This is a genomic window from Polynucleobacter hirudinilacicola (assembly GCF_002192535.1).
GTDB lineage: Bacteria > Pseudomonadota > Gammaproteobacteria > Burkholderiales > Burkholderiaceae > Polynucleobacter > Polynucleobacter hirudinilacicola.
The window spans coordinates 1-43041 of record NZ_NAIA01000004.1 but is presented as its reverse complement, the minus strand read 5'-3'; the positions used below and the strand labels follow the sequence as shown (position 1 = coordinate 43041).

Below are 43041 nucleotides of genomic sequence, written 5' to 3'. Positions count from 1 at the left end.
GTTTTAAATAAGCCACCTTCTGCGTGCACTATGCATTTGGCATTGGTGCTGACAGGGTTGTCTTCTTTACCAATGTGTAGCCATTTGAAATGAGTGCTCTTGTCTTGAATGCTTCTTAAAGTTTGGCGCAGTGTCATGTGAATATCGCGATAGCGAATGATGTGGCCTAAAGCTTCTTGATTGAGTTCTTCGCGTGTCATCAGGGCACGACCAAATCGACCCGCCTGTGAAACGTGCACGCGATGAATATCAGCGCATTCAGTGGGCCAGGCATGAATCGTGTCGAGTAGAAGCTTGCTGCCATGAGACAGGGCAATACCCCGGCTATCAGCTGAAGCTAGATCGGCATCCTCTTTCGGATTTCGGTCTATCAGTGTGAGTTTTGCATCTGGAAACTTTTGTAGAGTCCAGGCTGCGCAAGCAAGGCCAACAGGCCCGCCTCCATGAATCAAGATGTCGCAACTAGATGTACTCATAGCTGATGCTTAAGCATGCTTCATGATGGCTTCAATTTCATCTGCCTTCACTGGAACCCCGCGGGAGATTAATTCACAGCCAGAACTATTAATAACTGCATCATCTTCAATGCGAATGCCAATATTCCAGAAGGCTTCATCGATATCATCCGCAGGTCTTATGTATAAGCCTGGTTCAATCGTAATTACCATACCGCTTTTGAGAATGCGCCAAGGCTTATCTTCTTTAGAGGAGCCTTCAGTTGGTTCACGATACGAGCCAACATCATGAACATCCATACCTAGCCAGTGTGAAGTACGGTGCATATAAAACCGTCGATATGCACCAGTCTCGATTGCATTCTCCAATGAACCTAACTCGGATAGTTTGAGAAGTTTTTCATCCAGCAAGCCTTGGGTCAGTATTTTGAGAGCAGCTTCGTGGGGTTGCATAAAAGTATTGCCTGGCTTAGCTACGGCAATTGCTGCTTCTTGTGCGGCGAGTGTGATGTCATAAAGCGCGCGCTGAGGACCAGAAAATTTTCCATTGACTGGAAAGGTGCGGGTGATGTCAGAAGCGTACCCATCAAGCTCACACCCTGCATCAATTAAGCAGAGGTCGCCGCTGCGTAATTCGGTTGATCCAGCGCGATAGTGCAGGATGCATGAGTTTGCGCCTCCAGCAACGATGCTGTTGTAGGCAACGCTCTGAGCACCACTATTGCGGAATTCATGGAGCAATTCGGCTTCAAGCTGATACTCTCGTATTCCGGGTTTGCACACTTGCATCGCTCGAATATGAGCGCGGGCAGAGATGGCAGCAGCACGGCGCATCGTATCAATCTCTTGTGAGTCTTTAAATAAGCGCATCTCATGAATGAATGCTTCTACATCATGAAATTCAGAAGGTGGGTTAATACCAGAGCGCGCCTGTCCACGGACTTGCTTCATCCAATGACGTAAGCGACGATCCGCTTCCGCGCTTTCTGCCAAGCGGATATAAACCGCATCTTGATCAGCCAATAATTCACCAAGTTTACGATCAAGCTCTTGATTACTGTGCGCGTATTCAACACCAAGTACTGTTGGTGCGGCTTCAGGACCGAGGCGGATCCCGTCCCAAATTTCTCGCTCGGGATCTTTCGGCCTGCAAAATAAATGGGATTGCACTTCATAGTCTTTACCACTAGCTTTTACTGCCATCACTAAAGTTGCGCCTGGCTCTTCAAAGCCAGTTAAGTAAAAAAAATCGCTGTCATGACGATAGGGAAATTCGCTATCACGATTACGGGCGACTTCAGGCGCAGTCGAAATGACTGCAACACCGCTACCAGTCTTAGCGTGAATTTGTTTTGCTAGCGCATTTCTGCGTTCTTGATAAATTTTGTTATTCATAAGCTGCATTGAGCTCTTGTAAACGTTGTGGAGTCCCTACATCGTGCCATGGACCGGCATATTTTTCACCAGACACTTTATTTTGCTCCATTGCTTCCCTCAGTAGTGGCGCTAGCTTTGCCGGAACTCCGATTTCTAATGCTTTGAAGAGGTCCTGATGGTAGATTCCAATCCCTGAAAAAGTGAGCTTCTCTGCGCCTTCAGAGGCGTGATCGCTCACTAACCCATCTTTCAGATAAAAGTCCCCATTGGGGTGCTGAGCCGGATTTGGAACCATGAGCAGGTGTGCCAATAATTGATTGGGCTGGCTGCGCAGGCTTGAGACTGCCTCTAAAAGTGACGGGACAGGTAGATTAGGGCTAAAGACATCACCGTTGATCACCAAAAAATAATCCTCCGGCAAAAGTAAGGGAAGTGCCTTGCGAATGCCCCCTGCAGTTTCTAGGGCGCTACCTTCAGGTGAGTATTGAATATTGAGCCCAAACTGTCGACCATCTTTTAGACTCTCTTCGATTTTTTCACCAAGCCACGCATGATTGATGACAACATTTTCAATGCCTGACTTAGCAAGAGCTTCAAGATGCCAAGCTAGTAATGATTTATTTTGAATCGTCAGCAAAGGCTTTGGCAGACTATCAGTCAGGGGTCGCATCCGCTCGCCCCTTCCAGCGGCAAGAAGAAAACAAGGAAGAGAGCGGTTCTTGTTCATTCGTATTTGCTAATTATTCTTTATTTTGGCGGGTGGACTCCAAAATACGCGCTAATGGTTTTAGTTCGATATAGCGATTAGCAGTAGCGATTGCATATTCCAGTACTAGAGGGATATCTTTCAGGTATCCATCCTTGCCATCACGATGAAAGAGTCTTGCAAAAATACCCAGAACTTTTAGGTGACGTTGCAAACCCATCCACTCAAAATCACGATAGAACTGACCAAAATCATCCGGCATTGGAAGTTTAGCTTTACGACCCGCCTCCCAAAATTTTATAACCCAGTCAATCACACGCTCTTCCGGCCATGCTATGTAAGCATCTCGCCATAAAGAGGCAGCATCGTAAGTAATCGGTCCATAAACAGCATCTTGAAAATCGATCACGCCTGGATTGTTTATTGCAGTCACCATTAAATTGCGAGAGTGGTAATCGCGATGGACATAGACTTTTGCTTGCGCTAGATTATTTTCGATAATGAAGTCAAAAGACTGCTTGAGTTGAGCTTGTTGCAGATCGTTTAATTGAATCTTGAGATGTTTCTTCAAATACCAGTCAGGAAATAAATCTAATTCTCTTTGCAAGAGGACTTGATCATAATTCGGCAGTACATCTGGTTTGCTAGCTAATTGCATTTGCACTAAAGCATGAGTTGCATCTGCATAAAGGTGATCTGCAGTTTCGCTATTAAGCTCTGCAAGAAAAGTTTTAGTGCCCAAATCATTTAATAAAAGAAAGCCTTCTACAGTATTTTGTTCAAGTATTTTTGGGACATTTAACCCGGCATTAGAGAGCAATAAATCCACTCGAATAAATGCGTCTAAAGGTTCATGCTCTGGAGGCGCATCCATCACGATTAAGGTCTCGAAATTGGGCTTTTGAGACTCAATGCGGAAATAGCGTCTAAAGCTAGCATCTGCCGAGGCTGGGGCCAAAGTGGCGAGATCTAATTGCCAGCTAGGCTGCAGGGCTTTTAGCCAGTTGCGGAGGGTGTTTAAGCGAGAGTCAGTCATGGTCGATTCGTATAATAAGGCTGGTCTGGATCCATGAGTCATTATCGCCGTCGCGCCGGCCTTTGCGCCCCTCTTTTTTTAGCTATGACCCCGCGCGTAATCATGGGGGTGATATTGCTTCAATTCGCGTTGCCGATTCGGGCGCAGGCTCCTGCGCCATTACCCCCGACCTCACAAACTTCTACAAACACAGTACTTTTGCCCGATCGTGGCAATGTGACCGTATTAAAGTTGGATGATCAGTTGCGCGTAAGCCGGCCAATTGAAGATGGTAAAGCTCTGACATTCACTTCTAGCGATGTAATTGATGGTGTAGTCGATCGCGATATGCATTTAAAGGGCCGTGCGCAAATTCGTCGCAATGGTGCAGTTCTGAAGGCCGATGAAATTACTTATGACCCCGATACCGATATCGCTGATTTAATTGGTAACGCTGAACTTTCCAAAGGGAATGTTGTTTTTAAGGGTCCCCAAGGACAATTTAAAGTTGATGCACGTGAAGGTGCGATGCAGACTCCTAGCTATGAGCTGCGCGATAACCGGGGAAGTGGAAAGGCAAAAAAATTAACGATTGCAGGCCCTGATATTTTTGTTTTCGATAAAGCAACCTACACCACTTGTACTCCAGAAAATATGGATTGGTATTTCACAGTCGGTAGTTTAGAAATCGATAACGAGCAAAAAGAAATGGTTGGCACACATGGAGTGATGCGATTCTTTGATGTACCGATTGCCTATATTCCTTACTTCACGGCTCCGACAGGCGGTCAGCGTCGTTCAGGACTGCTTGCTCCAGTTGCTGGCTATAACTCGAATAATGGTTTAGATATTACCCAGCCTTATTACGTCAATATTGCACCAAACCGTGATTTACTTTTATTGCCTCGTTATATGAATCAACGGGGAGTGATGTTGGGTGCGCAATACCGTTTCTTAGATACAAAATATACCGGCACCCTTGGTGGCGAGTTCTTGCCATACGACAAACAGACTGGCACTGATCGATGGAAATATGACTGGCAGCAACGACAAGCATTTACCGGAGGAGTTGGGCCGGGTGGTGTGCCCATGCCTGGTTCGTGGACAGGCTATGCGAATATGGCTAGAGTTTCGGATAATTTATACCCCACGCAATTTTCACAAAGTCTAGCAGGGGTAGTCACCAATCAATTTCGCCAAGAGGTTGGAACGACAAAAGGCCTTACAGGTAGTTTAAGCAATTGGAATGTATCCGCTAGAGCATTGACATTTCAAACCCTTCAGCCTGATCCTGCTGTCACTGTTCAATCGCCTTATAACGTCTTGCCAAATGTTACTGCTACTTATAACAATCGCTTAACTCCGACAGCTTCAGACGTAAGCGGTAAGTATGTAACCTTACCTACTGGCCCTGCAACTTCATTTTCTACAGACTTCACTCGCTTTGCGTACAACATTCAGGGACACCTAGCTGCTACTGCACCAGGTGTTTATAGCCAGGCCGATAGAACAGTAGTAAAAGGTGCAATGGCTTTACCTCAAGTGACGCCAGGTTATTACCTGACGCCTAAGGTGAGCTTTCAATCAAATAGCTATAACGCAACTCCATTCAATACCGTTGGAGTGGCTCCAGTTCAAGGTTTCACTATCCCTACATTTAGCCTGGACTCTGGAATGGCATTTGAGAGAGATGCAGCCGAGCTGAAAGGTTTTTTTGGGCGCGATATGTTGCTGACAATGGAGCCAAGGGCTTTTTATGTTTACACGCCATATCAAAGTCAAGCGCAAACACCAATTTTTGATACCGCCGATGCTGGCTTTGGCGTATCTCAAATTTTTGCTGAAAATACTTTCATTGGTAACGATCGCATTGCTGATAGAAATGCGGCAACCCTAGGTATGACTAGTAGAATGATTGAAGCTAATACGGGCGCTGAGCGAGCCAGCGTAACTCTGGCACAACAACAACAATTTACTGGCCAGAAAGTAGGCTTAAACGGCAACATTGTGAATCCCTCAACCTATTCCGATACTTTGGGTTCTGGCTCAGTGCGATTGCTTGGAAATTTCAGTGCTGATATGTTTGGTCAGTACAACACCCAGCTTAATCGCTTTGTGCAAACTACAGTGGGCGGAAGTTGGAGGCCTACTCCTGGCAGAAGTCTGAATTTTGGCTATCGTAATGTGTGGTCTCCACCAGTCCAAGCATCGGTGCAAAATAATCAATCCTTTACCCCATCCGCAACCACCACTGATCAGTACAACATCTCAGGACAATGGCCACTCTCACGCGAAGTCTCTGTATTGGGTCGATGGGGTTATGATGCCTTAACCACGAAAACATTGAATACCTTGTTGGGTCTTGAGTGGACAAGAGATTGCTGGACATTCCGTAGTGTCTACTCACAAATACTCAATACCTCTCAAATAACTACTACTCAAATACTCTTCCAAATAGAATTTAGGGGCTTTGCTAGCGCAGGCAGCAGTCCAGTTGATATCATGAAGCTAAATGTACCTGGATATATGCCTACTTCAAAACCAATTCCACCCTCCATATATGAGAACTATCAATAATGCTCAGTAGGAACCTTTTGAAACAGATTTTGTCCTTCATTTTGGTATTAGGTGCCACTTCTTTTGCGGGCGTCGTCTACTCTCAAGACTCTTCGAAGACTGGCAATACAACTGATAGCAAAATTCGCAATATCGATGGTGTTGCTGCTGTGGTGAATACAGGTTATGTAACCCGTAAAGAAATCGATGATCGCATCATAGCCCTTCAGAAGCAGGGAGTGAAGTTGCCTGATGCTGATAATTTAAGAAAGTTGGTACTAGAGCGCCTGATTATCGAAAAAATTCAACTGCAGAATGCCGAGCAAGAAGGCATTGTGGTTACCAACAAAGAGCTAGAGAAAATTATTGGCGATATCGCTGCTAAAAATAAACTGAGTTATGCCGAGTTCAAGGCCAGAATTATAGCTACAGGTATGACATTTGAGCGCTATAAACAGACCTTACGTGAAGATATTATTTTGAGTCGTTATCGCGAGCGAGCGGTAGAGGCCAAGATTAAGATTTCAGATGCGGAAGTAGATAATTTCATTTCAGAGCGTATGCGTGCAATGGTTGGTGGTGGCGAGCAACGTTCTGCATCACCTGCAAAAGGTGGGTCCGAAGAAATTGATGTTGCACAGATTTTTATTCCAGTAGATACAGGAGCGGGTGCGAGCATTCAAGCTGAAGCAAAGAAGCAGGCTGAGGCCTTACTACGCGATGCAAAAGGCGATGTAGATTTTTTACAACTTGGTGCTGCAGCTGCAAAAGCAAATCCTAAAATCAAATTTCAAGATTTAGGTTATCGCAGCCCCGATCGTTTGCCGCAACTTTTTTACGAGGCTATTCGAAATACTGGTGGCGGACAGGTTGCTAATGCGGTAGTGAAGAGTCCAGCGGGATATCACGTCCTCAAGGTTTTAGATCGTCGTGTAATAAGCGCAGCCCCCGCTCAGCAAGCCGGGTCGCAAGAGTCTATTCCGACAACACCCCAAAATATTCCGATTACCCAAACGATGTCACGTCACATTCTGTTGAAGAATAGAGCGGGATTAACAGATCAAGACGCTGAGAGGCGCTTGCAAGGCTATCGTGATCAAGTACGCGCCAAAACTGCTGATTTTGCTGAGCTTGCTAAAAAATACTCCGAGGATGGCTCGGCCCCAAATGGTGGTAATTTGGGTTGGATGGGTCCCGGAGATTTGGTTCCTGAATTTGAGCAGGCAATGAATCGACTGCAAATTGGTGAGGTAAGCAATCCAGTGAAGTCTGAGTTTGGCTGGCACTTGATTCAGGTATTAGAGCGTCGCGAAGCACAGTTAACAGTAGAAAAGCAGCGAGAATTTGCGCGTGCCGCTATCCGTGAAAGAAAATTCGAACAAGCTTATCAGGATTGGATTCGTGAATTGCGCGACACAGCAACTGTCAAAATCTTGAACGCAGAAGATGCAGCCAACGCCGCACTTCGTTAAATTAGTAATCACTACTGGTGATCCTGCTGGTATCGGACCAGAAGTTTCGCTGGCTGCAGCAAAAGAATTTTTGACTGAACAGCCTAATGTCCAGATTACTTTATTGGGCGATGCAAGTTTATTTCGAAATTCTTCTGGCGAAAACCTGAGTACCCTTGAGCATTTGAAGATTGAGTCAATTTCACTCGGTGCACCTAGTATCCCAGGTCTATTAAATCCTGCCAATGCACAGTATGTCCTCAATCTTCTGGATCATGCTAGCGACGCTTGTCTACATGGGGATTTTGATGCGATGGTTACCGCCCCAGTCCAAAAGAGCTTAATTAATAATGCCGGTATTCCTTTCACTGGACATACCGAATATTTGGCGCAGCGCTGCAACACACAGCATGTTGTCATGATGTTATGTGCTCCATTACCTGCTGGTTTCTTGGGAATTAAATCGCATAGAGATTTACGAGTTGCTTTGGCAAGTACTCACCTTCCTCTGAGGGACGTCTCAGCCTCTTTAAGTTATGAGCTCTTGTTTGAAACGATTCAAATAGTAAACCAGGATCTACATGAAAAATTTGGCAGCGCCAAGCCGGTGATTCGGGTTGCTGGCTTAAATCCGCATGCTGGTGAGTCTGGTTATTTGGGTCGTGAAGAAATTGAGATGATTGCACCAGCAATTGAATCTGCTAAGCAGCAAGGTATTGATGTTTCTGGACCATATCCTGGGGATACTATGTTTGACGCTTCCGCGCTCGAGCATGTTGATGCGTTTATAGCGATGTATCACGATCAAGGACTAGCCCCGTTTAAGTTCGTCACTTTTGGTGGTGGGGTGAATGTGACCCTGGGTTTGCCGATTATCCGAACATCAGTAGATCATGGAACTGCTTTGGATATTGCTGGAAAAGGAATTGCTGATTCTGGCAGCATGTTAGAGGCTCTTCGTTTGGCTTATGAGCTCGCCCTGAACCAAAGAAAGCTAAGCTAGGGAATGCATCGCGCACGTAAACGTTTTGGTCAGAATTTTTTGCAAGATGATGGGATTATTTATTCCATCGTTGCTTTAATTAATCCTGGCCCAGATATGCATGTGATTGAGATTGGTCCTGGGCTTGGCGCCTTGACAATTCCCTTGCTGAGAAATCTTGACGAGCTTGATCTCCTAGAAATTGACCGTGACTTAGTCGCCTACTGGAATCAAAAAAATCTCAATGGTTTAACAGTCATTGAAGGTGATGCTCTCAAGTTTGATTTTCTGGATTGGGCAAAGAGTCGTTCTGAGAAAAATGGGTTTTGTAAGGTAGTTGGTAATTTGCCTTACAACATCTCTTCACCATTATTATTTCATCTTGTTTCTGCTGCCTCTGAAATTGATGAACAAGTATTTATGTTGCAAGCTGAGGTTGTTGAAAGAATGGTGGCAAAGGCTGGTAGTTCTGATTTCAGTAGATTGTCTGTCATGCTCCAAGCTCGCTATGATATGGAGTTGGTCTTGGAGGTTCCCCCCGAAGCTTTTGATCCTCAACCAAAAGTAAACTCTGCGGTAGTACGCATGATTCCGCGCCAAGACTTTGATTTGAGCAATACTCAATGGAGCGCTTTAGAGCAGGTAGTTGCTTCAGCCTTTTCTCAAAGAAGAAAAATGTTACGTACCAACCTACAGGCTTTTGCAGAGAGATTAAGTTTGACCGAGCTTGAGTTAAAAGCGAGAGCTCAGGATATTGCTGTCGAGCGCTATATTGAGTGGGCTAAAGTTTTAGCCGCTTGATGTTCTATTGATAAGCGCTGGGGTCAATGACCCGCATTTCGGATTCGATCCAACCCTCAACCTCTTGTTGTAACTCTTCTCCTGACTTGCCTTCGGAAAGAATGGCGGGCCCAATCGAAAAGATCACAGTGCCGGGCTGCTTTAAAAAGCTGTTCTTAGGCCAAAAATTACCTGCGTTATGTGCAATCGGAATAACCAATGCGCCCGTAGCGCTCGCCAGTCGAGCACCACCCTTACGATAGGGCTTAGTTGATCCTCGAGGTGTTCTGGTGCCCTCCGGAAATAACATGATCCATTTACCTTCGCTCAGACGTTTACGACCTTGGCTAGCAACTGAGAGGGCTGCTGTTTGTTTGTTTGCGCGATTAATGTGAATCATTTTGAGCAAAGCTAAAGCCCAGCCAAAAAAGGGAATCCAAAGTAATTCTCGTTTGAAGACAAAACAAAGTTGCTTTGGAAGGAGTGCAATATAGGCAATCGTTTCATAAGCAGACTGATGTTTGCTCAGAATAACAACAGGTTTATCAAGCACTGCACGCATGTGTTGCATGCCACGAATTTCATAGCGGATGCCACAAAGATGCCACAAGAGCCAGATTACGACTTTGTTCCAAATACCAATGAATTTATAGCGATTTTCTGGGCTCAGAAAAGGAAATACCAGCATGCATAGCACTGACCAAATTGGGGTGAAGATCAGTAGAAATAAAGCAAAGAGAGTAGAGTGTAAATAGACCATGTTTTCTTTACACAGTACTTTCGAGCAGCGCGTTTGTGAATGCCATGAGATCAGCATGAATTTGCGTACCCTCTGGTAAGTTACCCTTTTCCAATGTTTTTTGACCTTTACCAGTCAATACTAGATGAGGCGAGGCTCCCAGCGCGATGCCAGCTTGCAGATCTCGTAATGAGTCACCAACAATGGGTACACCTAACAGCGGTTGAGTACTTTCTGATTTTTTATAACGCAAGGCAATCTCTTTGATAAGGCCAGGGGCGGGCTTTCGACAATCGCAGCCATGTGAATCTACATGAGGGCAAAAAAAGATGCTGTCTATATGACCACCTAATGGTTGAAGGAGCTTATCCATTTTGCTGTGCATTGCATGTAAATCATTGATCGTGAAATAACCTCTCGATAAGCCAGACTGATTGGTTGCGATTGCTACTTGATAGCCCGCTTGATTCAGTAATGCGATAGCTTCTAGGCTTCTAGGTAGCGGGATCCATTCATCAACAGATTTAACATAATCATCACGATCTTCATTGATCACGCCATCGCGATCAAGGATAATGAGTTTAGAGGAGCTGATGCTCATGCTAATTTGCCGAGATCGGCAACGAGATTCATTTTCTGGTGGAGTTGTTGCAGGAGAGCTAGGCGGTTATCACGCAACTCAGGATTAGGGTCCATCACCATCACATCGGCAAAAAATTGATCAATAGGCGCACTTAAAGCAACAAGCGCTCTTAATAATTCAACAAATTGACGTTTCTCATAAGCGGTGCTGAGGGCAGGAGTAATGCTTTCCAAGGCTTGATATAGCTTGGTTTCTGCGGGAATTTGCAATAACTTAGTAGAGCATGCCGTAGGAATGGCGGTAGTTGTTTTCTTCAGAATATTGCTAATCCGTTTATTTGCAGCAGCAAGTTGAGCGGCTTCCGTGAGAGCATTAAATTCACGTAAGGCAGTTAAACGTTGAATCAAGTCATTAATTTGCTTTGGCTCTTGGCTCAGAACAGCATCGATTTCAGCACTGGTAAATGGTTTACCAGCAATCGATTGATCACGCAGGTAAGCACGCAGACGATCGATGATGAATGCATAAATGTCAGCAGCATTTGCCTTTTCTTGAACATCTTTTTGTGAAAACTGCGCACGGGCTAATTCAATTAGCGCTGGCAGACTCAGAGACAGATTCTTTTCTAAAAGCAAGCGGCAAATACCTAAAGCATGACGACGCAATGCATATGGGTCTTTATCACCCGTTGGTGCAAGTCCAACACCCCAAATGCCCACTAAGGTTTCAAGCTTATCGGCAATGGCTAGGATGGTTCCAGTTACCGTCTGTGGCAGAGAATCGCCTGCAAAGCGCGGCATATAGTGCTCGCTACATGCGGCGGCAACTTCCGGATTTTCGCCATCATGCACTGCATAGTAGCGACCCATGATGCCTTGAAGTTCTGGAAATTCACCGACCATATCGGTTAGCAAGTCAGTCTTTGCAATCTCTGCAGCACGACTTGCGAGCTTTTCATCGGCATTGAGTTCTTTTGCAATACCCGTAGCAAGGGCCTGAACACGTCGGGCGCGCTCAAGTTGACTGCCCAATTGATTGTGATAGACCACCTTGCCAAGATCAGCAACACGAGTAGCTAAGGCGCGCTTTTGATCTTGCTGGAAGAAGAAGCGTGCATCTGCAAGGCGCGGACGCACAACGCGCTCGTTACCAGAGATGATGGCTTGTGGCTTAGTAGTTTCAATATTGGAAACAATTAAGAAGCGATTGCGCAACTTACCTTGTTTGTCAGTCAATGCAAAATACTTTTGATTGGTTTGCATTGTCAAAATTAAGCATTCTTGGGGCACTTCCAAAAATTCTTGATCGAAGTGGCACTCATAAATAGCGGGCCACTCAACTAGAGAGGTCACCTCATCCAATAAGCTGTCAGGCATTAATACTAAGTCATCACCAGCCGCCTTTAAGAGGGCCGCCTCGATTTGAGCTCTGCGCTGATTAAAACTTGGGATTACCTTAGCCTTAGCTTGCAACTCATTTTCATATTGGTCAGCAGAGGTGATAGTGACATTACCCGGCGCTAGGAAGCGATGCCCTTCAGTATGGTTGCTAGCAGCGATTCCTAGGCTGCTGATCTTGAGGATCTGATCGCCGTGTAAAGCAATGATGCTGTGGGCTGGACGAGCAAATTGTACGTCTGCTAATTGACCATTTTTCTGGAGCACTTGATAGTGCATCATTTTGGCAATCGGCAATTTACTCAGTGTTTGTTCAAGGGCAATTTGCGCAGTGTGCTCTAGTGCCGCACCTTTAGCTATCACATTTAGATACAGAGCTTCATTTTTACCTTCACCAGCCTTTTCAAGAGTGGCGATATCGATATCACCATAACCGAGCACACCTAATTTTTTTAATAATGGTGGAGTCGCTTTTCCTTGAGCATCAAAGGCAATACTGGTCGGCAATAGTTTTTCACGTACGGGGTAGTCGGGCGCTTGATCAAGCACATTGCTGATTTGAACTGCCAGGCGACGTGGTGTAGCAAAGCTAATGACTTTTGAGGCTTCATTAGCTAGACCTGCACCCTTTAAGACTGTAAAGATTCCCTCACTAAATGCATCACCTAAGCGACGCAAGGATTTGGGGGGTAATTCTTCAGTAAATACTTCAATTAATAAAGTAGCGGACAGTGTAGGTGAATTGCTTGTGCTCATAAGTGGATTAATTCAATCTTGAGGCCTAAACCTTGGCCTGGCGTTGACACATTGGGAAGCCGAGCTTTTCACGAGATTCAAAATAAGCTTGAGCGACTGAGCGAGAAAGATTGCGGATACGACCAATATAGGCCGCCCGTTCGGTTACTGAAATAGCGCCACGTGCGTCAAGCAGGTTAAAGGTGTGCGCTGCTTTGAGAACCATTTCATAGGCGGGGAGAGCAAGCGGCACTTCCATGAGGCGTTTTGCTTCGCTTTCGTAATTTGTAAAGTTTGCAAAAAGCAAATCAGTATTGGAGTGTTCAAAGTTGTAGCAAGATTGCTCCACTTCGTTTTGGTGATATACGTCACCATAGGAAATACCATCTGCCCAAACGAGGTCATAAACGTTTGAGCAATTTTGAATGTACATCGCTAGGCGTTCGATACCGTAAGTAATTTCGCCCAGAACTGGTTTGCAATCTAAGCCACCTACCTGTTGGAAATAGGTGAACTGAGTTACTTCCATGCCGTTTAACCAAACTTCCCAACCCAGACCCCAGGCTCCCAGCGTAGGATTTTCCCAATCATCTTCAACAAAACGGACATCATTTTCTTTGAGATCAAGCCCTAATGCTGCGAGGGATCCCAGATAGAGCTCAAGAATATTTTCAGGGGCTGGCTTTAGAACAACTTGATATTGATAGTAGTGTTGTAAGCGATTTGGATTCTCGCCATAGCGACCATCCTTGGGTCGCCGGGACGGCTGAACATAAGCTGCTTTCCAAGGCTCTGGACCAATAGCGCGCAGGAAGGTTGCGGTGTGGGATGTGCCCGCACCAACTTCGAGATCGATAGGCTGCAACAGGGCGCAACCTTGTTGGTCCCAATAATCTTGAAGTTTGAGAATGATTTGCTGAAAAGTAAGCATGATTAACCTGGCTAAGCCGTTGATTTTACATGGCTAGCAGGGGATGCAGTCAAAAATGACTAAAAACGTCGATGACGAATCAGGCCCCAGATCAGTAAGAGGCAAGAAAAGCTCAAAATTGGGAAATTACCCCAAAAGACATAAGGCGTTTTACCCTCATAGGCCTGAACTTCCGTACTTAAGCTTGCTTGGGTAAATTCAGGGAGAGCTGCAAGTACTTTGCCATCAGGGCCCAATACAGCAGTGATGCCAGTATTGGTAGCCCGAAGGGCCGGTAGGCCAGTTTCGAGTGAGCGTAATTGAGAGAGTCGTAATTGCTGGGTAGGCGCTTGTGATTTACCAAACCAAGCCAGGTTCGTTAAATTGATGAGTAAATTCGTTGGTTGGGCATTATTCCGAATACGACTAGCAAGCTCGCCACCAAAAACATCCTCATAACAAATCGTGATCGCTGCATAGAGCGGGTCTTGCTTCTGCCTTCTAATGATGAAGTTATCTTGCGCATCGCCACCTCTTGCAAAATCACTTAAGGGAACACTAAAAGCATTAACGAACCAACGAAAACCGGGTGGAATAAATTCTCCAAAAGGCACTAGGTGATTCTTATCGTATTGATATGCGTCTTGAGCAGGGGATAGACCCAGGGCTCGGTTAGAAAATTCTCTTCCATTATCTGGATTTGTGTGACGCCCAATGACGCCAAAGAGTAAGTTGGTTTGAGCATTGCTAGAAAGACTTTGAAGATTTTCTATAAGCCCAGCTGGAAGATTATTTGTGGGCCAAGCAAAAGCAGTTTCTGGCGAGATCACAAGCTCAGCCCGAGATTGCGTCATGGCATTGCTATAAAAATGAATTTGCTTTAAGACACCCTCGGGGTTGGTGAACATGCTTTGTGGAAAATTACCTTGTACCAGTTCAATCTTGAGGGGTTCGCCAATTGGTTTGGTAAAACTCCAGAAGTTTGAGCTAATAGTGATTAAGCAAACTAGTCCCAGCGTCAAGATGCAATAACGCGGATGTTTATTCAGCTGAAAGATTTGCCAGGATGCATACACCGCTAAAAAAGTACAAGCCAAACCGCCAAAATAAGGAGCGATGGTTGCAAATGGCCCATTTACTTGTGCTTCTGCAAATCCCATCCAAGGAAATCCTGTAAAAATCTCCCCGCGCAGATATTCACTGACTGCCCAGCTCGCAGCTAAAAATAAACCAGATATCGAAGAGCTTTTAAAGATGCGAATCGATAAACAAGCGATTGAGAAATAGAGAGAGACATAGGCGGACAACAAAAAAACAGCCACACAGGAAAGCAGGGCATTCATGCCGCCGATATCGTGCAGGCTGATATATAGCCACCAAAGCCCCACAATAAAGTAGCCAATCCCAAATATCAGGCTAGAGAAAAAATACTGTTTTATTGAACAATCTTTTAGCAGGCTAAGTCGCCACCAAATAATACTGAGAAGGGGGATGTGGATCCAGCCGCCATAGGGAAGCTCGGCGGTAACAGCCAGTAGGGCGCCCAATACAAAAAGCGCAAGGAGTGCTACTGCATTCAATTTTTGAGGGCCCTTGCCTGAATACAGATCAACCAAGGTAATTCTCAATCAGTAGATTTTGGTATTTGGCGCGCCAGTAAAATATGAACTTGTCGCGGGTCAGCACGCAGCACCTCAAACTCAATGCCATCTATAGTCATCAGTTCACCAATTTTTGGAACACGACCTAGATGCTGAACAACAAGGCCGGCTACGGTTTCAATATCTTCTTCTGCAAATTGAGTGCCGAGTGCTGCATTAAATTGCTCCAGTTCGGTGATGCCTTTTACCCGAATGTCACCATTATCTAGAGAGATGATGTTGTCAGCCTCTTCATCAATATCATGTTCGTCTTCAATATCGCCGACGATTTGCTCGAGCACATCTTCAATAGTAATAATGCCGGCTATTCCACTGTATTCATCAACCACAACAGCCAAATGATTGCGGTTGTCTTTAAAGTCTCTTAATAGAACGCTCAAGCGCTTTGATTCAGGAATAAAGACTGCTGGACGCAACCAGTCTCGCACCTGAAAATCTTTTTCAGTGACGTGACGTAGTAAATCTTTGGCCAATAAGATACCAATGACGTTATCTCGACTACCTTCAAATACCGGAAATCGAGAGTGCGCTGCTTCAATGACAGTTTTAATCAGATCTGCAAGAGGCAGATTGATATCAATCCAATCAATTTGGGCGCGTGGTACCAAGATATCGCGTGCGCACAATTGACCAACTTGAAATACACCCTCAATCATTGAGAGCGCATCAGCATCAATTAAACCTTCAATTTGCGCTTCACGTAATGTGGCAATTAACTCTTGGCGACGATCATTAGGGCTCGTTGGCTGTGGCGTTAAAAAATCAGCTAAGCGATCTAAAAGGGATTTATTGGGGTCAGGCATGTTGCAAGAATAGCGTAGAAATAAGTTAAATCAATAAAAGCAGTTGGGACAATGGATTACTGGGCTAGATAAGGGTTTGTAAAGCCCAGCTGACGCAGAATTTTGACCTCAAGCGCCTCCATCTTTTTGGCATCCTTTGGATTTTCATGATCGTAAGCTTGCGCATGCAGGCAGCCGTGTACGATTAAGTGGGCCAAATGGGCTTTGAGAGACTTATTCTGCTCTTTTGCTTCTTTTTGAATGACAGGTAAGCAAAAAATAATATCTGCAGCTAGTATAGTTTTAGAAAACTCGTATGGAAAAGTTAATACATTGGTGGCGTAATCTTTTTTACGAAAATTAGAATTTAATTTTTTGCCTTCTGCTGCATTCACAAAGCGAAGTGTCAACAATCCATCATGGTGTGTGGCAGCCTTGACCCATTTTTTGATTAATGCGGCCGAAGCAATTTTAGACAACACTGCCTCGATAGCGGGACTTGCATACTGAATATCAACAGTGAGTTTAGTTGGCATGGGCTTCAACCAATTCGCCTCTGAGGGTGTAATTGAGGACTTCGGTAATGCGAATATCAACCATTTGCCCAATCAGTGATTCAATTTCTTGATCGGGAGCCGTGAAATGTACAACTCGATTATTCTCGGCTCGACCTTGTAGGTTGATACCATCTTTGGCAAGACCTTCAATTAACACCCTTTCGATATTGCCCAGCATTTTTTGACTAATCTGATTTGCTTGTTCTTCAACTAGCGCCAACAGTGTTTGAAGGCGCTTGAGTTTCGTTTCATAGGGAGTGTCATCAGCTAGATTTGCTGCTGGTGTTCCTGGACGCGGGCTAAAGATGAAGCAAAAGCTGTTGTCAAACCCGAGCTCTCGTACCATCTTTAAAAGTTTCTCAAAGTCTGCGTCAGTCTCACCCGGAAAGCCCACAATGAAATCACTTGATAAAGTCAAGTCAGGCCGTACGGCACGCATCTTACGAATAATGCTCTTATATTCCAGAGCGGTATAGCCGCGTTTCATGGCAGAGAGCACTAAGTCAGAGCCATGCTGCACTGGTAGATGCAAATGACTTACCAGCTTGGGAACTTTGGCATAGACATCAATAAGGCGTTGGGTGAATTCTTTGGGGTGGCTCGTAGTAAAACGAATCCGCTCAACCCCAGGAATATCGGCAATGTATTCAATGAGTAAAGCAAAGTCTGCGATCTCCTCAGTACCACCCATTTTTCCAAGGTAGGCATTGACATTTTGACCAAGCAAAACAATTTCTTTCACGCCTTGGCTAGCTAGTCCGGCAACTTCGGTAAGCACATCGTCAAATGGTCTCGATACTTCTTCACCGCGCGTGTAGGGAACTACGCAGTAGCTACAGTATTTGGAGCAGCCTTCCATAATAGATACGTAGGCGGAGCCACGAGTTTGGCGGGACGCAGGAAGATGATCAAACTTTTCAATTTCAGGAAAAGAGATATCCACTTGAGGGATGCCAGTCTTACGACGTTGTGAAAGTAGATCTGATAGGCGGTGTAATGTTTGTGGTCCAAATACGACATCAACATAGGGTGCGCGACTCACAATTTGCTGACCCTCTTGGCTAGCCACGCAACCACCAACACCAATTAATAAATTGGGTTTCGTTTTTTTAAGCTCGCGTAAACGCCCTAAATCAGAGAAGACCTTATCTTCCGCTTTTTCTCGAATAGAGCAAGTATTGAGAAGGACAACATCTGCGTCTTCTGGTGTATCAGTCATGACCATGCCCTCATCGGCATGTAAGAGGTCGGCCATCTTGCCCGAGTCGTACTCGTTCATTTGACAGCCAAAGGTTTTGATATAGAGCTTTTTCATATGCCGTTCTCAGGTTTATAACTGGGGGCGAAGCTCAGATTCTACTGTCTATACGAGTCGATAGGCCAGAATCGCTACTAGCGTGGGTGGCAATGCTGCAATTAGTAGATAGAGTGCCGACACAGCCCCATTTGGAAAATATTGGCGTAAGATCGCGATTCCGGCTGGATTGGGCGCATTAGCTATAACGGTCAGTCCGCCACCCGCAACTGCACCGCCTACTAAGGCTAGCTTGAACTCCAAAGTGGTTCCAGTTACCAGTGATCCCAAATAAGTCAGTGCCGCATTGTCAGTAATTGCTGTGAGTGCAAGGCTGCCATAAAACACTTCTGTAGGACTCATCTTTTCCAAAATGGGTTGCAGCCACCAACCTTGCAATGCCCCTAGAACCACTAAACCAGCCAAGAAGAATCCAACTAGAAGGGCCTCTTTCACGATTAGCGGGTTTTGATGTTTCGGGTAAGCAGTGGTGTATCCAATAAAGAATAGCAGTATCCACATAAAAATGATGGGGTCATGAGCAAATACGACAATACCCAGTAAAAATAGTAGGTGCATCGCAATCACAGCTAGTGGAATTTTGCTTTGCTTTGCAGTATTACCTGGCTCGATGAGCTCTTTATGAAATAGTAATGTTGCTCCAAGGGCATTGATAAAAATTGCAATGCAAGATTCAATACCAAAGTTGGTAAACATGAATGCTGAGGTCCATCCCCAGGTTGAAGCCACCATCAGTACTGGTGGTGCCGCAAAGTTCGTGAGGGTTCCGCCAATAGAGATATTTACAAAAAGAACGCCTAGTGTTCCAAATAGCAATCCCGTTGAACATTTGTGTCGATATACCAAGTCACGCAATAGAAACGCAGCCAATGTCATAGCGGCAGCCTCAGTAATGAGTGAGCCAAGTAAGGGGGTGATTGCTAGTGTCAGAAAATATAAAGCAGGCGCGCTTCTAATGCGCAGAACCAGCATCAGAATTTTCGCAAGTAGATGCAAAATTTCCGTAGAGACAAATAAAATCGGCTTACTTGCCGCCACGATCATGATGGCAAAGACAAATAAAGGTTCCGTAAAGTTGCGCTGGTCTAAAAATATTCTTGCAGTATTTAAATCATCAATAAAACAGATGAAGATAATGAGGATGGCTGCCCAGAAGCCAAAAACAATTTCAACTTCGCCCAGCAGATGCCACAGTCCAGCATGGGAACGTGATTTTTTGGCTAGCGTCTCAAAATATCCAGTGCAAAAAGTATGTAAAACTGCAATGGCAAAAATAATACTTGCACCAAGCTCTGTAGCGGTAAAGTTCATAGCAGAATGGTAGCAGGTGATGCCCTGCTTTATGACATTGTTACTTTAGGAGGTTTTAGTGAAATTAAAAGTTGGCTATGAAGAGCTTATTGCCCGCGCGATGGCTGAAATCGAGACGGTTCCGCTAGAAAAAGCTCAAGACTTGCTAGGTGACCCCGATACCGTATTTGTTGATATTCGTGATATTCGAGAATTAGAGCGCGAGGGCATGATTCCCAATGCCCTGCATGCTCCAAGAGGTATGTTGGAATTTTGGGTGGATCCAGAGAGCCCCTACTTCAAGCCGATTTTTGGCGAAGGTAAGCGCCTGGTTCTCTACTGTGCTTCTGCATGGCGCTCTGCATTGGCTACCGAGACACTACAGAAAATGGGAGTACCGAAAGTCTCGCATCTGGAGGGTGGCTTTAGTGCCTGGAAGAAAGCTCAGCTACCTACAGTAGATAAAACAAGTAAACCCCATTCGGCATAGATCTGAAATTGGCTAAATAATCAGCACTATTTAATTTATTTGAGGAAATTATGAGAAAAGTAGAGTCGCAGTTTGGTGAAGGACCGCTTCAGCAAAAATTAAGCGCAGGCGATTTACATTTTTTATCAGATGCAGAAGTCATTAAGGGTGGCGGCGGGACGGGACCAAGTCCACATGAATATTTAGGTGCTGCTCTGGCAGCCTGTACAAGTATGACATTAAAAATGTATGCCAGTCGCAAGGCAATGAATCTAGAGAACGCAATCGTTACTGTTGATATTGAACGCAGCGATGACATCGAAAAATTTACGCGCGATATTCAGTTAATTGGTAATTTAAGTGCAGAAGAAAAAGAACGCTTAATGGAAATTGCTGATAAGTGCCCTATCCATAAAGCTTTAGCGGGGCAGATCCAAATAAAAACCCAGCCAGTAAGTTAATACAAGCTGGGTAGTTTTTAATGTAAAGCGAGTTTTAGTTAGGAGCTTTAGCTGGCTGATTATTTTTTCCAGCTTTGTAGCCAGAGTTGTATTCAGATGCCTGCTCTTTTTTGTAGGCGTCGTATACGTAACCAGAGGCCGCACCAACAGCTGCGCCACCAACCGCGCCCCAAATAGGGTTGCCGTGGAAAATAGCTGTGCCAACAGCACCAGCAGCAGCGCCAATACTCGCGCCTGAAAGTGTGCGTTGCTCCGTGTTGCTCATATTTGAACAACCAGCGATAGCAAGGGTTGCTGCTGTAATCGCAATAATTTTTTTCATATCAACTGATCCTTTAAATGTATTTTGAGTTCGCTAAGTACTGTGAATTATTTTTTGCCACAAGGAAAGCGTCCAGCCATAAATCCTAAGAACACACCTGCAGCTGGCTTGTCAGCTACTTGTTGATTTGATTGTGCAAACTTTACAAAGTCACTAATGACATCGTCGCGCGCTGGAGCAGGTTGGTTAACACAAATAAACGGTTTGGCACGTTGCGGATGACGAGTTGCTAAATAAGTTTCATACACGGCAGTAGTAAATCCGATGCAGAAGCTGCGAGATTCTGGGCTAGCAGGGAATTTGCAAACATTGACTAATTCTTGGGTGCTTAATACTTTGATGGTTTCTTGGGCCTGAGCTAGGCCAGAAAATGCCGCTAGAGCAGCCAAAACAACGAGGACTTTCTTCATGGGTTCTCCCTTGGATGTATGAAATTTCATCATAAACCATATATTGGGCTAATTAACGCACTAAATGGGTGCATATTGCACTTGTTTGGGATTATTTTTTCCCCATAATGATGCAAAAAATCAGAGGAAAAATTTCATGGAAATTTTGAAAACAGGCAGCGATGCTTTATTTATTTTGCTGGGCGCCATCATGGTCCTTGCCATGCACGCAGGTTTTGCGTTCTTAGAATTAGGAACTGTTCGTAAAAAGAACCAAGTCAATGCACTCGTCAAAATCTTGGTGGACTTTGCAGTTTCGACAATTGCGTACTTCTTCATTGGATACAGCATTGCTTATGGCGTGAACTTTTTCTCTGGAGCAGAATTGCTGGCCGAGAAAAATGGTTATGAGTTAGTGAAGTTTTTCTTCTTGCTGACTTTTGCTGCTGCCATACCTGCAATTATTTCTGGCGGTATTGCAGAGCGCGCCAAATTCAACCCCCAGTTGATTGCAACATTCATATTGGTCGGTTTTGTTTATCCATTCTTTGAAGGTATTGCATGGAACCAGCATTATGGTATTCAGGCTTGGATTAAAGGTTTGACTGGCGAAGAGTTTCATGACTTTGCTGGCTCAGTAGTAGTGCATGCAGTTGGCGGTTGGATTGCCTTGCCTGCAGTGATTCTCTTGGGCGCGCGTCGTGGTCGCTATACCAAAGAGGGTCAAATTTCTGCACATCCGCCTTCAAGTATTCCATTCTTAGCTTTGGGCGCATGGATTTTGGCAGTAGGTTGGTTTGGTTTCAATGTGATGAGTGCACAGACGATTGATAAGATCAGTGGCTTAGTTGCTATGAACTCATTAATGGCAATGGTTGGTGGCACACTCGCAGCCTGGATTGTTGGCCGCAACGATCCAGGCTTTACCTATAACGGCCCTCTTGCAGGCTTAGTTGCTGTTTGTGCTGGCTCTGATTTAATGCATCCAGTTGGAGCATTGGTTGTTGGCCTGGTCGCAGGTGCATTATTTGTTTACATGTTTACCTTGGTACAAAACCGCTGGAAGATTGATGACGTTCTGGGCGTATGGCCATTGCATGGTTTATGTGGGCTTTGGGGCGGTTTGGCTGCCGGCATCTTTGGGACAAAAGCGCTGGGCGGTATTGGCGGCGTTACCTTTACAGGCCAATTGATTGGTAGTGCTATCGGCGTGGGCGTTGCTCTGATCGGCGGCATTGTGGTTTACGGAGCGCTCAAGGTGATGCTCGGTATTCGGATGTCGCAAGAGGAAGAATATGAAGGCGCTGATTTAAGCGTACATCGTATTTCTTCTACTCCAGACCGCGAGCCTAATTGGTAGTTTGAGAGTCTTTATTGATGGCCTGATTCATACCTATAATGAGTCATGGCTATATTTGAACTAGACGGAAATGCCCCTCAGTTATCTGAGGGCGCCTGGGTTGCCGAGAGTGCTGAGGTAATCGGCAAGGTAGAGCTCCATAAAAATGCGAGCATCTGGCCTAAGGTGGTTATCCGTGGTGATAACGATCTCATCCAAATTGGTGAAGGCAGTAATGTGCAAGACGCATCTGTTTTACATACCGATCCCGGTTACCCACTCATCATTGGTAAGCATGCTACGGTAGGTCATCAAGTCATGCTGCATGGATGTCATATCGGCGATGGAAGTCTTATCGGCATTGGCGCTGTCATCTTGAACGGCGCAAAGATTGGTAAGCATTGTTTGGTGGGTGCTGGGGCTCTCGTGACCGAAGGTAAAGAGTTTCCAGATGGCTCAATGATCATTGGCTCGCCTGCAAAAGCAGTAAAGACACTAAGCCCCGAGCAGATAGCTGGCATTGAAGATATTGCAGATCGCTATGTCAAGAATGCGCAGCGTTACATTAAGACACTCAAAAAGATTGTTTAAGAGTTTGGTGGAATATCTACGCGCTTAGTGTGAATATCCCACCTCAACTCTTTCAATTAGCCTCTGCCGACAAACGGCATATTAGTTGCCATGATCGTCATTGAAAGAATATTGCTCTCTAGTGGAAGTTGAGCCATATGCAGTACTGCCTCACCTACATGATCCACATCCATACGTGGCTCGACCTTAATGGATTGATCGGCCTGCATAATGCCTGCGGCCATACGCTCAGTCATCTCTGTTGCGGCATTACCGATGTCAATTTGACCGCAAGCAATATTAAAGGGGCGTCCATCTAATGAAATGGTTTTAGTCAATCCGCTGATCGCATGCTTGGTGGCAGTGTAAGGAGCTGACATTGGTCTTGGAGCATGCGCAGAGATAGAGCCGTTATTAATAATTCTGCCGCCTTGAGGAGACTGCACCTTCATCATGCGAATCGCTTCTTGAGAGCATAAGAATGCGCCGCAGAGATTGGAGTTCACAACATTCATCCATTGCTCATATGTCAGCTCTTCCATCGGAATCGCTGGTGCACCAATACCGGCATTATTGAAAAGTACATCGATACGCCCAAAGCGTTCTTTGAGCGCTGCAAATAATTTCTTGACTTGATCTGGCTGACCAACATCGCAAGCAACCGCAAGACAGTTTTCACTGGTACCGCCAATAGTAGTAATTGCTTTTTCTAATTTCTCTAAATTGCGTCCAGTCAGTACAACTTGATAACCGCCTTTCAGAAGAGCTTTAGCTGCAGCCCTTCCAATGCCTACTCCGGCGCCGGTGACGAGTGCTACTTTATTATTTTGTGGCATTGCTTTCTTTCTAATAAATGTCTCTGATGAATTCTATATTGCCCTACATTTACTTGGGTAATGGTAAAGCAGTTTTATAGCGTACTTGTTTTAAGGCAAAGCTAGAACGAATTTTTTCAATCCCTGGAATTGGCGTTAGTTGCTCTAGGATAAATTTTTCTAGCGCACCCATATCAGCCACTGCCACACGAATGAGATAATCGCTATCACCAGTCATGAGATAGCACTCCATCACCTCATCATGTTCTGAGATACGTTGTTCAAATTCTCCTAGGGCTGCTTTTGACTGCTCTTTAAGGCTAATGGAGATAAAGACGTTTAAGCCAAGTCCTAAGACCTTAGGATCTGCCAGTGCAACATAATTTCTGATGACGCCTTTATCTTTCAGCGCTTTGACGCGCATGAGGCAGGGGGATGGGGATAGGTGAACCCGTTTAGCGAGCTCCACATTACTGTGAGAGCTGTCATTTTGAAGTTCATTCAAAATTCTGATATCTATGGGATCTATCTTCATAAAGTTCCTTAAAAATTACTTTAATAAGCATATTATGCTGAAAATAATGATTTAAGACCAATAATTAGCATCCTATTTTGCCTGTAATCCAACAAAATAAAGCCTTAGATACTGCTGTAAATCTTTGGAGGGGTTGTGGGTATTGAAATTGCGTTTCCAGAAGTTCAGAGGGATCAAGTCAGAACTGGGCTGGAGTTTTGGGCCGGCCCTTCGACCAGAAAATTCGCCCGTGAATTTGGTGTCGATATCCAGAAGGTTCGGGGTAGTGGTCAACGTGGTCGAATTACCAAAGAAGATATTCAGCAATTTATTAAGCGCTCCATGTTGGCAAGAGAGCGCGCGCCTACAAGGAGTACTCAGGGTATTGCAAATTTTGATCTTTTGCCTTGGCCTAAGGTCGACTTTACTAAGTTTGGAGAAATAGAGCGTCAAGCTCGTAGCCGCATTCAAAAAGTATCGGCTGCTAATCTCGCACGTAATTGGGTCATGATCCCGGCAGTCACTTATCACGATGATGCTGATATTACTGATCTAGAAGAGTTTCGTGCAGTATTAAACAAAGAGAATCAGAAAGATGAGCCTAAGATTACTTTATTGGCATTTCTGATCAAGGCTGCAGTAGCTGCTCTTAAGCAATGCCCAAGATTGAATTCTTCGCTGGATGGTGAAGATCTCATTCTAAAAAAATATTTTCATATTGGATTTGCAGTCGATACACCAGGCGGTCTCGTTGTGCCAGTGATTCGTAATGCGGATCAAAAAGGTATTCAAGAGATTGCAAAAGAGACTGCTAGCCTGGCGATACTGGCCCGAGAAGGAAAGCTCAAGCCTGATCAGATGCAGGGCGCCTCCTTTACGATCTCTTCATTGGGTGGCATCGGTGGTACGTATTGCGCCCCGATTGTGAATGCACCTGAAGTAGCCATTCTGGCGGTAAATAAGTCTGCTATGAAGCCTGTATGGAATGGAAAGCAATTTGTTCCGCGCCTGATTTGCCCGCTTTCTATGACCGCCGATCATCGCGTTATTGATGGTGCTTTAGCCACCCACTTCACTACGCACCTTACTCAGTTATTAGGTGATTTTCGTAAGGTGATGTTATGAACTTCAAAGATAAAAAGTTACAGAGGAATTTTTCATGAACGCTCCCAGCATTAAAAAATACTTAAATCTTGAGCATATCGATACAGACCCGGCAGAAACTGCAGAGTGGAATGAGGCGTTTATGGATTTACTCGCTTCAGGCGATAGTGCGCGCGCCAGATTTATTTTGGATAACTTGGTAAAGCTTGCTAATAAAAATCAGATTAATTGGGTGCCTGACTTAGTCACGCCTTATATCAATTCAATACCAGTAGATGAGCAATCTCCATTTCCTGGAGATTTGGCAATTGAAGAAAAGCTAGCCTCGCTGATGAGATGGAATGCGCTAGCAATGGTGGCAAAGGCAAATGAAGCCTATGGTGAGCTGGGTGGTCACATTGCTAGCTATGCCAGCGCTGCAGATTTATTTGAGGTTGGGTTCAATCATTTTTTCCGTGCAAGAACTGAGGGTGGCGATGCTAAAGAACGTGGAGACTTGGTTTTCTTCCAACCGCATAGTGCCCCAGGCGTATATGCTCGAGCCTATTTAGAGGGAAGGCTGACTGAAAATGATCTTGCGCATTACCGCCGCGAGATTACTGCGCCCGAGTCAGGTGCAAGAGGTTTATCTAGTTATCCACATCCTTGGTTAATGCCTGATTTTTGGCAGTTCCCAACAGGCTCCATGGGCATCGGCCCAATCAGCTCGATTTATCACGCACGCTTCATGCGCTATCTCAGTGATCGCAAATTATTAGACTGCTCAACCAGAAAAGTATGGGGTGTATTTGGTGATGGTGAGATGGATGAGCCAGAAAGCATGAGCGCATTGACATTAGCCTCTAGAGAAAAGCTGGATAACCTAGTTTGGGTTGTCAATTGCAATCTACAACGCCTAGATGGACCGGTGCGTGGTAACGGCAGAATCATTGATGAGTTGGAAAAACTGTTTCGGGGCTCTGGTTGGAACGTCATTAAATTGGTTTGGGGTAGTGATTGGGATGGGTTATTTGCTAGAGATACCACGGGAGCGCTAGTAAAAGCCTTTGCTCAAACCGTTGACGGTCAAATGCAAACCTTTGCCGCCAAAGATGGTAGCTTTAATCGTAAGAATTTCTTTGGCCAAAATGAAGAATTAGCATGTCTTGCTCAGGGTATGACTGATGAGCAAATTGATCGACTGAAAAGAGGCGGTCATGATTTAGTCAAAATTCATGCGGCTTATCAAGCTGCAGCCAACCATGTGGGTCAGCCAACCGTGATCTTGGCGCATACCAAGAAGGGCTACGGCATGGGTAATGCTGGACAAGGAAAGATGACAACACATAGTCAAAAGAAGTTAGATGATGAGGCATTAATTGAGTATCGCAATCGTTTCAATTTGCCATTGACTGATGAGCAGGCAACTAGCCTAACTTTCTTTAGGCCTAATGAGGACAGTGAAGAGCTGAAATATCTAAAAGAACAGCGCAATAAGCTTGGCGGACAATTGCCTAAGCGCTATTCAGAATGTGATAAATTAAATGTCCCAGATATCTATTCATATGCAGCGTTTGCGATTAAAGCCGAAGATAAAGAGATGTCTACCACGATGGCTTTTGTGCGTATGCTTGGAAACTTGCTCAAAGATAAAGAGCTAGGACCTCGTGTTGTACCGATTGTTGCGGATGAAGCGCGTACCTTTGGTATGGCCAATTTGTTTAAGCAGGTTGGCATTTACTCGAGTGTAGGCCAGCGCTATGAGCCAGAAGATATTGGTTCAGTGCTGAGTTATCGCGAGGCCTTGGATGGACAAATTCTGGAGGAGGGTATTAGTGAGGCAGGGGCAATTGCCAGTTGGACTGCTGCAGCAACCAGTTATAGCGTTCACGGTATTGCAATGCTACCTTTTTATATCTACTACTCCATGTTTGGCTTTCAGAGAATTGGTGATGCCATTTGGGCTGCGGCCGATCAACGTGCTAGAGGATTTTTATTGGGCGCCACCTCAGGTAGAACAACATTAGGTGGTGAGGGTCTGCAACATCAAGATGGTAGTAGTCAGCTCGTTGCTGCAACCATTCCTAATTGCAAAGCATATGATCCCGCCTTTGCCGGTGAGCTAGCGGTAATTGTGGATCAAGGGATGCGTGACATGTTGATTGATCAAAAAGATTTGTTCTACTACATCACCCTCATGAATGAAAACTATGCTCAACCTGATTTACCTGAGAATGCAGCTGAGGGCGTGATTCGGGGTTGTTATAAATTTAAGACTATTAAGGCTGCTAACAGCGATGGCAAATCTTATGTGAGCTTACTTGGATCTGGCGCCATCATGACTGAGGTTCTGAAGGCAGCAGACATGCTAGCTGATGATGGTATCAATGTTGATATCTTTAGTGTGACCAGTTGGAGTGAGTTATCTCGAGATGGTAAATTAAAAGAGCAGACACGACTCTCTGGTAGCACTAGTGATACGCAAGCATATATTTCAGAGGTATTAGCTCAAGGTCAGGGTCCGATTGTGGCTGCCACTGACTATGTACATGCACTACCAGAAAGCATACGTGCATATATTCCTGAGGGCAGAGGATATATGACGCTCGGTACCGATGGTTTCGGTAGAAGCGATACAAGAGCGGCATTACGTGAGTATTTCGGCGTGAATGCGAACAGTGTTTATAAGGTAGCGAAAGAATCATTGAAAAAATAATCTTTCACTTGATGCCTTATGATCACTTTATTATTAGTTATTACCGAATTTTCTGGAGATTGATAGATGTCCCTTATTCAAAAGCTCAAAGCGCGTGCAGCTAACAATAATCCCGTGCGTGTGGGCATTATTGGCGCCGGTAAGTTCGGCTCTATGTATCTTTCGCAAGCGCCACGTACTCCAGGTATTCATTTGGTTGCAGTCGCTGATTTATCGCCCGCTCGTGCAAAAGAATCGCTTGCTCGCGTAGGATGGGATGCCCCTCGCTATAGCGCTACTTCATTACAGGATGCCGCCAAGTCGGGCGCTACCTTCGTGACAGACGATACAGAAAAAATGATTGCTAGTGAGCACATTGATATTGTGATCGACTCTACTGGTAGTCCTGCGGCTGGTATTCGTCATGCCCTGCTTTGTTTTGATCATCGCAAGCACATTATTATGGTCAACGTAGAAGCAGATGTACTGGCTGGACCATTGCTTGCCCGTAAGGCAGCAGAGGCTGGTGTGATTTATTCCATGGCTTCTGGAGATCAGCCAGCACTCATCGCAGAATTAGTAGATTGGGCAAGAACGATAGGCTTAGAAGTAGTGTGTGCAGGTAAGGGCACTAAATATTTACCCATCTACCATCAGTCTACTCCTGAAACTGTTTGGGGACACTATGGATTTTCTGAGGAACAAGTTGCTGGCGGCGACTTTAACGCACAAATGTTCAATTCATTTTTGGATGGCACAAAATCTGCCCTGGAAATGGCTGCAGTATCAAACGCCTGTGATTTAACTCCCCCGAGTAATGGCTTGGAGTTTCCACCTTGTGGGGTAGATGACTTGCCGCATATCTTCCGACCTATTTCTGAAGGCGGCATTCTGAAACAAAAGGGGACTGTTGAAGTGGTGTCTTCAGTTGAGAGGGATGGGCGCCCGGTATTTAGAGATTTACGTTGGGGCGTTTTTGCAGTGTTTGAGGCACCTAGTCAATACGTCATCGATTGCTTTTCACAGTACGGTTTAAAAACAGATAGCACTGGTAAATATGCAGCGATGTATAAGCCTTATCACTTGATAGGTTTAGAGCTAGGCATTTCCGTTGCAAGTATTGCAGTCCGAGGAGAGGCTACTGGGGCGACTGGTGATTGGAGGGGTGACGTTGTTGCTACTGCTAAGCGCACCCTAAAAGCTGGTGAGAAATTAGATGGAGAAGGCGGTTTCACTGTGTATGGAAAGTTGATGACTGCTGCAGATTCACTCAAGCTTGGTGCTTTGCCAATTGGTTTGGCGCACAACATGATTCTGAATAAAGATATTCTAGCTGGGAAGCCAGTATGTTGGGGTGATGTGGATTACGACGCCACTCAGCAGGCAATTCAATTTCGACGTGAAATGGAAAAAGTGTTTGCTTAGAGCTTAGGTGGATATGGTGCGATGATTCCAGATCAACCAGATGCCTGAAGAAGCAATTAGGATCATGCCTACAACGCTTAAGCTATCGGGTAGCTCACCGAAAATGAGATAGCCATAGCTCACTGCCCAGATCAGCTGCAAGAAAACTAAAGGGGTTAGTTTGTAAGGCCGCATTTTGTAGAACGCCAGCACAACTAATAGATGGGCAAATCCACCAAATAAGCCTATCAAGCCAAATAAGACATATTCATATGTAGGTAAGACAGGAAGTGGCGCTGAAAGCGGGAGTAATAAGGTAGAGACCACGAGCCCAACGATGCCACTGTAAAAGAAAGTGGTGTACTGCGAGTCATCAACCAGTTTTCTAGTGGAGAGCTGAAAGATGGCATTGAGAAACGCCATCAGAACCAGTAGTAGTGCTGCTATATGAAAAATTGCTGAACCTGGTCTGGCAATAAAGAGTATGCCCAGGAATCCTACTGCGGCAACAAGCCAATCTTTTATTCCTACTCGTTCCCCTAAAATAGGTCCCGATAAAATAGCTACCCAAATTGGAGCGGTGAATGTAATTGATGACGCCTCAGCTAGGGGCAACCAATTGAGCCCTGCAAAAAATAAGGCTGCCGTTGCAACAAGTAAGCAAGAGCGAAAGAGTTGCAGGCGTAAGTTTTGAGTACGCCAGAAATTTTTTCCCAAAAAGTACCAGGCTATCGGAGCTGCAAGTAATAGTTGACCAAAAAATCGAGACCACACTACAGCGATGAGATTGGTATCTTGAACCAGAATCTTGGCCATTGTATCTACAGTAGAAAAGCAGATTCCACTCAGAATGAAAAGAAAAACTGGCGATTTCACTCTACAGATACTCCTGCCTTAATACATATCCACTCTTTAAAGAGTTTAATTTTTTGACTGTTTTTTGTATTCGAGCGATAGGATAAAAAATGGGTTCTATCGGTGGTGGGTAAAAAAATTCCCTTACCAATCTCAACCAGCTCACCACGAGAGAGTTCTCTTTCGGCAAAGCGCACACTCTCTAGTACGGCGCCTATGCCGTCCACAGCGGCAGATACTGAAAGGGCTGCACGGTCAAATGACATTTTTCGACTTGATGGATTTTTGAGTCCATTAATCTCAAACCACTGCTCCCATGTATGGTGATTGAGTGAAGACTCGATGAGGGTTAGCTTGCTCATCAATTCTTTTACTGGAATTTTGGGGTCAATTAATTCGGGCGAGCACAGCGGCATAATTTTTTCTTCGCCTAGAGAGAGGGAAGTAATTCCGGGGCCTTCATGAATGGATTGATAGGAGATCGCAATATCAACTTCCTGATTGCGCAAGAGATCAATCGGCTCAGCTCCAGAAGTCAGTCGAATAGTGATATCGGGATTATTTTTGATGAAATCCGGCAATCTTGGACTCAGCCACTTGGCAGCAAAACTCGGTGAGCAGTACAAGGCAAGAACTTGTGAGCTGGGAGCGAGAGTCACTTCACTACATGCTGCTTCAATGACATCAAATACTCTTGAGAGTGAATCTAATAAACGCCGACCTTCGGCTGTTGGCTCTACTTTGCGATTCTTTCGTAAAAAGAGCGCCTTACCAAAATAGTCTTCGAGCTCTCTAATCTGATGACTAATGGCTGATTGGGTGAGGTGTAGCTCCTTAGCAGCTAGGGTGAAGCTTTCGAGGCGGGCAGCAGCCTCAAAAGCTCTCAGGAGCACATAATTTGGCATTTTTCTCATGTAAATGAAATATACATGATTTACATTCATCTATCCATGAATAGTTATCGTTTGTCAAAATCTGTTGCAGACCTCATGATTGGCCTCACGTTTAGGTTTGAATCTAATTAAATCACCCGATATTGATCTGCTTGTAAGAAAGAGGAATGTATATGGCCGAAGTAGTGGAAAAAGAACGTAAATTGGATTTGGGTGGAAGAGAGTCCATCTATCAACCAGAAGATAAAACCCAAATTTATCCGTATCAACCAAAATTCAAAAATTTTGCTGAGGAACGTCAGCATCTCAAGGAGCGGTTGGTTGCTGCTTGCAGAGCATTCGCTTTAGAAAAGTTTGATTATGGTTTTGCAGGACACTTAACCGTTCGTGATCCAGAGTTTCCAAATTGCTATTGGACAAATCCAATGGCTGTGCATTTTGATCAAGTGAAGGTGTCTAACTTAATTTTGGCAGATCACGAAGGTAATGTCATAGAAGGCAAGCATGCATTAAATCGTGCTGGCTTTGTATTGCACGCAGCCGTTCATGAAAAGCATCCTGACATTGTTGCGATGTGCCATGCCCACACCGTTTATGGAACCGCATTTGCATCACTTGGTAAGCCATTAGATCCAATCTCACAAGATGCCGCTGCATTCTTTGAAGATCACATGGTGTTAGCAGAGCAGGCTGGTCAAGTAGCCGTTGAAGATAACGCTGGCTATCAAGTAGCAGGATCATTGAAGAAAGTGAAAGCAATCATTCACCGTAATCATGGTTTATTGACAGTAAGTCGTCATAGCATTGAAGCAGCAGCGTTTTGGTTCATCGCCTTAGAGCGTTGTTGCAAGCAGCAGATGATGGTTGAAGCCACAGGCATTAAGCCTATATTGTTACCTCCAGAAGTGGCGCGCTACAGTCGTGAGCACGTCGGTAGTGAGTACATTGGCTGGTTACATTTCCAGCCAATCTGGGGTTATTTAAAAGAAAATCAGCCAGATATGTTTGCGTGATTGAAAAGATTTACGCTCAAAGAAAAATCCCAGCAATGCTGGGATTTTTTAATTGCTCGAGAGAACTTGCTCGAGTTGATGGATGAGACTTTTTCTAGCACGGGTTGCATGTAACTCAGAGAGCTCAGCCGCTTTTTTCTCATCACCATTTTGAATTGCATCTGCAATTGCTTGATGCTCATCCCAAATGGCCGAGCGTTGAGTCAATTGCAAGACTGCGCCCATGACTCGACGTAAATGAGCCCAATGTAGGTGAGCGCTCTTCGCAATGAGTGGGTTTTCGGAGGCTTCATAGATTGCACTATGAAAAGCAATATCAGCATCGATTAATGCTCTGACATCCCCTTTTTCAGAAACAGCACGACCATGTTTGATGAGGGCGGGATCAAGTACACACTTTTTGCTAGCTGCGAGTTTTGCGGCTAAAGAATCCAATGCACCACGTACCTCATACAGCTTATCAATCCACTCGATATTCAAAGCTGTAACTTGTAAGCCTCTTCCGGGAGCATCTTCTACAAAGCCATCATTTTTGAGCTGACGCAGAGCTTGGAGAACCGGCAGGCGAGAAACATTCATCTGCTCAGCAATCTCTTCCTGGGTAATCCGGGTGCCGGGCTGCAAAGAACCATCACTAATGGCATCCAGCAGCGCCTTATAGACTGCTTGGACGTAATCAGTTCTGGCTGGGAGTTTATTGAGTTGAGAAAGCATCTTTTTCGTGTTCTGGGTGCCTGAAATACGTGTTTTGGGGCTGCACCCCTATAAAAAATATTATATACTCTGTATACAGTATACAAAGAGTATAGAAATCTAGTCAATTCACAGGAGACTTTAGTAATGACAAGCAAACAGGAACAGGCAGAAAAGAAGGTAGGCGCTTCTGCTGGAACAAGTGCAAAGCCACAGAAATTGGTTCCCTATGGTGGTTACTACACCAATAAAGTTCCTGGTCATGATCCAGAGCTGACAGAAGTTGGTCCCGGCACGCCAATGGGAGAATATATGCGTGGGTTTTGGCATCCCGTATGTATGTCACTAGAGTTAACGGATACGCCAAAATTTTTAACTATCTTGGGCGAAGAATTAGTCGCGTTCCGTGATGGTAGCGGTAGGGTTGGTGTATTACATGCACACTGTGTGCATCGTGGTGCATCACTTGAATATGGTTTGATTCAAGAGCACGGTATTAAGTGCTGCTATCACGGCATGGTATTTGATGTCGATGGCACTTGTTTAAATGCACCTTTTCCCAAGGGTGAAGAAGCTGAAGCAAAAAAATATGCCTGCTCAATTCAGCAAGGCGCATACAAAGCGTTCGAAAGAAATGGTTTGGTATTTGCATACATGGGGCCTCCTGATAAAGAGCCGCCATTTCCAGAGTGGGAGTCTGACTTCACGGTAGCACCTGGCGATGAACTAGTGCCTTACAGTAATTTCCAGCACTGCAATTGGTTGCAAGTTCAAGATAATGCTGCTGATAATTTCCACACCGCAGAATTGCATGCTGCTAAAAACGTTGTGGGCGGTCATTTTCAAGGCACAACATTTGATGAAGTGGGCGCCCCAACCATGGAAGTCCATCCAGATATGCAGTTTGTGCCAATCCATGGCGGTAGAGGCTTGGCCTGCTCTGGCGCGCGCCGTGTTAACAACGATAAATTGTTTATTCGTGTTCAACATCAAGTACTACCAAACCTTAGTTTGCATGCCTACACTTCTGAAGATGGTTCTAATAAGAAATTATTCAGCCGCTTTCATATTATTCGCTGGACAGTTCCAGTCGATGACTTTAATAGCAAGATGATTGGTTGGCGAGTGATGGGTCCTGGTATTGATACTCGCGGTATCGGACAAAAAGAGTTGGTTGGCTACGAGTCAATTGACTTTTTAGATGGTCAAGTTGCCTTGAGAAGGGCCGAGCGTTTTGGCAAGCATACGATTAACGACATCGTGGATATCCCATCAGATCATAGGACACGTTCAAATTACAAGATGGCGCAATATGCACCTGGCGACTACGAGGCCATCATTAGCCAGAGACCAATTGCGATTCATGCACTAGAAAATCCGACCAAGTTTGATGCGGGCCCATATTTATTCAGAAAGCTGTTACGCGACGCGGTTCGCGGCTCCAATCCAGCAGCTAGTGCAGAAGCATTTTCTGAGTGGCTCAAAGAATTTAATGGTGCTCCCAATAGTTATTGCTCTGGTAACGTGTTTGATTTACCAATTGGCGCTACCACTGAAGAAGAGGTTGCGCAAAGACGCTTTGTTGCTAAGAGTGTGATTTCTATTCTCACAGAGAGCGAGCAGTGCAAAGGGAAAGAGCGTGAGGTCTTCGTGAAGCAAAAAATGGAAGAGCTTGAGCAAACTGCAAAAGCACAATTTAAGCATTAATCTATAGATCAGAAGAGATGGGCTGCGATTGCAGCCCATTCTTTATGTGGAGTGAGACAAAAAGTGAATAACATTTCCAGTTCAGACTCTGAAGAGCTAGTGATTGAGGTTCAAAGTACTGGCCAAAAAATTAGCGTCACGAGATCTGAATCAATCATTGATGCTTTGGCAAGATCGGGTATTGATATACCTACTTCATGCCAATCTGGTTTGTGTGGTACTTGCAAGACCAGATATATCAATGGCGATATAGAGCATGGCGACTGCATTTTGAGTGATGACGAACATCAGGAGTACCTAACTCCTTGTATCTCGCATATCAGAAGTGGAACCTTGGTCCTTGATCTATAAAAAAATCTATGTATTAGGTGCGGGTGCTGTTGGTTGCTACTTCGGTGGCATGTTAGCCCGCACGCATCATGATGTGACTTTTATCGCTAGGCCCGAGCGTGCTAAGGTTCTTAATGAGGCTGGCTTGGAAATGGATTGCAAATCATTTCATGAAACGATTGCAGTCAAGGCAAGTACTGAGCTCTCGATTTTGAGCGATGCCGATTTACTTTTGCTGAGTGTGAAGTCGCTCGATACTGAACGCACAATTGCACAAGTTCAATCTATCCTACCAAGTAAGGCAGTGATTCTGAGTCTGCAAAATGGCGTAGCCAATATTGACGTTGCCTCCAAGGTGGTTGCCAATCCAATTTATGCGGCAGTGGTTTATGTTGCTGCAGGGATGATTGCTCATAGAACGGTGAAGCATCACGGCAGAGGTGAGTTACTGATTGGCAATCCATCACAAGTCAATGACCAAGATGATCAATACCTTCAAGGGATTTGCGCCTTATTTGAGGGGGCAGGTGTACCTTGCTCAATTACGCCACAGATTAAGAGAGATATGTGGCTGAAGTTTTTAGTGAACTGTTCTTTTAATGCCATTTCAGGAATTGGTCAGATTCCTTATGGAGAAATGGTGAAATCCCCCGAGATTGTTAAGTTGATTGAGGAAATTACTAAAGAGTTTCTAGCGATTGCTGCACTTGAAGATGTCAATATCACGATGTCTGAAGCCGTCGCAATCAATGCCTCTATAGCGACCACGATGGTCACCCAAGTTTCTTCTACTGCCCAGGATCTGGCCAGAGGAAAAATGACAGAGATTGATTTCTTAAACGGCTATATCGTGGATTTGGGTAAGCGATACGGAATTGCTACACCCTTTAACGAATCTGTTCATGCCTTAGTCAAGATGTTGGAATCGCAAATTAAATAGAGGGGTTTGATCCTTCTGCATCAATTTGCTTTTCCCAAGAGGCGTCTATAAATGCAGGTAGTTTCATGCATTCATGAAAGATTTTCATGAGGGTAGGATAGGCGCTGACATCCATCTTAGTACTTAAGGCATTAAATATTTGTGGCACTAGGCAAATATCAATGAGGCCAGGCTGATCTCCGCAAGCAAAACGACCGACACGTGGGTCGCCACTCAATTGCTTTTCCATACTATCAAGACCTATTTTGATCCAATGCTGATACCAGGCATCTTTCGCCTCATTATTGGCTCCCACTTGCTTGATTAAGTAGCGTAGCACCCGTAAGTTACTAATAGGATGAATATCAATCGCAATATCCATCGCCAATGAGCGCACCCAAGCACGATCGATTGGAGAACTTGGTAGCAAAGCTGGTTGTGCCTGAATCTCTTCTAAGTATTCAATAATGGCTAGCGATTGATGAATACTATTTTTTCCATCATCCAATAATGGTACTAGACGGTTTGGATTTTTATTCCCGTAACCCTCGGACATTTGTTCACCACCATTTTTAGTGAGGTGAACTGGAATGATTTCGTAATCCATGCCTTTGAGGTTTAGTGCAATGCGAACGCGGAAGGCTGCTGAGCTACGCCAATAGCTATAGAGCTGGGGTTTCATATGAATGCTTTCGTTTGACTCGTTGCCCACAGTATATTGATGAAGCAAATTTGAGAGAAGGTCTTTTCAATTGCTTTAGACTGCTTGCTATGGAAGATATTAATTTTTGGATTGGCATCATCGCAACCATGGCTTTCGCCGTGACCGGTGTTTTAGCTATTGCAGACCGTGGAGTAGATATTTTTGGTGTTTTAGTGCTGGGCTTGATCACCGCAATCGGCGGGGGAACCATTCGAGACATTATCTTAGAGGCCCCTCCCTTCTGGGCTGAGAACCAGATTTATGTATGGCTTGCGCTAGGTGCTAGCGTGCTCACCTTTTTTGCAGAATCTTTTTTTACTCAACCGCAGATATATCGGTGGATGTTATACATCGATGGTTTTGGTGCTGCACTATTTGCGATTCAGGGGGCAGATAAAGCTTGGGGTATGGATTTTGGTTTGCCAGTTGCGCCCGTAATCTTGGGAGTCATTACAGCCATTGGCGGAGGTTTACTAAGGGATATTTTGGCTGGACGCAAAACACTCTTAATGTCACATGAGTTATATGCCATTCCAGTAACACTGGGATGCTGTGCTTATGTGCTGGTGTTGAACTTTATTCCTCAATATGCGATCGAGGGTTCCGTACTGTGTATGTTGGGAATCTTTGGGCTACGCGCAGCCGCTATTTACTGGGATCTGCGCGTACCAAAGATGTTTATTACTAAAACGCGCTAACAGCTCCGTCACTGCGTGGGTCCCAGCCACCACGCAGGGTGCCTGACGGATCACGAATGATGCAACCAGCGTGACCAACTGTCTCATCAAAAGCATCTAACATCTCAATGTCATGACCCATGGCATGTAATTCTTTTGCAACCCATGGACTAAAGCGAGACTCTAATTTCAGACTATCGCTTGTTTGACCCCAAGTACGACCGAGCAACCAGCGTGGACGACTAATTGCATCTTGTGGATCAAGTCCATAAGTAGCGGTGCGCGTAAAAACTGCACATTGCGTTTGCGGTTGACCATCACCACCCATGGTGCCGTACACCATTGAGCGACCATCTTTGAATAAAGCCATGGCCGGATTGAGTGTGTGGAAAGGTTTGCGATAAGGCTCAAGATGATTTAGCACCTTGGGATCTAATGAGAAGCTGCAACCCCGGTTCTGCCAATTCACACCAGATTTTGGCAGAACAATGCCAGCCCCAAACTCGTGATAGATACTTTGAATGAAAGAGACGCAGTTACCATCGCCATCAATCACGCCCATCCAGATGGTATCTGCAGGGCCTTTGCCTTGACCCCAAGGTAAGGCTTTTTTGGGGTTGATATTCTTAGCAAGTGTTTTCAAGAATGCGGGAGATAAAAACGCTTGTGCATTTTTTGTCATGTAAGCCGGATCAGTTACAAACTGATCCCGAATCTTAAATGCTTGTTTGGTTGCTTCAACGCAGTGATGCACATACTCAGTACTATCTACCTTGAAGCGTTTTAAGTTCAATTGATCCAAGATGCCAATGATCATCAATGACACCACGCCTTGCGTAGGCGGAATCATGTTGTATACCTTACCGGTACTATGCTTGAGCTCAAGTGGATCAATCAATTTTGCGTGGTGACGATGCAAGTCGCTTAAGCGCAGAGGGCTGCCAATATCAGTCAGTTCTTTTGCTAATAAATCAGCAAGATCACCACGATAAAAATCATCCGTACCTTTGCTTGCAATTTGACGCAATGTTTTAGCAAGACGCTCTTGCTTAAAGATGCTGCCAACCGCTGGTGCTTTACCGTTTACTAAGAATGTCTTAGAGAAACCAGGGATAGAGCTGAGTTCCTCACGCTTCTTAGCGGTTAAGCTTGATTGACTGTGAGTAACTGGCACACCGGCTTCAGCGTAATGAATAGCATCAGCCAATAAACGCGATAAAGGAATCTTGCCGCCGAGACCTTGTTTGGAGAGTTTGTGTGCGGCACCCCAACCTGAGATCGTGCCAGCAACAGTATTGGCTGCAACTGGACCACGAAATGGAATCGCTTTAGTAATACCGCGCTCTGCATACCATTGTTTGCTAGCTAAACCAGCAGCAGCGCCACAAGCATCAATACCACCCATTGCTTTACCGGGCGAATGAATTACCCAGAATGAGTCACCACCGATTGAATTCATATGAGGATAAACGACAGCAATGGTGGCTGCAGCAGCCACCATTGCTTCTAATGCGTTACCACCTTCTCTCAGAACTGCTAATGCCGATTCAGAAGCAAGGGAATGCGGTGCGACCGCCATCCCTTGAATACCCCACTTTGCTTGCATTGCAAAACCCCTCTATTTTTTTGTACAACTATTTTTATATTATTTATTTTCTCGCAATTGTCGCTCGATATCCGCACTAGAGTCTACGGTGATCTCATTTTGCTCAACTCCAGCAAGTGGATCAACGGAGGGCCCGCTGGCATCAAAGGCAGCAGTCGGCTTATCAACAAAGTAGGTTACTGTTTCTGGGATGAATATGATGATCGCCACCAGAATCAGTTGCAGGCCAACCCACGGTAGTGCTCCATAGTAAATATCCGAGCTTTTGACGGTTTTATCAGCTACCCCTCGTAAGTAAAACAAGGCAAATCCAAATGGTGGATGCATGAATGAAGTCTGCATATTGGCACCGAGAAGCACGCCAAACCAAATCAGATCAATACCAAGTTTTTCTGCAACTGGAGCCAACAATGGAATGATGATGAAGGCGATTTCAAAATAGTCTAAGAAGAAGGCTAAGAAAAAGACAAATAAGTTCACCACAATCAAGAAGCCGATTTGTCCGCCTGGCAGGCCTGTTAAGAGCTCCTCAATCCAAAGGTCCCCATCTACTCCGCGGAAGGTCAAGCCAAATACCGTAGAGCCAATCAGAATGAAGATCACCATGGCATTAATACGCATGGTGGAGGTCATTGCCTCCCAGACTAAAGTTTTTTGTAGGCGCTTGTTCATTGCTGCGAGAACTAATGCCCCTACAGAACCCATGGCACCACCTTCAGTTGGTGTAGCTAGGCCCATCAAGATCGTTCCCAGCACTAAGAAGATCAGTGCAATTGAAGGGACAATACCCCAGAGGATTTTCTTAAATAACTTCCAATCAATTTTTGGGCGTGCTTCTGGTGGAAGCGCTGGCACATCTTGTGGTCTAAAGATCGACAAGAAGAAAATGAATAAACAGAACAGAGCCACTTGAATAATGGATGGTCCAATAGCGCCAGCATACATATCACCAACAGACTTACCTAACTGGTCAGCCAACACAATTAATACGAGTGATGGTGGAATCAATTGGGTAATGGTTCCTGATGCAGCAATCACTCCGGTAGCTACACGTGGGTTATAGCCATAGCGCAACATGATTGGTAGGGAAATTAATCCCATTGCAATCACAGATGCGGCCACGGTTCCAGTAATCGCACCGAGAATCGCGCCAACAATAATGACGGCATAAGCTAAGCCACCACGGACTGGGCCAAACAACTGACCCAAGCCTTCGAGCATGTCTTCTGCTAATCCACATTTCTCCAGAATCGCACCCATGAAGGTGAAGAAGGGAATGGAGAGTAGCAAGTCATTCGAGAGAATACCGAATACTCGGTCTGGCAGCGCTTGTAAGAAAGTGGGCTGAAACATGCCCATTTCGATGCCGATAAATGCAAAGAATAAGCCAACAGCGCCAAGCGAAAAAGCAGCTGGATATCCGAGTAATAAAAATATAATTAAGCCCCCAAACATGATGGGGGCCATCAAATCATGGCTAATCATTGCAGAGGTCTTTCGTACTTAGGATCGATTTGAATCATGCCAATAATGGCAGCGTAGCGTTTGATAATTTCTGAAATACCTTGGAGTGTTAATAAGAAAAAGCCCAAAGTAATCGCGCCACGAACTGGCCAACGAATCAGGCCACCTGGGTTACTCGAAGTTTCATTTTGAATGATTGAAGTAATAAAAAATTCCCAGGAGTAATACCCAATAATGATGGTTACTGGTAAGAAGAAAACAATGCCACCCCAAAAGTCCAACCAGAGTCGGAGCTTGTTGGGGTACATTGCATAAAGTACGTCTACTCGCACATGTTCATTGAGACGGAAAGTGGTTGCAGCACCAAACATCACCATGCCGGCGAATAGATACCACTGCGCTTCTAGCCAACCGTTGGAGCTGACATTGAAGCCATACCGAATCAGCGCATTTGCTGTGCTGACCAGTACGGCTATCAATACCATCCAACTCGCTAATACACCAAAACGGTCATTTAAACGATCAACGAAACTTGCAAAAACTAAAAATTGTTTTGGCATATCAGATTCTCAGTAAGTTTTTATTTGACTGGATTAGTCAACATGAAGCTCATGAGAGTTTGCTCAGCAACTTTGTTCCACAACATTTGATCGTTGCGGAATTTTTTCCAAGGCTCGTAAATCTTCTTGAACGATGGATTTTTAGCTGCTTCTTCTTCATACATTTCGAAGGCTGCATTTGATGCAGCTTTCATAATTTCTGTTGAATAAGACTGTAGCTTCACACCGTTCTTAATTAAGCTTTGCAAGGCGATTGGGTTTTTGTAGTCGTACTCGGCCATCATGTCGATGTTGCACTCTGCACACGCTGAAGCCAAAGCTTCTTGGTATTGCTTAGGCAATTTTTCCCATTCCTTGATATTGACGTACATGGAGTACATCGAGCAAGCTTCCCACCATCCTGGGTAGTAGTAGTAAGGGGCAATTTTGTAGAAGCCGAGTTTTTCATCGTCGTAAGGACCAACCCACTCAGCCGCATCAATCACACCTTTTTCAAGCGCTGGATAAATATCACCGCCGGCGATTTGTTGTGGAATTGCTCCTAAGCGGGACATGACTTCGCCACCGAGACCAGCGATACGCATCTTCAGGCCTTTAAGGTCAGCAACAGTCTTGACTGGCTTTTTGAACCAGCCACCCATTTGAGTGCCGGTGTTGCCTGCTGGGAAAGAAATAATGTTGTAGTCGCGCAAGAACTCACGTTGGAGCTTTAAGCCACCACCCCAATACATCCAGGCATTTTGCTGGCGCTGGTTCATACCAAAAGGAACGGTAGTATCAAAAGCAAAAGTCTTATTTTTGCCGACAAAGTAATAGCCAGCAGTGTGGGTGCACTCTACAGTCCCTTGTTGTACGGCATCAACAGTACCGAAGGCTGGAACGATTTCGCCTGCGCCGAAAATACGAATTTGGAACTTGCCATCAGTCAAAGCGGCAACGCGTTTGGAGATGAACTCACCACCACCATAAATAGTGTCTAAGCTCTTTGGAAAGCTTGAGGCACAGCGCCATTTCACTTCTGGCATGGATTGGGCTATCGCCGGTGCAGCCAATACGCCTGCAGCTGCACCAAGTGCGGTTTTACCTAAAAAGTCACGTCTTTTCATTTGAATTGCTCCTTGTTGGATATTTATAGGGCGGCATTTTTAGTAATGCCTTTTTATTCACTTCTGAGACTATTAAAACGAATTGGGGTTTTATTTCTTAATGTAGTTTGCACCCAGATGCACAGATGCGCACCCTCTTTGTGCATACTGCCATAAAAGTGGGCTAATCCCTATTAACTTCGTGGTTTATGGGGGCGTTGCAGTAAATCCACATTTCTCGGGAAAACCCCGAGTCAAATTCATGAGGAATTACCCTAAGTAATGGATTTCTTTGATTTTTTTCAAAGCATAATCGGCGGGTTGTTTTTTTATTTAATAAAAATAGTTAGGAGCTACTGATGTCTACAGCACACAAAGCAGCCCCAATGACCGCTGAAGAGCGCAAAGTTATTTTTGCTTCCTCATTAGGTACGGTTTTTGAGTGGTACGACTTTTATCTTTACGGTTCATTGGCTGCCATTATGGCCAAGCAGTTTTTCTCAGGCTTAGATGCTGGCTCTGCCTTCATTTTCGCTTTGCTAGCGTTTGCTGCTGGTTTCATCGTGCGTCCATTCGGCGCATTGGTGTTCGGCCGCTTAGGCGATTTGATTGGCCGTAAGTACACCTTCTTGGTCACCATCCTCTTGATGGGTGGCGCAACCTTTATTGTGGGTTGTTTGCCTAACTATGCAACTATCGGTGTTGCTGCTCCAGTAATCTTGATTGCATTACGTATGCTTCAAGGTTTAGCTTTGGGCGGTGAGTACGGTGGTGCTGCTACTTACGTTGCAGAACATGCGCCTCATGGTAAGCGTGGTGCCTACACAGCTTGGATTCAAACAACTGCTACTTTAGGTTTGTTCCTTTCCTTGCTCGTGATTTTGTTCACACGTGAATTTACTGGTCCAGACTTTGATGTTTGGGGCTGGCGTGTTCCATTCCTCCTCTCCATCGTATTGTTGGGCGTTTCTGTATACATCCGTTTATCGATGAACGAATCCCCAGCCTTTAAGAAGATGAAGGAAGAAGGCAAACTCTCCAAAGCTCCTTTGACAGAGTCACCCTTCGGTCAATGGAAGAACTTGAAGATTGTTATCTTGGCATTGTTTGGTCTGGTTGCAGGTCAAGCGGTGGTTTGGTACACAGGCCAGTTCTATGCCTTGTTCTACCTGACTCAAGTATTG

Annotated in this window: 40 protein-coding genes and 2 pseudogenes; 17 read left to right on the top strand and 25 right to left on the bottom strand. The window is 45.0% G+C overall.

Features of this window, described 5'->3' with window-relative positions; all coding sequences use genetic code 11:
- From B6A14_RS10080 to B6A14_RS10065, 4 genes and pseudogenes are all read right to left on the bottom strand, one after another.
- Positions 1 to 476, bottom strand: a pseudogene (locus B6A14_RS10080) (FAD-dependent monooxygenase); the annotation flags it as partial.
- A gap of 9 nt (positions 477 to 485) precedes the next feature.
- Entirely contained in the window at positions 486 to 1859 is a 1374-nt protein-coding gene (gene pepP / locus B6A14_RS10075; RefSeq protein WP_087910384.1) for a Xaa-Pro aminopeptidase, read from the bottom strand.
- Positions 1843 to 2559, bottom strand: coding sequence for an N-acetylmuramate alpha-1-phosphate uridylyltransferase MurU (gene murU, locus B6A14_RS10070; protein WP_087910383.1), 717 nt, complete (start codon positions 2557 to 2559; stop codon positions 1843 to 1845). Before murU ends, pepP begins: the two co-directional genes overlap by 17 nt.
- A gap of 13 nt (positions 2560 to 2572) precedes the next feature.
- Positions 2573 to 3574, bottom strand: coding sequence for an aminoglycoside phosphotransferase family protein (locus tag B6A14_RS10065; protein WP_087910388.1), 1002 nt, complete (start codon positions 3572 to 3574; stop codon positions 2573 to 2575).
- Positions 3575 to 3607: 33 nt separating this feature from the next.
- On the opposite strand from B6A14_RS10065, the gene B6A14_RS10060 reads away from it, so the two are divergent.
- The 4 genes from B6A14_RS10060 to rsmA are packed head-to-tail and all read left to right on the top strand — an operon-like array spanning position 3608 to position 9343.
- Complete coding sequence (locus tag B6A14_RS10060) at positions 3608 to 6130, top strand: LPS-assembly protein LptD (protein ID WP_087910382.1); 2523 nt, start codon at positions 3608 to 3610, stop codon at positions 6128 to 6130.
- A gap of 17 nt (positions 6131 to 6147) precedes the next feature.
- Positions 6148 to 7581, top strand: coding sequence for a peptidylprolyl isomerase (locus B6A14_RS10055; protein WP_236635733.1), 1434 nt, complete (start codon positions 6148 to 6150; stop codon positions 7579 to 7581).
- Positions 7556 to 8563 carry a 4-hydroxythreonine-4-phosphate dehydrogenase PdxA gene (gene pdxA / locus B6A14_RS10050; protein WP_087910380.1) on the top strand — a complete coding sequence of 336 codons (1008 nt, stop codon included), beginning with the start codon at positions 7556 to 7558 and terminating at the stop codon, positions 8561 to 8563. The genes B6A14_RS10055 and pdxA overlap by 26 nt, the downstream gene beginning before the upstream one ends.
- Before the next feature lie 3 nt (positions 8564 to 8566).
- Positions 8567 to 9343, top strand: coding sequence for a 16S rRNA (adenine(1518)-N(6)/adenine(1519)-N(6))-dimethyltransferase RsmA (gene rsmA, locus B6A14_RS10045; protein WP_087910379.1), 777 nt, complete (start codon positions 8567 to 8569; stop codon positions 9341 to 9343).
- 4 nt (positions 9344 to 9347) lie between these two features.
- Here the strand turns inward: rsmA and B6A14_RS10040 are convergent, their stop codons facing one another.
- Genes B6A14_RS10040 through B6A14_RS10000 form a run of 9 tightly spaced genes read right to left on the bottom strand, consistent with a single transcriptional unit; the run spans position 9348 to position 19312 of the window.
- Positions 9348 to 10082 carry a lysophospholipid acyltransferase family protein gene (locus tag B6A14_RS10040; RefSeq protein ID WP_087910378.1) on the bottom strand — a complete coding sequence of 245 codons (735 nt, stop codon included), beginning with the start codon at positions 10080 to 10082 and terminating at the stop codon, positions 9348 to 9350.
- A 7-nt stretch (positions 10083 to 10089) separates the two neighbouring features.
- Positions 10090 to 10662, bottom strand: coding sequence for a D-glycero-beta-D-manno-heptose 1,7-bisphosphate 7-phosphatase (gene gmhB, locus B6A14_RS10035; RefSeq protein WP_087910377.1), 573 nt, complete (start codon positions 10660 to 10662; stop codon positions 10090 to 10092).
- The gene (gene glyS, locus B6A14_RS10030) at positions 10659 to 12797 is read right to left on the bottom strand and encodes a glycine--tRNA ligase subunit beta (protein WP_087910376.1); all 2139 of its coding nucleotides are present in this window, start codon (positions 12795 to 12797) and stop codon (positions 10659 to 10661) included. The genes gmhB and glyS overlap by 4 nt, the downstream gene beginning before the upstream one ends.
- A 25-nt stretch (positions 12798 to 12822) precedes the next feature.
- The gene (gene glyQ / locus B6A14_RS10025) at positions 12823 to 13707 is read right to left on the bottom strand and encodes a glycine--tRNA ligase subunit alpha (protein ID WP_087910375.1); all 885 of its coding nucleotides are present in this window, start codon (positions 13705 to 13707) and stop codon (positions 12823 to 12825) included.
- A gap of 59 nt (positions 13708 to 13766) precedes the next feature.
- Positions 13767 to 15314, bottom strand: coding sequence for an apolipoprotein N-acyltransferase (gene lnt / locus B6A14_RS10020; RefSeq protein WP_236635732.1), 1548 nt, complete (start codon positions 15312 to 15314; stop codon positions 13767 to 13769).
- A complete protein-coding gene (locus B6A14_RS10015; protein ID WP_087910374.1) occupies positions 15311 to 16150 on the bottom strand; it encodes an HlyC/CorC family transporter in 840 nt (279 codons plus the stop codon). The genes lnt and B6A14_RS10015 overlap by 4 nt, the downstream gene beginning before the upstream one ends.
- A 56-nt stretch (positions 16151 to 16206) precedes the next feature.
- A complete protein-coding gene (gene ybeY / locus B6A14_RS10010; RefSeq protein WP_087910373.1) occupies positions 16207 to 16665 on the bottom strand; it encodes an rRNA maturation RNase YbeY in 459 nt (152 codons plus the stop codon).
- The gene (gene miaB / locus B6A14_RS10005) at positions 16655 to 18001 is read right to left on the bottom strand and encodes a tRNA (N6-isopentenyl adenosine(37)-C2)-methylthiotransferase MiaB (RefSeq protein WP_087910372.1); all 1347 of its coding nucleotides are present in this window, start codon (positions 17999 to 18001) and stop codon (positions 16655 to 16657) included. Before miaB ends, ybeY begins: the two co-directional genes overlap by 11 nt.
- 48 nt (positions 18002 to 18049) lie before the next feature.
- Entirely contained in the window at positions 18050 to 19312 is a 1263-nt protein-coding gene (locus B6A14_RS10000) for a putative Na+/H+ antiporter (RefSeq protein WP_087910371.1), read from the bottom strand.
- A 58-nt stretch (positions 19313 to 19370) separates the two neighbouring features.
- On the opposite strand from B6A14_RS10000, the gene B6A14_RS09995 reads away from it, so the two are divergent.
- Positions 19371 to 19781: a rhodanese-like domain-containing protein gene (locus tag B6A14_RS09995; RefSeq protein WP_201721529.1), complete on the top strand. Its 411-nt coding sequence runs from the start codon at positions 19371 to 19373 to the stop codon at positions 19779 to 19781.
- Between the two features lie 50 nt (positions 19782 to 19831).
- Positions 19832 to 20221, top strand: coding sequence for an OsmC family protein (locus B6A14_RS09990; RefSeq protein WP_087910370.1), 390 nt, complete (start codon positions 19832 to 19834; stop codon positions 20219 to 20221).
- Between the two features lie 34 nt (positions 20222 to 20255).
- Here B6A14_RS09990 and B6A14_RS09985 read toward each other — a convergent pair whose 3' ends face one another.
- The gene (locus B6A14_RS09985; RefSeq protein ID WP_087910369.1) at positions 20256 to 20543 is read right to left on the bottom strand and encodes a glycine zipper domain-containing protein; all 288 of its coding nucleotides are present in this window, start codon (positions 20541 to 20543) and stop codon (positions 20256 to 20258) included.
- 47 nt (positions 20544 to 20590) lie between these two features.
- Positions 20591 to 20953: a Rap1a/Tai family immunity protein gene (locus tag B6A14_RS09980; RefSeq protein ID WP_087910368.1), complete on the bottom strand. Its 363-nt coding sequence runs from the start codon at positions 20951 to 20953 to the stop codon at positions 20591 to 20593.
- 136 nt (positions 20954 to 21089) lie between these two features.
- Between B6A14_RS09980 and B6A14_RS09975 the strand changes: the two genes are divergently transcribed.
- Positions 21090 to 22292 carry an ammonium transporter gene (locus B6A14_RS09975; RefSeq protein WP_087910385.1) on the top strand — a complete coding sequence of 401 codons (1203 nt, stop codon included), beginning with the start codon at positions 21090 to 21092 and terminating at the stop codon, positions 22290 to 22292.
- A 45-nt stretch (positions 22293 to 22337) separates the two neighbouring features.
- Positions 22338 to 22862, top strand: coding sequence for a gamma carbonic anhydrase family protein (locus tag B6A14_RS09970; protein WP_087910367.1), 525 nt, complete (start codon positions 22338 to 22340; stop codon positions 22860 to 22862).
- A gap of 56 nt (positions 22863 to 22918) precedes the next feature.
- Here B6A14_RS09970 and B6A14_RS09965 read toward each other — a convergent pair whose 3' ends face one another.
- Both B6A14_RS09965 and B6A14_RS09960 read right to left on the bottom strand, forming a co-directional pair.
- Positions 22919 to 23677: an SDR family oxidoreductase gene (locus B6A14_RS09965; RefSeq protein WP_087910366.1), complete on the bottom strand. Its 759-nt coding sequence runs from the start codon at positions 23675 to 23677 to the stop codon at positions 22919 to 22921.
- A 49-nt stretch (positions 23678 to 23726) separates the two neighbouring features.
- Entirely contained in the window at positions 23727 to 24191 is a 465-nt protein-coding gene (locus B6A14_RS09960; protein WP_087910365.1) for an Lrp/AsnC family transcriptional regulator, read from the bottom strand.
- 201 nt (positions 24192 to 24392) lie between these two features.
- Here B6A14_RS09960 and B6A14_RS09955 point away from each other — a divergent pair.
- The 3 genes and pseudogenes from B6A14_RS09955 to B6A14_RS09945 all read left to right on the top strand — a co-directional run.
- Positions 24393 to 25295: pseudogene (locus tag B6A14_RS09955) on the top strand (2-oxo acid dehydrogenase subunit E2); the annotation flags it as partial.
- A gap of 34 nt (positions 25296 to 25329) precedes the next feature.
- The gene (mdeB, locus tag B6A14_RS09950; RefSeq protein ID WP_087910363.1) at positions 25330 to 27969 is read left to right on the top strand and encodes an alpha-ketoglutarate dehydrogenase; all 2640 of its coding nucleotides are present in this window, start codon (positions 25330 to 25332) and stop codon (positions 27967 to 27969) included.
- 66 nt (positions 27970 to 28035) lie between these two features.
- Entirely contained in the window at positions 28036 to 29373 is a 1338-nt protein-coding gene (locus tag B6A14_RS09945; RefSeq protein ID WP_087910362.1) for an NAD(P)H-dependent oxidoreductase, read from the top strand.
- Between the two features lie 3 nt (positions 29374 to 29376).
- Here the strand turns inward: B6A14_RS09945 and B6A14_RS09940 are convergent, their stop codons facing one another.
- Together B6A14_RS09940 and B6A14_RS09935 are read right to left on the bottom strand one after the other, a co-directional pair.
- Positions 29377 to 30228, bottom strand: a complete 852-nt coding sequence (locus tag B6A14_RS09940) for a DMT family transporter (RefSeq protein WP_161491130.1) — start codon at positions 30226 to 30228, stop codon at positions 29377 to 29379.
- A complete protein-coding gene (locus B6A14_RS09935; RefSeq protein WP_236635731.1) occupies positions 30225 to 31121 on the bottom strand; it encodes a LysR substrate-binding domain-containing protein in 897 nt (298 codons plus the stop codon). The genes B6A14_RS09940 and B6A14_RS09935 overlap by 4 nt, the downstream gene beginning before the upstream one ends.
- A gap of 152 nt (positions 31122 to 31273) precedes the next feature.
- On the opposite strand from B6A14_RS09935, the gene B6A14_RS09930 reads away from it, so the two are divergent.
- Positions 31274 to 32113 carry a class II aldolase/adducin family protein gene (locus B6A14_RS09930; protein ID WP_087910359.1) on the top strand — a complete coding sequence of 280 codons (840 nt, stop codon included), beginning with the start codon at positions 31274 to 31276 and terminating at the stop codon, positions 32111 to 32113.
- A gap of 48 nt (positions 32114 to 32161) precedes the next feature.
- Here the strand turns inward: B6A14_RS09930 and B6A14_RS09925 are convergent, their stop codons facing one another.
- Positions 32162 to 32827, bottom strand: coding sequence for a GntR family transcriptional regulator (locus tag B6A14_RS09925; protein WP_087910358.1), 666 nt, complete (start codon positions 32825 to 32827; stop codon positions 32162 to 32164).
- A gap of 126 nt (positions 32828 to 32953) precedes the next feature.
- On the opposite strand from B6A14_RS09925, the gene B6A14_RS09920 reads away from it, so the two are divergent.
- The 3 genes from B6A14_RS09920 (at position 32954) to B6A14_RS09910 (ending at position 35783) form a co-directional block, all read left to right on the top strand.
- Positions 32954 to 34513, top strand: a complete 1560-nt coding sequence (locus B6A14_RS09920; protein ID WP_087910357.1) for a Rieske 2Fe-2S domain-containing protein — start codon at positions 32954 to 32956, stop codon at positions 34511 to 34513.
- Positions 34514 to 34576: 63 nt separating this feature from the next.
- Positions 34577 to 34864 carry a 2Fe-2S iron-sulfur cluster-binding protein gene (locus B6A14_RS09915; RefSeq protein ID WP_236635730.1) on the top strand — a complete coding sequence of 96 codons (288 nt, stop codon included), beginning with the start codon at positions 34577 to 34579 and terminating at the stop codon, positions 34862 to 34864.
- Complete coding sequence (locus tag B6A14_RS09910; RefSeq protein WP_236635729.1) at positions 34839 to 35783, top strand: ketopantoate reductase family protein; 945 nt, start codon at positions 34839 to 34841, stop codon at positions 35781 to 35783. Before B6A14_RS09915 ends, B6A14_RS09910 begins: the two co-directional genes overlap by 26 nt.
- Here the strand turns inward: B6A14_RS09910 and maiA are convergent.
- On the bottom strand, positions 35776 to 36444 hold the full coding sequence (maiA, locus tag B6A14_RS09905) for a maleylacetoacetate isomerase (RefSeq protein ID WP_087910354.1): 669 nt from the start codon (positions 36442 to 36444) through the stop codon (positions 35776 to 35778). The genes B6A14_RS09910 and maiA overlap by 8 nt on opposite strands.
- Before the next feature lie 89 nt (positions 36445 to 36533).
- Between maiA and B6A14_RS09900 the strand changes: the two genes are divergently transcribed.
- Positions 36534 to 37163, top strand: coding sequence for a trimeric intracellular cation channel family protein (locus B6A14_RS09900; protein ID WP_087910353.1), 630 nt, complete (start codon positions 36534 to 36536; stop codon positions 37161 to 37163).
- On the opposite strand, the gene ggt is transcribed toward B6A14_RS09900, so the two are convergent.
- The 4 genes from ggt to B6A14_RS09880 are packed head-to-tail and all read right to left on the bottom strand — an operon-like array spanning position 37150 to position 41878.
- On the bottom strand, positions 37150 to 38748 hold the full coding sequence (ggt, locus tag B6A14_RS09895; protein WP_087910352.1) for a gamma-glutamyltransferase: 1599 nt from the start codon (positions 38746 to 38748) through the stop codon (positions 37150 to 37152). The genes B6A14_RS09900 and ggt overlap by 14 nt on opposite strands.
- Positions 38749 to 38787: 39 nt before the next feature.
- Entirely contained in the window at positions 38788 to 40233 is a 1446-nt protein-coding gene (locus B6A14_RS09890) for a TRAP transporter large permease (RefSeq protein WP_087910351.1), read from the bottom strand.
- Positions 40230 to 40772: a TRAP transporter small permease subunit gene (locus B6A14_RS09885; protein ID WP_087910350.1), complete on the bottom strand. Its 543-nt coding sequence runs from the start codon at positions 40770 to 40772 to the stop codon at positions 40230 to 40232. The genes B6A14_RS09890 and B6A14_RS09885 overlap by 4 nt, the downstream gene beginning before the upstream one ends.
- Positions 40773 to 40792: 20 nt before the next feature.
- Positions 40793 to 41878 carry a TRAP transporter substrate-binding protein gene (locus B6A14_RS09880; RefSeq protein ID WP_087910349.1) on the bottom strand — a complete coding sequence of 362 codons (1086 nt, stop codon included), beginning with the start codon at positions 41876 to 41878 and terminating at the stop codon, positions 40793 to 40795.
- Positions 41879 to 42216: 338 nt separating this feature from the next.
- Here B6A14_RS09880 and B6A14_RS09875 point away from each other — a divergent pair.
- A partial coding sequence (locus tag B6A14_RS09875) for an MFS transporter (protein WP_129560424.1) occupies positions 42217 to 43041 on the top strand: 825 nt, incomplete at its 3' end.

What these genes read in the sequence shown, in the direction of transcription:
- pepP (WP_087910384.1), bottom strand. Translation starts at nt 1,859, where the DNA reads ATGCAGCTTATGAATAACAAAATTTATCAAGAACGCAGAAATGCGCTA.
- murU (WP_087910383.1), bottom strand. Translation starts at nt 2,559, where the DNA reads ATGAACAAGAACCGCTCTCTTCCTTGTTTTCTTCTTGCCGCTGGAAGG.
- B6A14_RS10065 (WP_087910388.1), bottom strand. Translation starts at nt 3,574, where the DNA reads ATGACTGACTCTCGCTTAAACACCCTCCGCAACTGGCTAAAAGCCCTG.
- B6A14_RS10060 (WP_087910382.1), top strand. Translation starts at nt 3,608, where the DNA reads ATGAGTCATTATCGCCGTCGCGCCGGCCTTTGCGCCCCTCTTTTTTTA.
- pdxA (WP_087910380.1), top strand. Translation starts at nt 7,556, where the DNA reads ATGCAGCCAACGCCGCACTTCGTTAAATTAGTAATCACTACTGGTGAT.
- rsmA (WP_087910379.1), top strand. Translation starts at nt 8,567, where the DNA reads ATGCATCGCGCACGTAAACGTTTTGGTCAGAATTTTTTGCAAGATGAT.
- B6A14_RS10040 (WP_087910378.1), bottom strand. Translation starts at nt 10,082, where the DNA reads ATGGTCTATTTACACTCTACTCTCTTTGCTTTATTTCTACTGATCTTC.
- gmhB (WP_087910377.1), bottom strand. Translation starts at nt 10,662, where the DNA reads ATGAGCATCAGCTCCTCTAAACTCATTATCCTTGATCGCGATGGCGTG.
- glyS (WP_087910376.1), bottom strand. Translation starts at nt 12,797, where the DNA reads ATGAGCACAAGCAATTCACCTACACTGTCCGCTACTTTATTAATTGAA.
- glyQ (WP_087910375.1), bottom strand. Translation starts at nt 13,707, where the DNA reads ATGCTTACTTTTCAGCAAATCATTCTCAAACTTCAAGATTATTGGGAC.
- B6A14_RS10015 (WP_087910374.1), bottom strand. Translation starts at nt 16,150, where the DNA reads ATGCCTGACCCCAATAAATCCCTTTTAGATCGCTTAGCTGATTTTTTA.
- ybeY (WP_087910373.1), bottom strand. Translation starts at nt 16,665, where the DNA reads ATGCCAACTAAACTCACTGTTGATATTCAGTATGCAAGTCCCGCTATC.
- miaB (WP_087910372.1), bottom strand. Translation starts at nt 18,001, where the DNA reads ATGAAAAAGCTCTATATCAAAACCTTTGGCTGTCAAATGAACGAGTAC.
- B6A14_RS10000 (WP_087910371.1), bottom strand. Translation starts at nt 19,312, where the DNA reads ATGAACTTTACCGCTACAGAGCTTGGTGCAAGTATTATTTTTGCCATT.
- B6A14_RS09990 (WP_087910370.1), top strand. Translation starts at nt 19,832, where the DNA reads ATGAGAAAAGTAGAGTCGCAGTTTGGTGAAGGACCGCTTCAGCAAAAA.
- B6A14_RS09985 (WP_087910369.1), bottom strand. Translation starts at nt 20,543, where the DNA reads ATGAAAAAAATTATTGCGATTACAGCAGCAACCCTTGCTATCGCTGGT.
- B6A14_RS09980 (WP_087910368.1), bottom strand. Translation starts at nt 20,953, where the DNA reads ATGAAGAAAGTCCTCGTTGTTTTGGCTGCTCTAGCGGCATTTTCTGGC.
- B6A14_RS09975 (WP_087910385.1), top strand. Translation starts at nt 21,090, where the DNA reads ATGGAAATTTTGAAAACAGGCAGCGATGCTTTATTTATTTTGCTGGGC.
- B6A14_RS09970 (WP_087910367.1), top strand. Translation starts at nt 22,338, where the DNA reads ATGGCTATATTTGAACTAGACGGAAATGCCCCTCAGTTATCTGAGGGC.
- B6A14_RS09965 (WP_087910366.1), bottom strand. Translation starts at nt 23,677, where the DNA reads ATGCCACAAAATAATAAAGTAGCACTCGTCACCGGCGCCGGAGTAGGC.
- B6A14_RS09960 (WP_087910365.1), bottom strand. Translation starts at nt 24,191, where the DNA reads ATGAAGATAGATCCCATAGATATCAGAATTTTGAATGAACTTCAAAAT.
- mdeB (WP_087910363.1), top strand. Translation starts at nt 25,330, where the DNA reads ATGAACGCTCCCAGCATTAAAAAATACTTAAATCTTGAGCATATCGAT.
- B6A14_RS09945 (WP_087910362.1), top strand. Translation starts at nt 28,036, where the DNA reads ATGTCCCTTATTCAAAAGCTCAAAGCGCGTGCAGCTAACAATAATCCC.
- B6A14_RS09935 (WP_236635731.1), bottom strand. Translation starts at nt 31,121, where the DNA reads ATGAGAAAAATGCCAAATTATGTGCTCCTGAGAGCTTTTGAGGCTGCT.
- B6A14_RS09930 (WP_087910359.1), top strand. Translation starts at nt 31,274, where the DNA reads ATGGCCGAAGTAGTGGAAAAAGAACGTAAATTGGATTTGGGTGGAAGA.
- B6A14_RS09925 (WP_087910358.1), bottom strand. Translation starts at nt 32,827, where the DNA reads ATGCTTTCTCAACTCAATAAACTCCCAGCCAGAACTGATTACGTCCAA.
- B6A14_RS09920 (WP_087910357.1), top strand. Translation starts at nt 32,954, where the DNA reads ATGACAAGCAAACAGGAACAGGCAGAAAAGAAGGTAGGCGCTTCTGCT.
- maiA (WP_087910354.1), bottom strand. Translation starts at nt 36,444, where the DNA reads ATGAAACCCCAGCTCTATAGCTATTGGCGTAGCTCAGCAGCCTTCCGC.
- B6A14_RS09900 (WP_087910353.1), top strand. Translation starts at nt 36,534, where the DNA reads ATGGAAGATATTAATTTTTGGATTGGCATCATCGCAACCATGGCTTTC.
- ggt (WP_087910352.1), bottom strand. Translation starts at nt 38,748, where the DNA reads ATGCAAGCAAAGTGGGGTATTCAAGGGATGGCGGTCGCACCGCATTCC.
- B6A14_RS09890 (WP_087910351.1), bottom strand. Translation starts at nt 40,233, where the DNA reads ATGATTAGCCATGATTTGATGGCCCCCATCATGTTTGGGGGCTTAATT.
- B6A14_RS09885 (WP_087910350.1), bottom strand. Translation starts at nt 40,772, where the DNA reads ATGCCAAAACAATTTTTAGTTTTTGCAAGTTTCGTTGATCGTTTAAAT.
- B6A14_RS09880 (WP_087910349.1), bottom strand. Translation starts at nt 41,878, where the DNA reads ATGAAAAGACGTGACTTTTTAGGTAAAACCGCACTTGGTGCAGCTGCA.